The organism is Kaistia sp. MMO-174 (assembly GCF_037147815.1).
GTDB classification, from domain to species: Bacteria; Pseudomonadota; Alphaproteobacteria; order Rhizobiales; family Kaistiaceae; genus Kaistia; species Kaistia nematophila.
Map to the genome: position 1 here is coordinate 383,071 of NZ_JBBCUO010000006.1, position 55,995 is coordinate 439,065.

A 55,995-nucleotide genomic window follows, 5' to 3' on the forward strand; every position below is an offset into this window, starting at 1 on the left:
CGGCGGGCACTGAGGCTTTGCGCATCGCTGCCGGGATGGCGGCGGCTTGACCGCGCGTCCCCCGACTGTTCACCCTGTCTCTCAAACGGCGCCCGCGCGCAGGTTTTCATTCTCGCGGCGGGTTCGCCATGCTATCGGCGGGCGCCTCGCCGGGCGCTTGCCGGCGCGGCAACGGGGAACGGGTCATGAGTGAGACGAATGTCGCGGCGCAGGGGGCGGTGCCGGAGCTGTCGGACGGAGCGCTGCTCGGTATCGTGGCCGCCGTGGCCGCCGTCTTTGTCATCTTCGGCTTTCTGGTCTCGCCGCCGGGCGAGGTCGTCTCCGGCGTCGTCAAGATCCTGCTCGTCCGCGACACGCTCATCACCGACTATATCGGCGTTGGCGGTATGGGCGGCGCCTTCGTCAATGCCGGCCTGCTGACGCTGGTTTCGGCCGGCATCTACCGCCTCGTCGGCGCGAAGATCGGCGGCGCCTCGATCGCGTGCCTGATGCTCGTGCTGGGCTTTGGTCTCTTCGGCAAGAACCTCGTCAACATCTGGCCGATCATCGGTGGCGTCTATCTCTACGCGCTCTACAAGCAGGAAGACTTCTCCGCCCATATCAACACGGCCTTCTTCGGCTGCGCGCTGGCGCCTGTTTTCTCCGAGATCCTGTTCTCGACCGCCATTCCGATCACGGTCGGCCTGCCGCTCGGCATCGCCACCGGGCTGCTGATGGGCTTCGTGCTGCCCGCCGCGGCGGCGCAGCTCTTCAAGGCCCATATGGGCTTCAGCCTCTACAATATGGGATTCACGGCCGGCATCGTCGGCACGCTGGTCGTCGCCATCTACAAGTCCTACGGCTTCGTGCCGGACCCGGTGTTCATCTGGACCACCGGCAACAATCTCCTGCTCGGTTCGTTCCTGAGCGTGCTCTTCCTCGGCCTGATCGCTGGCGGGCTCTATCTCGACCGCGCGGCGCTCTGGAAGATGAAGGAGATCATCGCGCTGACCGGCCAGTCGCCGAGCGACTTCGTGGCGAAGGTCGGCATCGCGCCGACGCTGGTCAACATGGGCATCTCGGGCGCCATCGGCATGGTCTATGTGCTCGCCATCGGCGGCGACCTGAACGGCCCCGTCATTGGCGCGATCTTCACGATCGTCGGCTTCGCCGCCTATGGCAAGCACCCGAAGAACGTGGTGCCGATCATGGCCGGCGTCTTCATCGGCTCGCTCGCCAAGCCCTGGGGCGTCTCCGATCCGTCGATCGTGCTGGCGGCCCTGTTCGGCACGACGCTGGCGCCGATCGCCGGCCGCTTCGGTTGGCACTGGGGCATCGTCGCCGGCTTCGTGCACTCCTCCGCCGCGCAGTCGGTCGGCGTGCTGCATGGCGGGCTCAATCTCTACAACAACGGCTTCGCCGCCGGCATCGTCGCCTCGGTGCTGGCGCCGGTGATCACGGCGATCCAGTGGCGCAAGGCCGATCACCCGGAAGAGAAGCTTTAGTCGTGGTTGGGGTCCTGGTCGTGCCCATGACCATGATCGTGATGATGATGGCCATGTCCGTGCCCGTGATCTTGGTCGCCATGGTCATGGTAGCGGTGGGTGTGGCCCTCGGCCGGCTCGGCATGTTCGACCGGCATGATGTGCAGCGCGCCGTGGCGGACGCCGCGCTGGCTGATCACGCTGTCGGCGAAGGCCTGCAGCTTGTCGACCGTGCCGCGCAGGATCGAGACCTCGAGGCAATTGTCATGGTCGATATGGACATGGGTGGTCGAGATCGACATGTCGGAATGGTGGTGGTGGCTGGTGGTCAGCCGGCTCGCCAGCGCCCGTGTCTCGTGGTTGTAGACATAGGTCAGCGTCGCATGGCAGATCTCGTCCGCGCCGGCTGCCGAACGGGCCTCGGCGGCCTGGGCGCGCGAGAACTCCGAACGGATGATGTCGCGCAGCGCCTCGGACCGGCTCTGGTATCCCTTGCGCTCGCAAAGCGCATCGATCTCCTCCAGCAGGTCGTCGTCGATGGTCACCGTCACGCGCTGCATGGCCGCTCCTCCCTAAATATTTGTCACACTTAGCATAAAATGAATGGCGCCTCGTCTCCAGCATGGCGCGCGAATTGATTTGGACCTTGCCGCAATCTAGAGTCGGCCTTGTTGCCCGGGGGTGAGATCGTGGATCAGGATAGCCGGAAATCCTTTGCCCCGCAGGGACTGCTCAGCCTGTGGCTGGTGCTGTTCGCGGTCTGGATGATCGCCAATTCGACGCTGGCGATCGAGGTCGCCATCCTCGGCGCCATCATCACCTTCGGCCTCGCCTATGTCTTTACCTCGACGAGCGACGCCTGGCGCCGGATCCGCTGGACGCCGACCGGCTTCTATCATTTCCTCGCCTATAGCGGCACGTTCCTCGTCGAGCTGGTCAAGGCCAACATCGCGATGATGCGGATCGTCTATTCGCCGCGCATCGACATCAGGCCCGGCATCGTCCGCATCCGCACCCGGCTGAAATCGCCGCTCGGCCGGCTGGCGCTCGCCAACACCATCGCGCTGACGCCGGGCTCGCTGGTGATGGATATCGAGGACGAGACGCTGTTCATCCACTGGCTCGACGTCCAGACCACCGACATCGACAAGGCGACCGAGGCATTGGCCGGCCCGTTCGAGGCGCATCTGGAGAAGGTCTTTGGCTGACATCATCATCCAGATCGCGGCGGTCCTGATCTTCCTCGCCATCCTCTGCGGCGTGATCCGGCTCGTCCTCGGCAGGACGCTGGTCGACCGCATCGTCGCCGTCGACATGCTCACCGTCATCTCGATCTCGCTGATCGCCCTCTACGCGCATGTATCCGGCCGCTTCGTCTATATCGACGTCGCGCTGGTCTACGGCCTGCTCAGCTTCCTGGCGGTGCTGGCGATCGCGCGCTTCCTGGAAAAGGGGCTCTGACGTGCTCGAGTTCCTGCTTCTGCTCGTCTGCGCCAGCATCCTCGTCAGCGGCGTGCTCGCCGTCTGCCTGAAGGACGTCCTGCCGGCCATGGTGGCGTCGAGCCTGGCTAGCCTGTTCGCCGCCGTATCGTTCCTGCTGCTCGCCGCGCCCGACGTGGCGATGGCGGAGGCGGCGATCGGCTGCGGCCTCGCCACCTTCATCTTCCTCTACGCCATCCGCAAGACCGGCAACGGGAAGGGCTGAGCGATGATCGAACTGATCGGCAGCCTGCTCATCCTGCTCGGCGCCGTCTTCCTGTTTTCGGCCGGCGTCGGCCTCCTGCGCATGCCGGACGCCTATACCCGCATCCAGGCCGGCACCAAGGCGACGACGCTCGGCAACATCCTCGTCCTCGCCGGCCTCGCCTTCTACCACCCCGGCTGGACCTTCAAGCTGATCCTCGCGATCTACTTCGTGCTGATGACCAACCCGATCTCGTCGCATGCGCTGTCGCGCGCCGCCTATCGCATCCGCACCCCGATGGCGGGGTCGACGATCACCGATGCGCTGGCCGAAGCAGAGGGCGGCGACGGCGCGGCGAAGCCCGCCGCCAAGGGCGCCGGGCGGAGGAAGCGGTCATGATGCGGCATGTATTCGTCGCCATCATCGTCGTGCTGTTCGGGCTGATCTTCGCCCGCATGACCGGCGTCTATGTCGAGCTCGAAGCGCTGCGGCCGCTCGCCGAGCAATATGTGACGCGCGCGCCGGTCGAACTCGGCACGCCCAACATCATCACCGGTATCCTGATCACCTATCGCGGCTTCGACACGCTCGGCGAGGTCGCCGTGCTGTTCATGGTCGCCGCCAGCATCGGCCTGCTGCTGAAGAAGGACGACGCGCCGGCCAGGGCCGCGATCGCGAAGACGACCGCCGCCAAGCGGGCGCCGTCGAGCGCGAAATCGTTGCTGCCCAAGACCGAGGCGGCCAAGGCCGCGGCGGCGCGGAGCGCGGCGGCGAAGGCCAATGCCGAAAGCAAAGTCGAGAGCGCCAGGATCGCGAGCGCCGGCGCCAAGGCCGCCAAGTCCGTGGAAAGCGCGAGCGACGACGACGAGGCGCCGCGCCGCGAGCCGAGCGAGATCGTCCGCACCGGCACCGAGGTGCTGCTGCCGCTGATCTTCACCTTCGGCGCCTATGTCATCGTCAACGGCCATCTCTCGGCCGGCGGCGGCTTCCAGGGCGGCGCCATCGTCGCCTCCGGCGTCATGCTGATGCTTCTGGCGCGGCCGGGCTCGACGCTCAATGTCGCGCTGCTCTCGATCATCGAATCCTTCGCCGGCGTCTTCTATGTCGGCCTCGGCATACTGGGCCTGATCCTGGCCGGCGGCTTCCTCGATCCGCGCTTCCTGCCCAAGGGCGAATTCGGCGCTTTCATCAGCGCCGGCGCCATCCCGCTCATCTCGGCGCTGCTCGGCATCAAGGTCGGCGCCGAGCTCAGCGTCATCATCGACCGCTTCAGAAGCTGAGCGGGGGAACGGGACATGACGACAGGCCTACCCATTTCCACCATCCTGCTGGTCACCGGCTTCGGCCTGGCGCTGATCGGCCTCTGGGGCATGCTGACCCACCGCAACATCATGCGGATCATCATCTGCTTCACCGTGTTCGATACAGGCCTGCGCCTCGTCATGGTCGCGACCGGCTACATCACCGCCGGCACCGCGCCGATCATCGACAGCGCGTTGAGCAAGGTCGAGGCGGTGAGCCGCGCCATCGACCCGATCCCGTCGGCGCTGGTGGTGACGGCGATCGTCATCGGCTTCGCGGTGACCGCCATCATGCTCGGCTTCGCCATCCGCCTCTACGCCGCCAAGAAGACGCTCTCCATCGACGCGTTCACGGAGTCGAAATGGTAGACGCGCTCTTCCACCCGCTGAACATCTTCCTGCTCGGCCTCGGCGGCGGCTTCGTCATTCCGCTGCTCTACCGGCTCGGCAAGCCGTGGCTGCATGCCGGCTTCTTCGTCGCGCTCGCCGGCATCGTCGCCGTCAGCGGCGTCTCGTTCCTCGGCCTGCTGCAGGGCGGGCCGACCATCGAGGTGCTGACCGCCGTCGGCGCGCCGCCGTTGTCGATCAACCTGCGCTTCGGCATCTGGGAAGGCTTCTTCACCTTCGGCGTCAATCTCGTCGGCCTGCTCGGCGCGCTGCATCTCTGGGATCGCCTCAAGGGCAATTACGGCGCGCTGCTGCTCTATCTCATCCTGGTGATGGGCATAGATGGCATGGTGATGACTCGCGACCTGTTCAATCTCTTCGTCTTTCTGGAGATTGTCTCGATCGCCACCTATGGCCTGCTCAGCCTGGAGCGCAGCGCGGCCGCGATGGCGGCGGCGTTCAAGTACATCATGGCGACGGTGATCGCCTCGACGCTGTTCCTGCTCGGCACGGTGCTGCTCTATTACGTCACCGGCACGCTCAACATCGACGCGCTGATCGAGGCGCGCGCCCAGATCACCGGGCCGATCGGCGCCGCGGCGCTCGTGATGGTGCTCGCCTGCCTGATCCTCGAGCTGAAGCCGTTCCCGGCCAATGGCTGGGGCCTCGACGTCTATGAAACCGCGCCGAGCGGCGTCGCCTCGATGGTCTCGGTCGGAGTCTCTGCCGGCGTGTTCTTCGCGCTGATGAAGCTTCTGCCGCTGTTCCAGGACCAGCTTGGCATCATCGCGGTTTCCGGCGGCGTCAGCTTCCTGTTCTCCAACCTGATCGGCTGCAAGCAGACCAAGGTGCAGCGCCTGCTCGGCTATTCGTCGATCAGCCAGATGGGCCTGATGATGCTGGCGCTGGCGCTTTTGACCGAGATCGGCGCCACGGCCTCGATCCCGCTCGTCGTCGGCGGCCTGTTCGTCAACCACCTGCTCGCCAAGGCGGGCCTGTTCTGGCTCGCCGGCGTGCTGAGGCAGGACGATGTCGACGCGCGCACCAGCCTTTCAGGCCGGCCGCTGCTGCTGGCGCTGCTCGCCATGTTTCTGGTCGCGATCGCCGGCCTGCCGCCATTCCCCGGCTTCTGGGCCAAGTGGGAACTGGTGCTGCAGCTGGCGAGCGCCGGCCGGTTGCCCTGGATCGCCGTGATCCTGACCGGCTCGCTGCTCGAAGCCGCCTACATGTTCCACTGGTTCGTCCGCGCCATGCGTCCTTCCGATGCGAAGGCCGAGGCCGGGCCGGATACGGTGGCGCTGCTGCCGGTCTATGGCATCGCGCTGCTCCTCGCCATTTCCGGCTATGTCGCCGCCCGGCTTTCGGGCGCGGCGTCGCTCTGGATCTTCGCGCCGCTCGCCACCGGCATCGTGCTCTATGCGCTCGATCGGCTGCCCGGCCGGGTCAAGGCCGTGCTGATGCTCATCGCCGTGGCGCTGGTCGGTTCGTGGCTCGCCGAAAGCGCGACCGGGATCGCCTGGCTCTTCGCCGTGCTGCTACTCGCCGGCAGCCTCGTCATCGCGGCCGCCAGTCTCTATCGCGACGATGCGCGCCCCGGCTATTTCCCGATGCTGGCGGTGCTGCTGCTGTCGATCCCGGCGCTGCTGCGCTCGGCGACCAGCCTCGAATTCTTCTTCAGTTGGGAAATCATCACGCTCGCCTCCTGCTTCCTGATCGCCAAGGGCAGGGGGGCCGGGCCGCATGTGCTGAGCTTCCTGCTGTTTTCGCTCGTCTCCGCCTTCTGCCTGCTCGGCGGCTTCGCCGGCATCGCCTCGGTCAGCGGCACCACCAGCCTTTCGGCGCTGATGACGGCCGGGCCCGACGCCACCACGGCGCTTGTGCTGCTCGGCATCGGCTTCCTGATCAAGGCCGGCGCCATCGGCGTGCATGTCTGGCTGCCCGGCGCCTATTCGGAGGCAGACGACGACTTTACCGCCATGCTCTCGGCCGTCGTCAGCAAGGTGGCGATCTTCGGCCTCCTGACCGGCACCTATCTGGCGATCCGCTCGCAGGCGGCGCTGGAACTGGCGCATGGCATGGCCTGGGTCGGCATGCTGACGACCATCGCCGGCGCCGTGCTGGCGCTGCGGCAGACCGACTTCAAGCGCCTGCTCGCCTTCTCCAGCATGAGTCAGCTCGGCTACATCGTCACGGCGATCGCGCTGATGAGCCATCTCGGCTGGGTCACCGCGCTCTATCTCGTCGCCAACCACATGATGGTGAAGGGCATCCTGTTCCTCGCCATCGCCGGCATCATCTTGCGCACCGGCACGCGCCAGTTCGGCGAGACCGGCGGCCTGGCCCGCGCCATGCCCGTCACCTTCGTCCTGTTCCTCCTGGCCATCGTCTCGATGTCCGGCCTGCCGCCGCTGATGGGCTTCGGCGGCAAGTGGCTGCTGCTTTCGGCCATGACCGACAAGGGCTGGAACTTCCTCGCCGCCGCCGGCCTCCTCGCCACCTTCCTCGGCTTCCTCTATATGATCCGCCTCGTCGCCGGCCTGTTCCTCGGCAAGCGGGTCGCGGGCCAGGCCAATGTGCGCGAGCTGCCGTTGGCGCTGCTGGTGCCGCAGGCGCTGCTCGTCGTCGGCATCCTCGTGCTGTCGCTCTATCCGAAGCTGCTGATGGACCCCGTCTCGGCGGCGATCGACCCGCAATTCGCCTCGACGCTGGTCTGGGAGGGCATGTCGCTCTACACGATCTACGGCTATTGGAACCCGACGCCGGTGATGATCATCGCGGTTCTCGTTGCCGCCGTGCTCGGCGTCATCGCCTGGGCCGTCTATCGCAGCGGCCTCAGGGGCAGCGGCAATCTCGCCCGCTTCTACGCCTATTATCGCCGCGTGATCGAGCAGGCGATGCCACCGGTCGCCACCTTGTTCTGGCAGGGCGTCACCGATTTCACGCTTGCCACCGCGGCGACCTTCCGACAGGTCTATACCGGCAACGGCCAGACCTATGCGATGGTCGTGCTGTTCTATTTCCTCGCGCTCTATCTCGCGAGCACCGGCCCCGCCGGCTTCTGGATTGCAGGCTGAGATGAGCATGACAGGCACCCAAGACGAGACGATCCCGCTGCACCTGCTGCGGCTGGTGAGCCCCAGCCTGCCGGTCGGCGCGTTCTCCTATTCGCGCGGCCTCGAATATGCCGCCGAGGGCGGCTGGGTGAAGGACGAGGCCTCCGCGCGGGACTGGATCCACGGCACGCTGGAGAACTCGTTCGCCGTGCTCGACGGCGCGCTGTTCTGGCGGATGAGCGAGGCGCTTTCCCGCGACGATTCCCAAGCATTCGACGATGCCGACGCCTGGCTCGCCGCCGGGCGCGAGAGCCGCGAACTGCAGCTCGAGGACCGTCGCATGGGCGAGGCGCTGCTCACCCTGCTCGCCGATCTCGACGTGCCGAAGGCGCAAGCTTGTCTGGGCCGGCCGCTGACCTATCCGGCCGCCTTCGCCATCGCCGCGCATCACTGGAGCGTGGCGCCCGCCGCGGCGCTGAAGGGGCTGATGTGGACGATCGCCGAGGGCCAGGTCGCCGCCGCGATGCGTCTCGTCAGGCTCGGCCATACCGCCGGCCAGCGCATCCTGATCGACGCCGTGCCGGTGATCGAGCGCGCCGTCGCCACGGCCCGCACGCTCGGGGACGACGAGATCGGCAATGTCTCCGTCGCCATGGCGATGGCCAGCGCCTGGCACGAGACGCAGTATTCGCGGCTGTTCCGGTCGTAGTGTCTCACCTCTCCCACGGGCAGAGGAGAAGGAAGCGCCTACCTCGTCGCCGCCTTGTAGCGGCGGAGATTGTCCTCCGGATTGGTCGCCTCGGCCGGCGGCACCGGCACCAGTGCCTTGAAGCCGTATTGCCCGATCAGGAGCAGCCAGGTGACGAGCACGAAGGTCGAGGTCAACACCGGCATGCCGATCGGTTTCAGGAAGATGGCGACCGAGGCCCAGAGCCAGGTCGTCAGGACGATGCCGAACAGCGTGTAGAGGAAGCTGCGCCAGGTCAGCACCAGGAAGAAGCCGCCGACGGCGATGGCGGTCAGCGCCGCGTTGTAGCCGAAGAGGCCGTCGCGGATCGCGCCCTCGGGGCCGCCGAAGACGACGGCGACCAGCGCCGCGCCGGCCGCGCCGATCAGCGCCATGCCGGCCGAGATGCGCGAATTGACGGCGATGCCGATCACGATCAGGTAGCCGGCGATCCAGTTGTCCTGGAAGAAGATCTGCCCGATGGCGTTGCCGATGCCCATGTACCAGGTGGGCAGGGCATAGGCGATCGTGGCGTCGTACTGGTCGGGCGAGACGGGCTTCGCCAGCGGGCCGGCCTCGATCGCCGCGAACTTCAGCACCGCGAACAGGAACAGCCAGCCGACCAGCACGAAGGGCGAGGTCAGCGCCGCCACCTTGTGGGGGCCGAGCAGCGTGGCGATGGTCGAGAAGGCTACGGTGGTCATCGCCGCGGCGAAGACGATGTAGACGGTCATGGCGACCGAGGGCACGGCGCCGGTGCGAAAATCGGCGCTGGTGAAGGCGACGAGCGCCAGGCCGACCAGGGCGCCGTTGAAGCCGAACAGGCCGTCGCGGATCAGGCCCTTGTCCGCCTTGAGCACGATCGCCGTCGCCGTCGCCACGACGACGCCGAGGATGCAGATCGCGCCGTATACCCACGAGTTGAAGAACAGCGCCAGAAGGATGATCAGGCCCGAGAGCGGGTTGTTCTGGAACACCACCTGGCCGATGCCGCGCAGCGACCAGTCGACGAAGCCGAGCGTCGGATGATCGCGGAACCGGTCCTGGAACGGAAAATCTGCCTGGGCCACGTCTCTCTCCCCCGAGAACGAGTTTCGTTCAAGAAAAACCCCACCGGACAGCGCCGGTCCGGTGGGGTTGTTGTCCGCTGCTGCGTGCTTCCTCAGAACAGGAAGTAGCGCTGCGCCATCGGCAGGCTTTCCGCCGGCTCGCAGGTGATCAGCTCGCCGTCGATGCGCACCTGGTAGTTCTGCGGATCGACCTCGATCTTCGGCGTCAGCGTGTTGTGGATCATGTCCTTCTTGCGCACGCCGCGGGTGCCCTTGACCGCGACCAGCTGCTTCTGCAGCTGCAGCTTCTCGCCGATATTGTCGTCGAGCGCCGCCTGCGAAACGAAGGTGACGCCGGTCTTGCCGCGGGCGCGGCCGAGCACGCCGTACATCGGCCGGTAGTGCACCGGCTGCGGCGTCGAGATCGAGGCGTTCGGATCGCCCATCGGCGCGGTGGCGATCATGCCGCCGAGCAGCACCAGCGACGGCTTGACGCCGAAAAAGGCGGTCTTCCACAGCACCAGGTCGGCGCGCTTGCCAACCTCGATCGAGCCGATCTCATGGGCGAAGCCATGGGTGATCGCCGGGTTGATCGTGTACTTGGCGACGTAGCGCTTGCAGCGGAAATTGTCGTTCCGCTCGCTGTCTTCCGGCAGCGGTCCGCGCTGCACCTTCATCTTGTGGGCGGTCTGCCAGCAGCGAAGCGTCGTCTCGCCGATGCGGCCCATGGCCTGCGAGTCCGACGACATCATCGAGAAGGCGCCGAGGTCGTGCAGGATGTCCTCGGCCGCGATCGTCTCCTTGCGGATGCGGGATTCGGCGAAGGCGACGTCTTCCGGGATCTGCGGGCTCAAATGGTGGCACACCATCAGCATGTCGAGATGCTCGTCGATGGTGTTGACCGTGTAGGGCCGCGTCGGATTGGTGGAGGAGGGCAGGATGTTCTCCTGGCCCGCCGCCGTGATGATGTCCGGCGCGTGGCCGCCGCCGGCGCCTTCCGTGTGGAAGGAGTGGATGGCGCGGCCCTTCATCGCCGCGAAGGTGTCGGCGACGAATCCGCTCTCGTTCAGCGTGTCGGAGTGGAGCGCGACCTGCACGTCCATCTCGTCGGCGACCGAGAGGCAGTTGTCGATCGCGGCGGGGGTGGTGCCCCAGTCTTCGTGCAGCTTCAGCCCGATGACGCCGGCGCGGACCTGCTCGCGCAGCGGCTCGGGGAGGGAAGCGTTGCCCTTGCCGAGCAGGCCGACATTGATCGGCAGCGCCTCGGTAGCCTCCAGCATGCGGTGGATGTACCAGGGGCCGGGCGTCACGGTGGTGGCGAGCGTGCCGACCGAGGGGCCGGTGCCGCCGCCGACCAGCGTGGTCGTCCCGCTCGTCAGCGCTTCCTCGGCCTGCTGCGGCGCGATGAAGTGGATGTGGGTGTCGATGCCACCGGCCGTCAGGATCTTGCCTTCGCCGGCGATGACGTCGGTGCCCGGGCCGATGATGATGTCGACGCCCGGCTGGATGTCGGGATTGCCCGACTTGCCGATCGCCTGGATGCGGCCATCCTTGATGCCGACATCGGCTTTGATGATGCCCCAGTGATCGAGGATGATCACGTTGGTGATCACCAGGTCGGCGACCTCGGCGGCGTTCTTCTGGCTCTGGCCCATGCCGTCGCGGATGACCTTGCCGCCGCCGAAGGTGACCTCATCACCATAGATGGTGCGGTCTTCCTCGATCTCGATCACCAGCTCGGTATCGGCGAGGCGGACGCGGTCGCCCTTGGTCGGGCCATAGAGCGAGGCGTAGTTTTCGCGGGTGATGCGCGCCATCTCAGACCTCCAGCTTTCCCATGACCTTGGCGTTGAAGCCGTAGACGACGCGGTCGCCGGCAAGCGCGACCAGCTCGACCGTGCGCGCCTGGCCCGGCTCGAAGCGGACGGCGGTGCCGGCCGGAATGTTGAGGCGGAAGCCCTTCGCCTTGTCGCGGTCGAACTTCAGCGCCGAATTGGTTTCGTAGAAATGGTAGTGCGAACCGACCTGGATCGGCCGGTCGCCCGAATTGGCGACGTCGAGGGTGACGGTGGCGCGGCCGACATTGTATTCGATGTCGCCGTCCTCGAGGATATATTCGCCTGGGATCATGACACGCCCCTACGGTATCGGATTGTGGACGGTGACCAGCTTGGTCCCGTCGGGGAAGGTCGCTTCGACCTGGATGTCGTGGATCATCTCGGGCACGCCCTCCATGACGTCGTCGCGCGTCAGCAGCGTCGCGCCGTAGGACATCAGCTCGGCCACCGTGCGGCCGTCGCGGGCACCTTCCAGGATCGCGGCCGAGATGTAGGCGATCACTTCCGGGTAGTTGAGCTTGACGCCGCGCGCCTTGCGACGCTCGGCGAGCAGAGCCGCCGTGAACAGCAGGAGCTTGTCTTTCTCGCGTGGTAGCAGTTCCATCGCCGATCCCCGTTTTGGTCCGGTGTTTAGGTTGCCCAGATGCGCGGCGCGCTGGCGGCCTTGCCCTGGCATGAGGTCCTGAGCGCGTCCCAGGCCTGGATGAAGAGTGACTTGCCTTCCGAAACCCGCGGCCCGAGATAGCGACAGACCACGACATGCTCGAGCTGGCTGACGGTGAAGACGCCGTCGCCGCGACTGCCGACCGCTTCCCGCACCCGCTCGGCCGCGTTCTCCGTCGCCGGGCCGGCATAGACCATCGTCCCGAAGGTCGGCTGACCGGCCAGCGCGTAGGCCGCGCCCTGCAGCGCCGATCCGCCGGGAAGCCGCACCCGCTCGAACCAGATCTTGCGGCCGTCGCGCGTGATCTCGATGCGCTGGCGCAGCGTGCCGGTCTCGAAGCGCTCGCCGGCGGCCGGCCGGCCGAGGCAGATGAAATCCCAGCCGACATAGGTGGCGCCCGATTCCAGCGTCACGCGCGTGTCGATCGAGGCGTCGGCGCCATCGAAGACGATGGTTTCCTGCGGCAGGTATTCGCAGACCGCATTGGCGCCGATGTCGATGGTCGTCGCCTGGGTGCTGACGCCGTGTTCGCTGCGATAGAATTTCGTCGCGCCCGGCGTCGTCAGCACGGCGCGCGCGTCGGCCTCGACATGGAAGCGAAGGTAGAGCTGGTCGCCGCCGGCGACGCCGCCCGGCGGATGCAGCAGATAGACGTGGCAGGTGCCGTCCTTTTCCGGATGGAACGGCTTCTGCACGACGAGGGGGCCGAGATGTCGGCGGCGCATCAGCCGCGTCTTGCCGGCGTTCACGGCGAACCAGAGCTCGAGCTCCGCCAGCCAGCGGCTGGGCTGTGCCGCATAGTGCGCGCGCGCCATGGATACGGCGTCCGACGAAGCACCCTCAGCGAGCAAAAGCGGCCTCACCCTGTCACGATCTCCGATCCGGCCTGCCCGTTTGGCGGGCGCGGCGAGCGATTGTGCCGGGAGGCTATCACACGGAGTTGCCCCTCCGGCAATCACAAATATTCATTTGCGTGCTCAAAGACTTGGCAGTTGTGCGCGAGATCCCGGCACTGTGCCTGGCGTCCCGAAAAATGCGGCCCAGCATTTCATCGACGGCAGAAAGGGAGCAAACTGTCCGTCATCGCATTCGCCCTCACGACGCAGCCGATGTCGCTGCTATAAGGGGGCGCAATCCAGGGCCGTCCGGGCCCATGCCGGCGGGCCGGGCCCGCGCATCGGTCGAATTGGGGAAACGGTATGTTGAAGGCAGTCGCGGTTCGCCGCGCAGCGGAGACGGGCGCGGAAGAGCAGGCGACGCCAGCCGGCCGCGCTGTGCTGCAGCATGACGAGCGCCATTTGCGCCGCCGGCTGATCGAGCTTGTCGACGGCCGCAAGGTGATGGTCGACCTGCCCGAGACGGTGGTGCTCGACGCAGGCGACAGCCTGGTCCTGCAGGATGGCGGCCTGATCGCCGTCGCTGCCGCCTATGAGCCTCTTTACGAGATCTTCGCCCGCGACCCGGTGCATCTGCTCGAACTCGCCTGGCACATCGGCAACCGCCATCTTGCCGCGGCGATCGAGCCGACCCGCATCCTGATCCTGCGCGACCACGTCATCAAGGCGATGCTCGAAGGGCTCGGCGCGCGGGTCAAGGAGATCGTCGCGCAGTTCAATCCGGTACGCGGCGCCTATTCCGGCCATGGCGGCCACGGTCACGGTCACGGCGATCACGGGCATGGCCACGACCACGGTCATGATCATCACGGTCATGGCCATTCGCACGAGCATGGCGACCACCGTCACGATTGATTTCGACGTCGCGGCCGGGCGGCCGCGCGATCCAGCAGGACGAGGCTATCTCTCATGACATCGAAGAACGGACCCCTTCGCGTCGGCATCGGCGGCCCCGTCGGCTCTGGCAAGACGATGCTGACCGAGAAGCTTTGCAAGGCGATGCGCGAGGAATTCTCCATCGGCGTCATCACCAACGACATATACACCCAGGAAGACGCCATGATCCTGGCGCGCCGGCAGGCGCTGTCCGAGGATCGCATCATGGGAGTCGAGACCGGCGGCTGCCCGCACACGGCGATCCGCGAGGACGCCTCCATCAACCTGCAGGCGATCGCCGAGTTGCGGCGCCGGATCCCGGATCTCGACATCGTCTTCATCGAGTCGGGCGGCGACAATCTGGCCGCCACCTTCTCGCCCGATCTCGCCGATCTGACGATCTACGTCATCTCCGTCTGCCAGGGCGAAGAAATCCCGCGCAAGGGCGGCCCCGGCATCACCCGCTCCGACTTCCTCGTCATCAACAAGAGCGACCTCGCGCCCTATGTGAATGTCGATCTCGACGTGATGGAGACCGATGCGAAGCGCATGCGCGGCGCGCGTCCGTTCGGCTTCACCGATTTGATCCGCGGCAAGGGCCTCGACCGCGTCGTCGATTACATCGTCGAGCATGGCGGCCTGCGCATGGACGCCCGCAAGAGCGCGTGAGGGCGCCGGTCGGCCGTTCCCCCTGTGGTCGGAAAAGCAGGATTGGAACCTGCGGCCCATCGTCCCGAACGAGGGGGGCTAGTGGGTCGGCTTTCGATCATCATCCTGAGGTGCCCGGCGCAGCCGGGCCTTGAAGGAGGGGCCAGGGAGCGCCCGCTGGATCCGCCTCCGAGGCTTCGCTGACGCGAAGCGCCTCAGGATGATGGTTGGAGCCCGTGGACCGGATTTCGTTCGAGAGCCCAGGTCCCTCGGTCTCAAGCGGAGTGTAACATTCCACTCTCGGAAATCTTGCTCTATAGACCGCAGGGCGCGCCGACTCGGTCGGCGCCGTCTGGTGCGGCTTCGTGGGTGCTCTGATGGATGAAATCGAATGCGTCGTCGTCGGCGCCGGTGTGGTCGGTCTCGCCGTGGCGCGGTCGCTGGCGCTTTCCGGTCGCGAGGTCCTGCTGATCGAGGCCGAGGACGCCATCGGCACCCAGACCTCGTCGCGCAACAGCGAAGTCATCCATGCCGGCATCTACTATGCGCCGGGCAGCCTGATGGCGAAGTTCTGCGTCGCCGGCAAGCTGGCGCTCTATGACTATTGCGCCGAGCGCGGCGTGCCGTTCTCCAATTGCGGCAAGCTGATCGTCGCCGCCGACGCGGCCGAGCGCGACCGGCTCGGTTCGATCGCGGCCAGGGCCGCCGCCAATGGCGTGCTCGACATGCGGGAACTGTCGCAGGCCGAGGCCATCGCGCTCGAGCCCAATCTTGCCTGCGCCGGCGCGCTGCTGTCGCCCTCGACCGGCATTATCGACAGCCACGCCTACATGCTGGCGCTGCATGGCGACGTCGAGGCGGCGGGCGGCATGGTAGTGTTCTCCAGTCCGCTGCTGGCCGCGAAACCGGATGGCGACGGCATGGTCCTCTCGATCGGCGGCGCCGAGCCGATGCAGCTGAAGACCCGCCTGCTCGTCAATTCGGCCGGGCTGTTCGCCTCCGCCGTGGCGCGCACGATCGAGGGGCTCGATCCCGCCCATGTGCCGACGGAGTATTACGCCAAGGGCAATTATTTCACGCTGTCGGGCCGCTCGCCCTTCTCGCGGCTGATCTATCCCGTGCCGGTGCCGGGCGGCCTCGGTACCCATCTCACCCTCGACATGGGCGGCCAGGCGCGCTTCGGTCCGGATGTCGAATGGATCGACGAGATCAACTACGACGTCGACGCCTCGCGCATCCCGCTCTTTGTCGAGGCGGTGAAACGCTACTGGCCGGACGTCTCCGCCGACCGGCTGCAGCCGGGCTATGCCGGCATCCGCCCGAAGATCGTGCCGAAGGGCGCGCCGGGCCAGGATTTCGTCGTCCAGGACGCCTCGGTCCATGGCGTCCCCGGCCTGATTAACCTCTTCGGCATCGAATCCCCGGGCCTGACGGCCTCGCTGGCGCTGGCCGACCACGTGGCGGAACGCGTGGCCCGCTGAGGGCCGCCCTCCGTCCCATCCGGAGTCATCCTCGCGAAGGCGAGGATCCATGCGGCCGCCTTCCGCCGGTGGCTGCATGGATCCCGGGTCTCGCTCCGCTCGCCCGGGATGACGGCGAGCGCAGGTGGCCCCCGATCAGCCGCGGCCGACGAGCGGCATCTTGGTGGCCATGATCGTCATCTGCAGGACGTTGGCGTCGAGCGGCAGGTTGGCCATGTGCACGACCGCGTCGGCGACATGCTGGACGTCGAAGGTCGGCTCGACCTTGATCGACAGGTCCGGCTGCAGCACGCCCTTCTTCATCTGGCTCGCCATCGGCGTCTCGGTGTTGCCGATGTCGATCTGGCCGCAGGCGATGTTGTACTTGCGGCCGTCGAGCGCGGTCGAGCGGGTCAGGCCGAGCACGGCGTGCTTCGAGGCGGTGTAGGGGGCCGAGTTCGGGCGCGGCATCACGGCCGAGATCGAGCCGTTGTTGATGATGCGGCCGCCCATCGGGTCCTGGTCCTTCATGATGCGGAAGGCGGCCTGGGTGCAGAGGAAGACGCCGGTGACGTTGGTGTCGATCACGGCCTTCCACTTGGCGACGTCGAGGTCCTCGATATTGACCGGCGGCGCGTTGACGCCGGCATTGTTGAAGAGCACGTCGAGGCGGCCGAAGCGCTTCTTGATCTCGCCGAACAGGGCGGCGACCGAGGCCTCGTCGGTGATGTCTGCCGGCAGCGCGACGGCCTTGCCGCCCGATTCCTGCACGACTTCCTCGAGCGGCTCGGGGCGGCGGCCGGTGATGACGGTGGTGTAGCCGGCGGCGACCAGCGCCAGCGCGACGGCCTTGCCGATGCCGGTGCCGGCGCCCGTGACCAGGGCGATCTTGCTGTCAGACATGCGTTTTCCTTCCGGGATATCGTTCGTTATTGGGCGAGGAAGCCGCCGTCGACCGGCAGCGTGTGGCCCGTGACCATCGAGGCGCCGGGGCTCGCCAGGAACAGGATCGCGCTCGCGACCTCCTCCGGGTCGGCGAGGCGGCGGAGCGGCGTCATCGCCTCGATGCGGGCGACCAGTTCGGGATCGGCGACGAGGCCGGCGATGAAGGGCGTGCGCACATAGGTCGGCGCCACGGCATTGACGCGGATGCCGTTCGGCGCCCATTCGACGGCGAGCGCGCGGGTCATGTTGACGATCGCGCCCTTGGTCGTCTGGTAGGAGATGTTCGGGTAGAGCCCGCCGCCGGAAAAACCCATGATCGACGAGACGTTGACGATCGCGCCCCTGGTGCCGGCGGCGATCATGTGGCGCGCGGCGATGCGAGAGGCGAGGAAGGTGCCCGTCATGTTGACGTTCACCACCGTGTCCCAGTCGGCGACCGAGACTTCCACCGCCGGGCGGCGGATCGCCGTGCCGGCGCTGTTGACGAGGATGTCGATCCCGCCGGCACGGGCGATCACCGCCTCGAAGGCGGCTTCGAGGCTCGCCTCGTCGGCGACGTCGGCGACGACGGCGAAATGCTCCGCCGCCGTGCCAAGGGTGGCGAGGACATCGTCCGCCACCGGATTGCGGTCGAGAAGGACGACCCGGGCGCCGGCCCTGGCGAGCGCCTGCGCCCCCGCCAGGCCAATGCCAGAGCCGCCGCCGGTGACCGCGGCGACGCGGCCGGTCAAGGAGAAGGGATCGCTCGCCATCGGTCGTTCTTCCGTTTGCAGGTCAGGAGTGGCTCAGCCGCCGATCTTGCCGCCGAGTTCATCCTCGACATGGGCGCGGATGATCTGGTCGAACGAGGTCTCGGCCTTGAAGCCGAGAGACAGGGCGCGGCTCGTGTCGAAATCGCGGGCCCAGCCGGCGACGATGCGGTCGATCGTCTCGTCCTTCTCGTGGCGGATCAGCTTGACGGCCTTGTCGCCGGCGACCTGGCGCAGCGCCTCGATCTCCTCGCCGACCGTCGCCGAGAGGCCCGGCATGTTCAGCGTGCGGCGCGGGCCGACCTTGTCGAGGTTGAGCGTGCCTGCATGGACGAGGAAGCCGACCGCCGAGCGCGGGCTTGCAAACCAGTGGCGCACGTCCGGCGAGACCGGCAGCACGGCTTCCTGGCCGACCAGCGGCTCGCGCAGGATGTTGGAGAAGAAGCCAGAGGCGGCCTTGTTCGGCTTGCCGGGACGAATGCAGATCGTCGGCAGGCGGATGCCGATGCCGTCGAAGAAGCCGCGGCGCGAATAGTCGGCGAGCAGCAGTTCGCCGATCGCCTTCTGGGTGCCGTAGCTGGTCAGCGGCGTCTCGAAGAACTCGTCGCCGATCTTGTCCGGGAACGGCGCGCCGAACACGGCGATCGACGAGGTGAAGACGACGCGCGGCTTGTAGCCGCTCTTCGCGTTTTCGAGGCGGATCGTGTCGAACAGGTAGCGGGTACCGTCGAAATTGATGCGGTAGCCCTTGTCGAAATCAGCCTCGGCCTCGCCGGAAACGATGGCCGCGAGATGGAAGATCACGTCGGGCCGATTGGCGATCAGCGTCTGCGAGGCTTCCGGCGCCGAGAGGTCGATCGTCAGCGCATCGACCGGACCGGTGAAGCCCTTGGGCGCATCCGGGGCGACGACGTCGGCGAGCGTGAAGCGGCTGATCTCCTTGCCGCCCAGATGACCGTCCGCGACGAGCTTTTCCGTCAGCTTGCGGCCGACCATGCCAGCCGCGCCGATGATAAGGATATGCATAGTACAACCTCGAATAATAGAACGATATCAGGACAGTCGGAGACGAGCTACCGCGTAGGGCGTCAGCACGAGCGTGCTGTTGTCGAAAGGTTTGGCAAGCGTGTCGATGGCATCCGGATCCCGCGTTGCAGCGACGAAACTGTCGGCGTCGAGCAGGAACAGGTCGCGCGGCGCGCCGGGCAGGGCGACAGACTGTTCCGTGCCCGTGCGGTTGGCAAGCCAGAGTTCGACGCCATCCCCCGTCTCGGCGGCGATCGCCTCGATCGTGTCCGGCGTCGTCACCGCCCTGAGCGGCAGACCCGTCAGCCGGGCCATGCCGCGCAGCACGTGGTAGGCGGGGAAGACGCCGCCGGCCTCGTCGAAATAGGGCTGCGGCCAGTCGTGCCGCACGGAGACAAGGCCGAAGGCGCCGGTGGTGCCGCCGAGCGTGATCGTCGAGGCGCCGCCGGCCGCGAAGCGGGCGAAGAAGCCGAGCGCCCAGGCGGCGCCGAGCAGGCCGCGCTGGCGCGGATCGTTGAAGTTGATCGCCTGGCGGATGTTCTTCGGGTTGGCGAAGGGGGCTTCGCCATAGGGGTTCATGCGCATGCCGATGGCGCTCGGGCCGACCGCATAGGGCTTGTCGCCGGCGATCGCCGAGGCGGAGAGCGCGACCGAGGGCAGCGTTTCCAGCGTCTCGGTCACCGAGATGTCGTCGCCGGCATGCAGCATCGCCGTCGTCGTGAACGAGACGAGGTCGATGAGGTCGACCGGCGGCCGCTTGCGGTTCATCTCGGTGAAGAGGCTGAACATGCCGCCGCCGATGCGGGCGTTCGGGAAAGCCTTTCGAGCGACCTCGAAGAAATCGCGCGGCGGCGGGGCGGGCGGCCAGACGCTGCCGGGCAGGGTGCATTTCAAATCCGGCAGCGGCGAGAGCAGCACGGTCCTGAACGGTGAGCCGAGGCCGGCAACGGTCTTGCCGAGCGCGGCGATTTCGGCCGCGAAGCCGTCGACCGATTGTACCACGGCCTCGAGCCAGGGTTCGGCGTCGAGCGCGCGCGCCGCCTCGACGATGCCGGCGAGAGTCGCCTCGTCATGGCCGAGCGACGGATCGTAGTAGCCGACAAGCACCCTGGCCCCGACGCGGCGCAGCCGGTCGCTCTGGGCGATCGTGTCGGCGATCTCCGTGGGGTCGAGACCGAGGCCGAGCGGCGGCGCCGTTCCGATGCGCTCGCCGAGCGTTACCGTGCCGGCGGTCGCTCCGCTTGCGGCGGCGGCGAGTGTGCCGGTGACGGTCAGCCGCACGGCCTGCTCGATGCGCTCTTCCGGCGGCAGCGTGTAGGGCCAGGGCAGCGCCAGCGGGCGGACATAGGTCTTGTACGAGGCGTCGGTCCAGTTGCGCTGGTCCTCCATCTCGTAGGTGTCGCCCTCCATCCGGCAGGTGACCTTCAGCCCCGGCGCCGCCTCATGCGTCAGCGCGCGCAGCTCCATCATCGGCTGGATCGGGTTGATGATGTCGGGGAAGCGGCTTTCGACGATGGAGCCGTCGACATGCTCGATCGTCACCGGATGGCCGGAGACGCCGGCGATCGGATGCAGCACGACAAAGCCGGTGCGGTTAGTCAGGAAGGCATTTTCCGCGCTGCCCTCGGCGGTAAAGGCGAGCTTGCCGTCGGCAGACCCTTCGATGCGGGCGGAGTAGCGGAAGGCCTGGTTGTCGTCGAGCGCCAGCGCCTTGTAGGTGACGGTGAAGCCGTCGGCGCGCTCGTCGACGGCGAGGTCGGAGATCACCGGATTGTAGGTGCCCCAGTTCCGGTCGCGCACGATGAAGGAGATGGCGCGGACGATCTCGACGCCGGCATAGCGGATGTGCCGCAGATTGCCGGTGTCGAGCTCGGCGGTGAGCGCCCCCGCCCTCAGGATGCGGAGCGGCGCGACGGGTTCGTCGGTGCCGAAGAGCCGGACGGCGAGAGAGGGGGCGTTGCTCATCGGCTGACCCTCGAGGAAACCAGACGCTCGACCAGAAGGGCGAGGATGATGATGGTGCCGATCGCGGTGCCCTGCCAGAAGGGCGAGACGCCCATCAGGTTCAACCCGTTGCGGATCATCACCATGATCAGGACGCCGATCAGCGTGCCGAACATCGAGCCGCGGCCGCCGAACAGGCTGGCGCCGCCGATGACGACCGCGGCGATCGCGTCCAGCTCCATCCCGTTGCCCATCAGCGGATCGGCGGAAAGCAGCTGGCTGATCGAAAAGGTGATGGCGACCGCCGCGAAGGCGCCGGAGAGCACATAGGGCAGGATCGAATAGAAGGTGGTGTTGAGACCGGCGGCGCGGGCGGCTTCCTTGTTGGAGCCGACGGCGTAGATGGTGCGGCCGCCCTTGGTGTAGGTCAGATAGGCCCAGGCGGCGAGATAGAGCACGATCAGGAACAGCACGTTGGACGGGATGCCCAGCACGTTGGTGTAGACGATGTCCTGCATGCCCATCGGGATGTTGGAGATCGCCGTCTGGCCGGAGAAGATGTAGGCGAGGCTGCGGCCGATCGCCATGACGCCGAGCGTCACGACGAAGGGCGCCAGCCCGAACACCGTGATCAGCGTGCCGGAGATCAGGCCGATGAAGCCGCCGGCGACGACGGCGATGGCGATCGCCGGCACGATCGGCACATGCTGCAGCGACAGGCCGAGAATGATGCCGGTGAGGCCGGCGACCGATCCGACCGAGAGATCGATGCCGCCGGTCAGGATGACGAAGGTCATGCCGACGGCGACGATGCCGATCACCACCGACTGGTCGAGCAGGTTGAAGATGTTCGACTTGGTCAGGAAGTAGGGCGAGAGCAGCGACAGGCAGACCGCGATCAGCAGCGCCAGCAGCAGCATGCGCACTTCGAGCCGCTGCGCGATCTTCTTGATGGGCGAGGCCGGGGCCCGGCGGGTAAGGGTCTCTTGGACCATGGGCGAAGTTTCCTTGCTCACAGCGTTGCCGCCATGGTGTCGATGCGGGTTTTGATCGTTTCCGGTGCGGGCAACGGGCGGTCTATCGGCAGCGACAGCCCGACCCAGCCGAGGTCGTGGCCGCGCGGGCTGGTCATCGGCACCACCAGCGTGGTGCGCGAGCCGTCGGGTTCGGGCACGAAGATCGGTTCGCGCAGGCGGAGCGCCTCGGGAATGCGGGTGGCGCCGAGCTCGCGCGCCTCGCCGGCCTTGAAGCCGGGGTCGAGCGCCGGATTGCTGGCGACCGCGTTGAGGCAGATCAGCCGGTCGCCCTCGATCAGGCCCCAGAAGCCGGCGCCATCATGGGCGCGGGCGAGCTCGTTCAGCATCTCGGTGTTGCGCACCATCGAGGTGCGCGGCGCGGCGAGCAGCGTCAGGCTCTCTTCGTCGAGCACCGTGCTCGGCAGGTCGGCGGTGGTGCGGCCGTCGCTCATCACCACGACGCGGTCGGACAGGCCGAGCAGTTCCTCGAAGTCGGAGGAGACGACGACCAGCGCCACGCCCTGGGCGGCGATGTCGCGCAGCATGGCGTAGATCGAGGCGCGGGTGCCGATGTCGACGCCCTTGGTCGGCTCGTCGAGGATCAGCACCTTCGGCTCCAGCAGCAGCCAGCGGGCGATGATGATCTTCTGCTGCATGCCGCCGGAGAAGTTCAGCATCGAACTGTCCATCAGCCGGTCCTCGGGCATGCCGAGGCCGGCGAGCAGCTCCTTCACCTTCTTCTCGCGCGAGGCGTAGCTGCAGAAGAAGCCGCGATGGGCGCCGAGATGGGCGAGCAGCAGGTTCTCCTTGACCGAGAGGTCGGGCACGATGTTCTGCGTGCGACGATCCTCGGCGACGAAGCCGAGGCCGGCGCGGATCGCCGTCTTCGGGCTGTCGGCGGGGAGCTTCTTGCCGTTCAGGATCACCTCGCCGCCGCTGCGCGGCCGGAGCCCGAAGATCGCCTCGACGGTTTCCGAGCGGCCGGCGCCGACGAGGCCGCCGAGACCGAGGATCTCGCCCTTCCTGACGCTGAAGGAGACGTCGCGGACGGCGGGCGTCGAGCTCAGGTTGCGGACTTCGAGCGCCACCGGCGCATGGTTCTCGCGGGTATGGCCTTCCTTGCGCTCGTAGATCGCGCCGAGTTCGGCGCCGACCATGGCGCGGATCAGTTCGGCCTGCGACAGCGAGGCGGTTTCGCGGGCGTTCATCACCGTGCGGCCCTCGCGCAGCACGGTGACGCGGTCGGTGATGGCGAAGACCTCTTCCAGCCGGTGCGAGACGAAGACGAGGCCGTGGCCGGTGTCGCGCAGGCGCGCCATGATGTCGAACAGGCGCTCGGCCTCGCCGGGGCTCAGCGAGGCGGTCGGCTCGTCGAAGATCAGCAGCTTGGCGCGTACGCCGAGCGCCTTGGCGATCTCGACCAGCTGCTTCTGCGCCGAGGAGAGGCGGCGCACTTCCCAGTCGAAGGGCAGGCTGTCGCCCTGGCCGAGATCGTTGAGGATCTCCTGGCCGCGCTGGCGCAACTGGCTGTAGTCGAGCCGGCCGGGGCGGCCGAGCTCGGGCAGGAAGATGTTCTCGAGCACCGTCAGGTCGGGGACGAGGCTCGTCTCCTGCATCACGATGCCGATGCCGATGCGGAGCGCGTCGCGCGTCGAACGCAGGCGGATCTCGTGGCCGCGATAGGTGAGCTCGCCTGAATCGAGCGTGTAGTGGCCGGATATGACCTTGGACAGCGTCGACTTGCCGGCGCCGTTCGCGCCGAGCAGGCCGTGCACCTCGCCCTCGCGCAGTTCGAAATTCGCACCCTGCAGAGCCCGCGTGCGGTCGAAGGTCTTGGTGATGTCCCGCGCTGTGAGAAGGGTGGTGTGGCCCGTCTCCGCGAGGGGGGCAGTGTTGGGCTGCAACGGATCATGCTCCTGGGGACGGCCTCGACGCGATGCTGCGGCGCGGCGGGAGGACAGGGAGCCCCGTCGCACGGCGCGTGCCGCGCGACGGGGTCGCGATCAGACTGGCCGATCAGACTTCGTTGGCGAAGACGGTCTTGCGGATGGTCGGCAGTTCCTGCTCGATGTTCGTGCTGGTGATGGCGACGATCGGAACGGTGATTTCCTTCTCCGGCGTGCCGCCGTCGAGCACCTTCAGCAGCGCCTCGCCCGAGGTGGCGCCCATCAGGAAGGGCTGCTGCATGCCGGAGACAACGAGGTCGCCCGACTTCAGCAGGTCGACGAATTCCGGAATGCCGTCGAAGGCCGCGACGAGCACTTCGCCGTTGCGGCGGGCGGCCTTGATGGCGCGCAGCGCGCCGATCGCCGGCTGGTCGGTCTGGATGAACAGGCCGCGCATGTCCGGGTTGGCAGTCAGCAGGTCCTGGGTGAACTTGAAGGTCTCGTCGGCGGTGTAGCTCTGCATCTGCTGCATGCCGGCTTCCTTGCCGGTGAAGCCGCCTTCCTTCAGGCCGTCGAGGAAGCCCTTGGTGCGGGCCTGGCCGTTCTTGCGGGCCTGCGAGATGGCGACGATGCCGACCGAGCCGCCTTCCCAGCCCTTCGCCTTCAGGGCGGTGGCGAGCGCGACGCCGACGTCGTGGGCGCCCTTGTAGTTGTCGGAAATGATGAAGGAGGCGTAGTCGCCGCTATTGGTGCCGATGTCGCCGATGACGACCGGGATATTGGCCTTCTGGGCCAGCGCCAGCACGCTCGGCGCGGTCGAGGAATCGGTCGGCGAGATGACGATGCCGGCGACGCCGCGGGCGATCGAGTCCTGCGCGTTGCGGAGCTGGGTCTCGGCGCTGTTGTGGCTGTCGAGGGCCTGGAAATTGTAGCCCTTGGCCTTCACCGTCTCCTCGATGCCCTTCGACAGGTAGCGCCAGAAGGGCAGGTCGAGGCCCGGCGTCAGGTAGACGATTTCCTTGCTCGCGGCGGAGGCCGCGTTGATGCCGGCCATGCCGGTGCCTGCGAGCAGCGTCGTGCCGGCCGCGAGCTTCAGAAAAGTCCTGCGTTCCATAGTAGTCCTCCCAATGGTCAGCCACGATCGGCTGCGTCGAAAAATCCGTCTGCGGGCGTCGCGTTTCCTCGGTCGCGCCACCCGGATTGTCTCTAGTCGCCCCCTTTGAGGTAGGGCTGCGTCGTCGCGTAAATGCGGCCGGTATGGGCGGCGAACGCTTCGGCCGCAGCGTCGGGATCGCGCGCTCGGACGGCGGCGACGATGGCGACGTGGTCGGCATAGCTGGTGGCGATGGCGCCGGGGGAGGCCATCGCCTCGCGCCGGTGCTGCATCATGTAGGCGTAGAGATCGGTGCTGATGTCGGCGAGCAGCGGGTTGCCGGACGCCTGATAGAGCGCGACGTGGAACTCGCGGTCGGAGATCAGGAAGCGGACGGGATCGTCGAGCGCCTCGGTCTGTGCCTCCAGCAGCGCCTCCAGCACGGCGACGCCGGCATCGTCGATGTTGCGCGCCGCGTCGGCCACCACCTGGCGGTCGACCAGCAGCCGCGCCGCATGCACGGATTCGATGTCGTAGGAATTGACGGCGCGGGCCATGGCGAAGCCGACCGCGACCGGCCCTACCTCGTTGCTGCGCACCCGTGTGCGAGCGCCGTGCGAAATCTCGAGAATGCCGCGCGCCGCCAGCATCTGGATGCCGCCGCGCACGGCGTCGCGGCTGACGTTCAGGGCCGCTGCCAGCTGCCGCTCGCTCGGCAGCGCATCGCCTACCTGCAGGATGCCGGAGGCGATCAGGGTCGCAATCTTGTCGCTGATGACGGTCGTGATCGGGCGCTTGACGATCGCCTCCCGAAAGCTCGGGAGCTCGGCGATGAGCCCTGGATCACTGACTTTCGTCGAAACCGACATGGCACCTACTAATGGACTGATCGGACCAGCAGACCAGTTTGCATTAATCGCGTGGCGGCACCCGAGTCAAGCGCCGATGATGGCGCTGTCATTTCCTCCACCTTTCCGAGCGATGGCCGCGGCCGCTCGGCCGGAGCGGGTGACGGCCGGACCCGCAAAGCGGGCGTGCCAACGGCCGTCTGCGACGCGTGCGACGACCGGCGAAAACCCTTGGCGACGCTTCGGTGACGGGCCGCCGGGGTGGATTTTTGGGGCGCCCGCCAAAGCGGAAGCGAAGATTTCCGCGAGATTTTTCCGGGAACGGAGCCGCGCCGGTCGCGTTGGGTCCCTGTCTTCGGTGATGGCGATGCTTGGCCGAGCCCGCATCCTTCTTCCCGTCGAATGTCTGAAAAGCACGATCAAGGAGCGATTCATGACAATCGAACACGCATCCATGCGAACCGTCCGCAAACCCTGGGGCCGGAACGACCTCCGACCCTGGAACGACCTCCATGACGACCCGGACGCCGTCGGCGAGATCTGGTTCCAGCGCAGGGATCAAAAGGCCGTCGTGCCCGAGCTTCTGCTGAAGCTTCTCTTCACCAGCCAGCCGCTTTCCATCCAGGTGCATCCCGACGATGCCTATGCGCACCAGATGGGCCAGCCGCACGGCAAGACCGAGGCCTGGTACATTCTCTCGGCCGATCCCGGCGCGGCCGTCGCGGTCGGGCTGAAGCGCGAGATGGGGCCGGAGGAACTCCGCGCCGCGATCGAGAACGGCTCGATCGCCGACCTGGTTCAATGGCATCCGGTGCGCGTCGGCGAGGTTGTCTTCATCCCCGCTGGCACCATCCACGCCATCGGACCCGGCCTGGTGCTGGCCGAGATCCAGCAGCGCAGCGACACCACCTTCCGGCTGTTCGACTATGGCCGCAAGCGCGAGCTGCATGTCGACGCCGGTGTCGCCGTCGCCCATGCCGGGCCGTCGAAGCCGCAGCCGAAACCGCACCGGATCGGCCCGCAGCGGACCGTTCTGGTCGCCAACCCCTATTTCGTGCTGGAGCGCGTGACCCTGCCGCCCGACACGACGCGGGTGCTGAACGCCGCCGGCGAGACCTGGATTCTCGGCCTCGACGGCGACGCGACCGTCGGCCCGACCAGCGTGTCGATCGGCGAGGCGGTCTATCTCGACCATGCGCGCTGCACGATCAGTTCCGGCGATGCCGGCATGACCGCTCTCTGCGCCTATCTCGGCCCCGACCTCCATCGCGACCTGCTGGAGACGCCGGACAAGACCGTGCTCGACCTGGCGACGCTCCGCTTCGGCGCGCCCGGCCCCCACCCCAACGGGCAGGCTGGCGCCTCGCCCCGCTTCACGGAGGTTCGTTCATGACGATGGCAGACCGGAATGCGGCCACGCGGGTGGCCTTGATCGGCAACTCGCTCCCACGGCGCTGCGGGATCGCCACCTTCACGACGGACCTCCACCAGGCGCTCGCGTCGTCCGGCGCGGCTGACGCCGTCATCCTCGCCATGACCGATTGCGGCCGGACCTACGACTATCCGCCTGCTGTCGCGCTCGAGATCCACGAGAACAGCCTCGAGGACTATGTCGCCGCGGCGGATTATCTCAATCGCGGCGGCTTCGACGTCGTCTCGCTGCAGCATGAATTCGGCATCTTCGGCGGCGAGGCGGGCGGCGACATCACCGCGCTGCTGGCGCGGCTGGAGATGCCGGTCGTCACCACGCTGCATACCGTGCTCGCCGAGCCCACCGGCGCGCAGCGTCGCGTCCTCGATCGCATCATCGACCTGTCGGCCCGACTCGTCGTGATGGCGGAGAAGGGCAGGGAGCTTCTGCGCACCGTCTACCGGGTGCCGGCCGACAAGATCGACGTAATCCCGCACGGCATTCCCGACTTCGATTTCGTCGATCCCGCGCCCGCCAAGGCGAAGCTCGGCTTCAGCGACCGAACCGTGATCCTGACCTTCGGGCTGCTGTCGCCGAACAAGGGCATCGAGGTGATGATCGACGCGATGCCGGCGATTCTCGAGAGCCGTCCCGACGCCGTCTATGTCGTGCTCGGCGCAACCCATCCCAATCTCGTGCGCGAACAGGGCGAGCGCTATCGCGAGAGCCTGATGCAGAGGGCGCGAGAGCTCGGCGTCGAGGATCATGTCGTCTTCCGCGACCAGTTCGTCGATCGCGACACGCTGCTCGACTTCATTGCCATGTGCGACGTCTACGTCACGCCCTATCTGAATGAGGCGCAGATGACCTCCGGGACGCTGGCCTACAGTTTCGGGCTCGGAAAGGCAGTCGTGTCGACACCCTATTGGCATGCGAGCGAACTTCTGGCTGATGGCCGCGGCATGCTTGTGCCGTTCGGCGACGCCGGCGCCACCGGCGATGCGATCGCGCAATTGCTGACCGACCACCCGCGCCGCGAGGCGATGCGCAAGCGCGCCTATTCGAGCAGCCGCTCGATGATGTGGGGCAACACCGCCAAGCGCTACCTGACCGTCTTCAACGCCGCGCGGCGCAGCAACAGCCTGAAGCGGCCTTCCTTCACCGACGCGGCCGGTCTCTCGTCGGCGAACCTGACGCTGCCGCCGATCCGGCTCGGCCATCTCCACACCATGTGCGACGACATCGGGCTGATCCAGCATGCGGTCCATTCGGTTCCGGACCGGCACCACGGCTATTGCGTCGACGACAATGCGCGCGCGCTGCTCGTCGCCTGCGCGCTGAACCGAGGCGAGGAGCGGCTTTCCGAGACGATGACCGCCCGCTTCGCCGCCTTCATCCAGCACGCCTGGAACCCGGACACGCGCCATTTCCGCAACTTCATGAGCTATGACCGGCGCTGGCTGGAGGATCGCGGCTCGGAGGACAGCCACGGCCGCACGCTCTGGGCGCTGGGCGAGGCGTCGGCCAGCGATCCGAGCCCGTCACGGCGGCGCTGGGCGGCGTCGCTGTTTATCGCCGCGCTGCCGACCGTCGAGTGTTTCGGCTCGCCGCGCGCCTGGGCCTTCACGCTGCTCGGCCTCGATCCCTATTGCGCCGCCCATCCGGGCGACCCGATCGCCGAACGACATCGCACCCTGCTCGCCGACCGGCTGATGGCGCTTCTCGCCGAGGCCGAGACCGGCGAGTGGGCCTGGTTCGAGGACGGCCTCGCCTATGACAATGCGCGCCTGCCGCAGGCGCTGATCGCGACGGGCGACGCCAGGGGATCGGCGGCGCAGCTCCAGGCGGGCCTGCGCTCGTTGCGCTGGCTGGTCGGCATCCAGACTTCGCCGCAGGGGCGCTTCCGCCCGGTCGGCAGCGCCACCTTCGGCGAGAAGCGGCGTCCGCCGCTCGCCTTCGACCAGCAGCCGCTGGAGGCGACGGCGACGATCTCGGCCTGTCTTGCCGCCTGGCGGGCGGAGGGCGACCGCGCCTGGACCCTCGAGGCGCAGCGCGCCTTCGCCTGGTTCCTGGGCGAGAACGATCTTTCGATCCCGCTCGTCGATCCCGAGACCGGCAGCTGTCGCGACGGGCTGCACCCCGATCGCGCCAACGAAAACCGCGGAGGTGAATCCGTCGTGTCCTATCTTCTGAGCCTGGCCGAGATGCGCCAGCTCGCCCGCGCGAGCGGCGAGCGGACGAAACCGGAGCTGCGAGCGCTGCGTGCTTGAGCTCGACTCCCTTTCCGCCAGTCATGCCGAGGGTGAATTGGCCCACGTTAGTTCCCTGAGCCGCCAGGCGCTGTTCCTCCGCCCCGATCCGACCCGGGTCGTGGTGCGGCGGTTCAAGCCGGCGACCGAGCCGCGCGATCTGAACTCCAAGGAAAAGACGCGGGCCAATCACATCGTCGATCGCGTTCTCGGACTCGATTCGGAAACCGCCGCCAGCCAGCTGATCGACGTGCTGGAGAATTTCGACGGCCGTCATCGCAACCTGTTGCGGACGTTCGAGCTGCGCTGCGACGAGATGGAGGAGGCGTTCGATCCGCACCCCGTCTTCACGCGGATCCAGCGCCAGCTGATCGGCGCCTATTTCCTGCATGAATACTCGTTCGAGGCGGCGGCTCTGTTCAATCCCAGCATCGTCCCGCATCCGGATCAGCTGGGCGTTGCGCCGGACGAGAAGCGCTTCATCCTCAGCCTGCGGGCGGTGGGCGAGGGGCATATCTCGTCGCTGACGTTTCGCACGGGCACGGTGAGAGCCAATGGCGCGATCCATGTCGATCCGGCCGTCCGGCTCGCCTCGGTGCCGAAGGTGCTGGCGCGCGAGCCGCTGCCTGATGGCGAGGCGGTCGAGCTGACGTTCTCGCCGGACGAGGACATCAGCGAGCGGCTGATCTTCCCGGTCACGCCGTCGCAGTCGAACGGCATCGAGGATGCGCGCTTCGTCGAGTTCCGCGACGGCCCGCACCGGACCTACTACGCCACGTTCACCGCCTATAGCGGCAGCGCGATCCGTTCAGAGCTGATCGAGACGACCGATTTCCAGACCTTCCGGATGGCGCCGATGCGCGGCAGCGCCGCCCGCAACAAGGGCATGGCGCTGTTCCCGCGCAAGATCAACGGCCGCTACGCCATGATCGGCCGGCAGGACAATGAGAACCTCTACCTGATCTATTCGGACGATCTGTTCGCCTGGGACGGCGGCGTCGCCATCCTGCGGCCGCGCTTTCCCTGGGAATTCGTGCAGATCGGCAATTGCGGCTCGCCGATCGAGCTCGACGAGGGTTGGCTGCTGCTGACCCACGGCGTCGGCGCGGTCCGCAAATATTCGATCGGCGCCGTCCTCCTCGACAAGGACGATCCCTCCAAGGTGCTCGCCCGCTCCAGCGAGCCGTTGGTCCGGCCGGAGCCGTCCGAGCGCGAGGGCTATGTGCCGAACGTCGTCTATACCTGCGGCGCCATGCGCCATGGCGACGTGCTGGTCCTGCCCTATGCGGTGTCGGATACCTTCTCCGCCTTCGCCACCATCCGGATCGACGCGCTGCTGCGCGAAATGCGCGACTGAAGCGGGATCGCGCGCCGCCCGTTCCTCCTGCTGGAACGGCGGCGCGATGTCCTTCTGCCGGTGGACGCGCGCCCTCGGGTCGCGTTATGGCTTGTCCCGTTGTTTCTCGAGCGGGTGGGGCGGAACGCATTTCATGGCGACGGCGCAATCGGAACAGGGCGTGGCAACCAGGCTGGCCATCATCGTGATGGGTGTGTCGGGCTCCGGCAAATCGAGCGTCGGCGAGGGGCTCGCCGCCGCCCTCGGCATCGACTTCGTCGACGGCGACGGCCTGCACAGCCCGGAGAACGTCGCCAAGATGGCGTCCGGCACGCCGCTGGTCGACGACGACCGCTGGCCCTGGCTCGACCGGATCGGCGCCACGCTCGCCGACCGCGCGGCGCACCCGGCCGGCATTGTCGTCGCCTGCTCGGCGCTGAAGAAGATCTATCGCGACCGCATCCGCAGCGCCGCCGGCCAGCCGATCCGCTTCGTCTTCCTCGATGCGCCGCAATCGCTGGTCCAGGACCGGCTCGGCGCGCGCAAGGGCCATTTCATGCCGCCGAGCCTGCTCGCCAGCCAGTATGCGACGCTGGAGCGACCGACGGCCGAGGAGCCGGACGTGCTGCCCGTAGCGGTCGACGTGCCGGTCGTCGAGATCGTGCGCGGCGCGGCGGCGCGGCTTACGGCCGATGCCGCCAAGGCCTTGAATTGACGACCAAGGCCTTGAACTGACGACGTTTTGCCGGCTCGGCGGAAAGAGGAACAAGAAACTCAGGCGGGCCGAAACTTGGGAACAATCCAACTCGCTTCTTCGGGTTGGTCCCCGTACTAGTTTCCACGCGACGGTCGTCTGGCCGTTGCCCTTCCTTGCTGCCGGTCCGCATTCGCCATGACGCAAAGCTCCTCACCGATCGCAGTCGCGCTTCGCGGCGTCGCCAAGAGCTTTGGCGGCCAGGTGGTGCTCTCCGGCCTGTCGCTGGAGGTGCCGCGCGGCGAATTCCTGGCGATCGTCGGCCCGAGCGGCAGCGGCAAGACGACGGCGATGCGGATCATCGGCGGTTTCGAGGTCCCGGACGAAGGGTCGGTCTGGATCTCGGGCCGGGACGTCACCGCGCTGCCGGCCGAACGGCGCGACGTCAACACCGTGTTCCAGAGCTACGCGCTGTTCCCGCATATGAGCGTGCTGGAAAACGTCGCCTATGGCCCAAGGATGCGCGGCGTCGGTCGCAGCGCCCGGCGCCGGAAGGCCGGCGAGCTGCTCGAACTCGTCCGCCTCTCCGATGTCGGCGACCGCAAGCCGAACCAGCTTTCCGGCGGCATGCAGCAGCGCGTGGCGCTGGCGCGCGCGCTTGCCAACGAACCGGCCGTGCTCTTGCTCGACGAGCCGCTCGGCGCGCTCGATCGCAAGCTGCGGGAAGAAATGCAGCGCGAGCTGCGCCGCATCCAGACCGAACTCGGCGCCACCTTCATCTACATCACGCACGACCAGGAAGAAGCCTTCGGCATGGCCGACCGCCTGGCCGTCATGCGCCATGGCGGCTTCGAGCAGATCGGCGATCCGGCGACGATCTACGATCGGCCGGTCAATGCGTGGACGGCGCTGTTCGTCGGCAGCGCCAACCAGATCCGCGCCACGCTGGGCGAGGGCGGGTCGCTCCTGTCCGATCTCGGCCCGGTGGCGGCCTCCCATGTCGATCCCGCGCTTGCGCCCGGCGACCCGGCGCTGGTGATCGTGCGGCCGGAGGAGACCCGCTTTCTCCGCGCTGCGGCCGATGCGCCCGCCGGCCCCAACCATTTCCCGGCCCGCCTCGTCGACGCCGTTGCGCTCGGCCCGTCGCTGCGGCTGCGCGCCGTCACGGCCGGCGGCCTCGCCTTTGAATCGGTCGAGCGCCGTACCGGCGAGGCGGATGCCGCCGCCGACCTCCGCCCCGGCGAGGCGATCACTGTCCACTTCTCCCCGGCCGCCGCGCGCGCCTATCGCGACGAGCCCGATTCTCCGTCCGTCCTCCTGACAAGGAACCCGTCATGACCAAGCAGCAGCTTCCCAAGGGCTTTTCCAGAGGCGCGGGCTTCAGCCGCCGCTCCGTTCTCGGCCTGCTCGGCGCGGCGCCGGCGGCGCTCGCGCTGCAGTCGGCCTTTCCGGGCCGCGCCCTTGCCGCGGGCGGCGCGCTCAACGTCTATTCCTGGCCGAACTATTTCTCCAACGACAGCCTCGCCAATTACGCGCGCAAGTCGGGCGTGACGCCCAACATCACCTCCTATGATTCCAACGAGACGATGTTCGCCAAGCTGAACAGCCCGGCCGGCGCCGATTTCGACATCGTCATCCCGAGCTCGAGCTGGATCAAGCAGATGGCCGACAAGGGCCTGCTGCAGGAGATCGACCACAACCGCCTGAACTTCGGCTCGCTCGATCCGGCGCTGCTCAACCGCGACTACGATCCCGGCAACAAGTATTCGATCCCGAAGGACTGGGGCGTGCTCGGCGTCGTCTACGATCCGGAAGCGGTCGGCGGCGAGATCAAGACTTGGCAGGACTTCCTTGATGCCGGCGCCAGGCCGGGCGTCAGCGGCAAGGTGCGTCTCTCCGATTCCGGCTGGGAAACCATCGGCATGTCGCTCTGGACGCATGGCAAGGACTGGAACAAGGCGACCGAGGCCGAGATCCGCGCCGCCGGCGAAGAGATCAAGGCCTTCGCCAAGCATGTGAAGACTTTTGCCGGCCTCGACCCGAACCAGCTCGCCAATGGCTCGATCGTGCTGGCGCAGACCAACCAGGGCACGGCGCGCGCCGCCATCGGCCTCAATCCGAAGCTGAAGTTCGTCGTCCCCGGCCCGATGAGCGAGCTCTGGGTCGACAATTATGCCATTCCCGCCAAGGCGCCGAACCTCGACCAGGCCTATGACTTCCTGGCCTACCAGCTCGAGCCGGACGTCCAGCTTTCCGAGACACAGTATATCGGCTTCCCGGCGGCGCTCGCCGGCCTGCGCGAGAAGCTGCCGGCCGACACCAAGAACGCCGACCTGATCTTCGGCGGCAAGGATCTCGACTTCTCGAAGCTGACCTCCTTCGTCGTCGATCCGGCGACGATCGGCGTCTATCTGGAGGTCCAGACCGAGATCCAGGCGGCCGCCGGCGGCTGATCATCGGGTTCTGGCTGCAAGCAAGATCCTCACCCAACCCTCTCCCGCAAGCGGGCGAGGGCTTTCGGCCGGCGTGGCGTCGATCGGACGAGGTTTTTCCGCCAGCATGGCGCCAATCGGGCGACGATGTTCCGTCCGCCCCCTCTACCGCTTGCGGGAGAGGATTGGGGTGAGGGGCTTCTTCGTGACAAGGTTCCCCAAGGAGCCGAGACGAGACAGAGACGGATGACGTTCGGAAGCCAGCCAACCAGTGCGATCGCGGCCCCGTCGGGCGGCGGCCGGGCCTCTCCGAAACGCGCGCCCCCGGCGCGCGCTGCAGACCATTTGTTCGCTGTTATCCCTACCGTCTGGCTCGCCATCTTCTTCCTGGCGCCGCTCGCCTTCACGGTCGTCTATTCGTTCGGAAACTCGCTGTTCGGCGCGGTCGAGCTCGGCTTCACGCTGAAGAACTACCAGACCGCGCTGTCCGGCTTCTATCTCTCGACCTTCCTGCGCACGGTGCAGTTCGCCGTCACCGCCTCGGCGCTCTGCCTCGTCGTCGCCTTTCCCGTCGCCTATTTCATCGCGCGGCGGGCCGGGCGCTTCCGCAACCTGGCGCTGGTGCTGATCCTCATCCCGTATTTCTCCTCCTTCCTGATCCGCGTGATGTCGTGGCAGATCCTGCTGGCGCGCGGCGGCGTGGTCGAAATGGTGCTGAATTTCCTGCATCTGCATGACGGCCCGCTCGACCTGCTCGATACCAAGACCGCCGTCTTCATCGGCATGGTCTATGCCTATTTGCCGATCGCCGTCGTGCCGCTCTTCGTCGTGCTCGACCGGATTCCCGCGCCGCTGTTGGAGGCGAGCCGCGATCTCGGCGCCAGCCGCTTCCAGACCTTCTGGGCCGTGACGCTGCCGATGGCACGGCCCGGCATCGCCACCGCCGTGCTTCTGACCGCCGTGCCGATGCTGGGCGAGATGGTGATCCCGAAGCTGCTCGGCGGCAGCCGCGGCGTGCTGATGGGGCAGGCGATCTCGTCGCAATATCTGCAATCGCAGAATTATGCCCTCGGCTCGGCCATGGCGGTGCTAGTGCTGATCGCCGTCGCCGTGGTGGTCGCCGGGCTGGCGCGCCTCACCAAGGGCTTTGCCGAGGTGTCGGCATGAGCGTCCGCACGCTGGATGGCGTCGGCCGGCGCGCCACCCATGCCGGGCTGGCGCTCTGGTTCGGGCTCGCCATCCTGTTCCTGTTCGCGCCGCTCGCCGCCTCGATCGTCTATTCGTTCAATTTCGGCGTCGTCGGCAAGCAGACCTCGCAATTCACCGGCTGGACGCTCGAATGGTATCCGGCGGCGTGGAACGACCTGGCGCTGCGCCGCTCGGTCCAGACCAGCCTCTATGTCGCCTTCTGGGCGGCGCTGATCGCGCTCGGCATGGGCGCGTCGCTCGGCTATGCGCTGGTGCGCCATCCGAGCCCGAACGTGCGCAGATGGCTGTCGGGCCTGACCTATATCCTTCTGATCGTGCCGGAGGTGGTCATCGGCGTGTCGCTGCTCCTGTTCTATGCCGTCACCGGCATCCCGCTCGGCGCCGCGACCCTGATCGCCGGCATCACGCCGGCGGCGATCGCCGTGACGGCGCTGATCGTGCGGGCGCGGGCGCTGACGCTCGATCCAAAGCTTGAGGAAGCCGCGGCCGATCTCGGCAGCACGCGGCTGAAGACGCTCTGGTTCATCGTGCTGCCGCAGCTTTTGCCGGCAATCCTCGCCGGCGGGCTGATGTCCTATGCCTTCTGCTTCGACAATCTCGTCGTCGCCGCCTTCCTGACGACGCCGAGCGTGAACACGCTGCCGGTCTATCTCTATGGCAGCCTGCAATATGGCCCGGCGCCCTCCGTCTATGCGGCGGCGACGGTCGTGTTCCTGTTCACGGTCAGCCTGCTCGGCCTGGCGGCGCTCTGCTTCCGGCTGTCGCGGAGTTCGGGGCGGGTGAGATCCGGAGGTGGGCGGTGAGCGTGACGAGCTTTCTTCACCTCTCCCTCAGAGAGAGGTGAAGGCCAGCTTCCTCCCCCCGGACGTGGCCACAACAAGAGACCGAAATCGATGACCCAGTTCGCCGCCGAAGACCTGCTCGATCCGCCCGCTTATCCCAATGTCGGCTATGCCGTGCTGGCCGACCGGATCGGCGCGGTGATGCGAAGCTTCGATGATGTCGTCTTCGTGCAGGCGGAAGCCGTCGTGGCGCTGGAGGCGGTGGCCGCCAGCCTCGAACGGCCGGGACTGCGTGTCCTTAACGTCGTCACCAGCCTGTATGGCGAGTATTTCGCGACCTGGCTGCGCCGGGGCGGCGCGGTAGTCGAGGACGTCGTGGCCGAGCTCGGCCGGCCGGTCGAATTCGCGGCGTTCCAGGCGGCGCTCGATGCCATGGAAAAGGTCGATGTCGTCGTGCTCGTGCATGGCGAGGCGGCGAACGGTGTCCTGAATCCGCTGCCGGAGATCGCGGCCAGCGCCAAGGCGCGGGGCGCGCTGCTGGTGGTCGACGCCGTCGCCTCGATCGGCGCGCACGAATTCGAGGTCCAGACGCTCGGCATCGATATCGCCGTCATCGGCCCGCAGAAGGGGCTGGGCGGGCCGGCCGGCCTTTCCGCCATCTCGGTCAGCGAGGCCGCCTGGGCGAAGATCGCCGAGGAGCCGGCGCTGCGGCTTTCGACGCTGTCGCTGCTCGACCTCAAGGAAAAATGGCTGGATGTCGGCGCCGATGCGCTGCCCGGCACGCCGGCGCCGCTGGAATTCTGGGCCCTCAACGCGGCGCTCGACCGGATCGACGCGGAAGAGGATGGCGTCGAGACGGTGGTCGAGCGGCATCAGCTCGCGGCGAAGGCGACGCGCGCCGGTATTCGCGCGCTCGGCATCACGCCCTGGATCGAGGATGACGCCGCCGCCTCGGCGCTGGTGACGGCAGCGCCGATCCCCGCCGGCATCGAGGCGCAGGCGCTGGTCGCCGCGGCTTCCGAATTCGAGGGTTCGGCCATCAGCCCCGGCGTCGGCGGCGTCGAGGCGCTGCTGGTCCGGCTCAACCACACGGCCCTTCGCGCCGCCTACCGGCCCGTGCTCGCCAATGTCGTCGCCTATGGCCAGGCGCTGGCTTCGCTCGGCCACGCGGTCGACCTCGACGCGGCGATCGAGGCCGTCGCCAAAGCCTACCAGGACGCCGAGCCGGCCGGGTCGGCGGAGTGATGCCCTTCTTCACCTCTCCCTCGGGGGGAGATGAAGTAACGAGACAGCATTGGGAACCGCCCATGACCGCCCGAACCATTCACCTGAACGCCTTCGAAAACTGCTCGCCGGTCAACATCTCGTCCGGCCTCTGGCGCCATCCGGAAGACCAGTCGCACCGCTACAAGGACCTGAGCTACTGGACCGAGCTTGCCGTCATGCTGGAAGGGGCGGGCTTCGACTCGATCTTCCTGGCCGACGTTCTCGGCATGCTCGACGTCTACCAGGGCAAGCCGGACGGGGCGCTGCGCACCGCGACGCAGGTGCCGATCAACGACCCGCTCTCGATCCTCTCGGCCATGGCGGCGGTGACGAAAAACCTCGGCTTTGCCGCCACCGTCTCGCTCACCTACGAGCAGCCCTACAGCTTTGCCCGCAAGATGACGAGCCTCGACCATGCAAGCAACGGCCGCGTCGGCTGGAACATCGTCACCTCCTATCTCGACAGCGCCGCCCGCAATCTCGGCCGCGCCGAGCAGCTCTCGCACGACGAGCGCTATGATCGCGGCGACGAGTTCATGGCCGTGCTCTACAAGCTCTGGGAAGGCTCCTGGGAGGACGACGCCGTCGTCATCGACAAGGCGAGGGGCGTCTATGTCGATCCGGCCAAGGTGCATCCGATCGGCCATCACGGCCGCTATTTCAACGTCCCCGACGCCTTCATCGCCGAACCGTCGCCGCAGCGCACGCCGGTCCTGTTCCAGGCGGGATCCTCGGCGCGCGGCCAGACCTTCGCCGCCAGCCATGCCGAGGGCGTCTTCGTGCATGGCACGCGGCCGGAGGTGATCGCGCCCGTCGTCGCCAACATCCGCGCCGCCGCGGCGGCTGAGGGCCGTGATCCGCGCAGCCTGAAGGTCTTCGCCGTGACCACCGTCATCGCGGCCGAGACGGATGGCGAGGCGGAGGCGAAATATGCCGAATTGCTCTCCTATGCCGATTACGAGGGCGCCATGGTGCAGTTCGCCGGCCCGCTCGGGCTCGACGTTTCGAAATATGATCCCGACCTGCCGCTGACCGAGATCAATCCGAACGCGGCGCATTTCACCCGCCATCTCTTCGCCGATGCGGACCCGGACACCGTCTGGACGCTGCGCGACATCGCCCACTACATGGGCGTCGGCGGCATGGGGCCGAAATTCGTCGGCTCCGGCAAGACGATCGCCGACGAGATGCAGCACTGGGTCGAGATCGCCGACCTCGACGGCTTCAACATCACCTACGCCATCCGCCCCGGCACCTTCGTCGACACGGTGAAATACGTCGTCCCCGAACTGCGCCGCCGCGGCCTGATGCGGGCCGGCTATGAAGGCTCGACCTTCCGCGAGAGCCTCTACGGCGCCGGCCAGAAGCAGCTTCGCGACGACCACCCCGGCCGGAAATTTCGTCGGGGGTAGGGGGCTCCGTTACCTCTCCCATGGGAGAGGTCGACCCGCAGGGCCGGGTGAGGGGTTGCGACTTCACCGGAGACGGCTGAACCCCTCACCCGCCGCACGTTGTGCGTCGACCTCTCCCCATGGGAGAGGTGAAGCGACATCCCGTTCATGGAAAGACCGTCCCATGTTCAACCTCTCCGACGCCCAGCGCTTCATGCAGGCCGAAGGCATCGACGCCTGGCTGCTGGTCGATTATCGCGGCAGCAACCCGCTGCTCTGGCACATCCTCGGAATCGTCCGGAACCCGACCCGGCGCGCCTTCCTGGTCGTGCCGCGAACGGGCCAACCGGTTCTGCTGATCCATACCGTCGACCAGTTCTTCTTCCACGACGTCGACATCGAGAAGCGGATCTTCCGCGGCTGGGTCGAGATGCGGGCGATGCTCCGCGATCTGCTCGGACCGGCGAAGCGGCTTGCGATGGAGTATTCGGAGGAGGGTGGCGTGCCGACCGTCGCCTGGGCCGATGCCGGAACGGTCGAGCTGCTCCGGAGCTGGGACTATCGGATCGTCACCTCGGCCGACCTGTTCCAGGTCTCGGCCGCCGCCTGGGACGATTTTGCGATCGAGAGCCACAAGCGCGCCTGCGTCGTCGTCGCCGGCATCAAGGACGCCGCCTTCGATCTGGCGAAAACCGCGATCCGGGTTAACAGGCCGCTAACAGAATATGCGCTGCAGCAGTTCATCGTTTCCGAGTTCGAGCGCCTCGGGCTGGAGACGGAGGGCCAGCCGGTGGTGCAGGTCAACGGCCATTCCGGCATCGTCTCCTACGAGCCGAAGCCGGAGGGCTCGGCTCTCATCGGCGCCGGCGACTGGCTGCTGATCGATTTCTGGGCGCGCTATCCCGGCGAGCGCAACGTCTATTCCGACATCGCCTGGGGCGCCTATGCCGGCGATGTCATCCCGGACAGGCTCCAGACCGTCTTCGACATCGTCCGCCATGCCCGCGACGGCGCGCTGCAGGCGATTGAAAAGGCTTGGCAATCCGGCGAGGTGCTGGAGGGCTGGCAGGTCGACGACGTGGCGCGCGGCATCATCGCGGCGGCCGGTTTCGGCGACAATTTCCACCACCGCACCGGCCACAGCATGGGGCCGGGCAAGCGGCTGCACGGCCTCGGCGTCAATCTCGACAACCTCGAGACGCACGACACCCGCCGCATCCTGCCGCGCACCGGCTTTTCGATCGAGCCGGCGATCTATCTGCCGGAATTCGGCGTCCGGCTCGAGATCAACGTCTTCCTCGATCCCGTCGCCGGCCCGAGCGTGACGACGCCGACACAGAACGAAATCGTTCGTCTTGTCTGATACTTAGGCGCTGCGGCGGAGCAGGCTGCCATAGATCTCGTCGTCGCCGCAAAGGCCGGCCAGCCGGCCGTCCGCGTCGACGAAGACGATCGGATGGTCGGATTTCCGCTTCAGCGCGATCGCCGTGGCAAGCTTCAGCCCGACCGGCGCAACGATCAGGTCGCAGGGTGTGTCGAAGGCCGCGGCATTGCCGTTGACGCGGCCGAGGCTGCCCTCGCGGCCGGCGAGTTCGACGCCAACCGGCCGGTCGGAAGCGTCGAGGCGCATCCGAACCTCGCCGGCGCGATCGAGCAGGATGACACCGTCGTCGCGGCGCAGTTCGCTCGCCGGGGTCATCACCGAACCGCCGCGCAGCACGTTCAACGGGTTGGTGTGCTTGACGAAATCGGCGACATAGGGCGTCGCCGGCCGCAGCAGGATGTCCTCCGCCGTGCCGCACTGGACGATGCGGCCCGCCTCCATGATGGCGATCTTGTTGCCGAGCTTCATCGCCTCGTCGAGGTCGTGGCTGACGAAGAGGATCGTTTTCTGGATCCGCTTCTGCAGGCTCAGGAGCTCGTCCTGCATCTTGTCGCGGATCAGCGGGTCGAGCGCCGAGAACGGCTCGTCCATCAGCAGGATGTCGGCGTCGGTGGCGAAGGCGCGGGCGAGGCCGACTCGCTGCTGCATGCCGCCGGAAAGCTCATGCGCATGCTTGTCGGCCCATTGCGTCAATCCGACCATGGCAAGCTTCTCATCGACGATGCGCCTGCGCTCGTCCTTCGGAATGCCACGGATCTCCAGCCCGAAACCGACATTCTCGCGCACGGAGCGCCAGGGCAGCAGGCCGAACTGCTGGAACACCATCGAGACGGTGCCCATGCGGATCTCGCGGAGAGTCGCCTCGTCGCAGCGCGTCACGTCGACCGGCGCCCCTTCGTGGCTGACAAGAACCGCGCCGCGCGTCACCGGGTTCAGGCCGTTGACGGCGCGCAGGACGGTCGACTTGCCCGAGCCGGAAAGCCCCATCAGCACGCAGATCTCGCCGGGCTCGACCGAGAGATTGACGCCGGCGGCGCCGATGACGGCGCCGCTTCGGGCGAGGATCTCGTCGCGCGTCGCGCCCTTGTCGAGCTGCTCCAGCGCCTTTCTGCGGCGGTCGCCGAAGACGATGTCGACATTCTTGAATTCGATGGCCGCCATGGTCAGGGCCTCCCGGTCTTGCGCGCGGGGCGCTTGCAGACGCGATCGAGCACGATGGCGAGCAGCACGATCGCCGCTCCGGCCTCGAAGCCCATGCCGATATTGACGGAATTCAGCGCCCGCACGACCGGCTTGCCGAGGCCGTCTGCGCCCACCAGCGCCGCGATTACCACCATGGAGAGCGACAGCATGATGCATTGGGTGATGCCGGCCATGATGGTGGGCAGCGCATGCGGCAGCTCGACCTTGTAGAGCAGCTGCCGGCGCGTGGCGCCGAAGGCCTGGCCCGCCTCGCGCAGTTGCGCCGGCACCGAGGTGATGCCGAGATGGGTCAGCCGGATCGGCGCGGGAATGGCGAAGATCACGGTCGAGATCAGGCCCGGCACCGTGCCGAGGCCGAACAGGACCAGCGTCGGGATCAGGTAGACGAAGGTCGGGATCGTCTGCATCAGGTCGAGGATCGGGCGGATGCCGGCATAGAGCCAGGGCCGGTGCGCGGCGGCGATGCCGACCGGCACACCGATCGCGACGCAGACCAGCGTCGCCCAGATCACCAGCGACAGCGTCTCCATCGTCGGCTGCCAGTAGCCGAGATTGATGACGAGCAGAAAGGCGATCGCGGTGAAGGCCGCGAGCCTGAAAGAACGGTGCAGCGCATAGGCGATCGCGGCGAAGGCGGCGACGAGCGCCAGCGGTGGCACGGCCAGCAGACACGCGGTCAGGCCGTCGATCATCGTGCCGAGGACGAGCGAGATCCAGTCAAACAGCCATTGCGCGTGCTGGTTCAGGAAGTCGACGACGGTCTTGATCGTGGATCCGAGCGGAATCTTGTGCTCGGTCAGCCAGCTATACATGAAGGGTCTCCGCCGGTCCTGCCGGCCATCCGGGCGATCGAGCGATCGCCCGGTCAGGGTCTGCTCCTGCCGACGCCGGGACGGCGCCGACATTGAGCGATCTTGTCGTCAGAGGCCGAGGCTCTTCTTCACCGCGTCGGCGCCGGGCTGGCCGTCAATGGTGCTGACGCCGGCGAGCCAGGTGTCGATCTGGCCCGGATTGGCCTTCAGCCAGGCCTCGGCGGCGGCGAGCGGCTCCTTGCCGTCATCGAGGATGCTGGCCATGACCTGGCCTTCGATCGGCAGGGTGAACTTCATGTTCTTCAGCAGCGCGCCGACATTCGGGCATTCCTCGACATAGCCCTTGCGGACGCTGGTCGAGACGGTCGCGCCGCCGAAATTCGGACCGAACACATCGTCGCCGCCGTCGAGATATTCCATCTTGAACTTCTCGTTCATCGGATGCGGCGCCCAGCCGAGGAAGACGATCGCGTCCTTCTTGCGGCCGGCGCGGTCGACCTGGGCCAGCATGCCCTGTTCGCTGGATTCGACCAGTTCGAACGAGCCGAGGCCGAACTTGTCGGACTTGATCATGTCCAGGATCAGGCGGTTGCCGTCATTGCCCGGCTCGATGCCGTAGAGCTTGCCGCCGAGCTTGTCCTTGAACTTGGCGATGTCGGCGAAGGTCTTCAGGCCCTCGTCGAACAGGTAGCTCGGCACGGCGAGCGTGTACTTGGCGCCTTCGAGATTGACGCCGACGACCTCGACCGAGCCGTCATCCTGGTAGGGCTTCAGGTCGGCGGCCATCGAGGGCAGCCAGTTGCCGAGGAAGACGTCGATGTCCTTGTTCTTGAGCGAGGCGTAGGTGACCGGCACCGACAGGACCTGCAGCTTCGGCTCGTAGCCGAGGCCGGTCAGGATGCGCGAGGTCAACCCGGTCGTCGCCGAGATGTCGGTCCAGCCGACGTCGGAGAAGCGCACCGTCTTGCACGAGGCCGGCTCGGCCGCGGAAGCGCCGCCTGCGAGCGCGAGGACGCAGGCGGCCGCTGCCAGCGATCGCGAGATAACCGAGTTGAGCATTCTAGACGTCTCCCAAGCTGCGGCTCCGTCAGGATGCCGCCCGATATTCCAAAGCATAGCGCAGCATAGTGCGCGATGGGATGTCCTAACGACAGTTTTGGCCGAAGTCTGCGCGGCGATGTGTCCATCCCTGTTTTGTGGTGCCGAATGGATTATTTTCCCAGTTTCATTCTTGTCTGATTGAATGGTCGTTCAATATGTCGAAATCACCGGTTTATGCCGATATGATGACATTTTGATCTTGAAATAGACGTTTCCAGAGTGGGTTATCCCGCGGTCGGGGGAGGGCTTTGATTGCTCGTTCAATCGGGCTACACCACAGGCGCAGGGAAGGTGGCGCAGGGATCGTCATGCGGGAAGCGAGTTCCGTTCGATTCGAGGCCGAGGATGTCCGGCGGCGCCAGCTGATCGAGGCGACGATCGAGTCGCTCGCCGATGTCGGCTTCGCCGCCTGCACGCTGATGGACATCGCCCGGCGCGCCGGCGTTTCTCCCGGCCTGGTCGCGCATTATTTCGGCGACAAGGAAGGCCTGCTCGAAGCCACCCTGCGCCATCTGGCCGGGCGCCTCAGCCGGCTGGTCGCGCGGCGGCTCGCCCAGGCGCGCACCCCGCGTGAAAGGATCCAGGCCGTCATCGACGCCAATCTGGCGCCGGAGGAATTCGATCGCCGCACCGCCAGTGTCTGGCTCGCCTTCTGGGGCCAGGTGATCCACTCCGTCCGCTTCAAGCGGGTGCAGAACGTCTATCAACGCCGCATGCTCTCCAATTTGCGGCATGGGCTGAGGCGGCTCGTCTCGGCGCGTGACGCGGAGCGGACTGCGGTCGCCATCGCCGCCGTGATCGACGGGCTGTGGCTGCGCGAGACGCTGGCGGCGGAAGGCGAGCCGGAGAGTGCCGAGGCGCGCGCCATCGCCACCGCCTTCGTCGACGCGCAGCTGGCGGCGATCCGCCAGCGCGTCGGCGCAAGCGCCGAGGCCGAGGCCGAGGGCGCGGCCGAGCCGATCCTCCGGAGCTATGTCGGTGGCCGCGCGCATCCTGCCGTCGAGCGCGGCAGTTTCCCCACCTTCGAGCCGGCGACAGGCGCGGTCCTGGCCGAGATCGAGATTGCCGGCGAGGCCGAGGTAGCGGCGGCCGTCGCGAGCGCGAAATCCGGCCAGGGGATCTGGGCCGCTATGACCGCCAGCGAGCGCGGCAAGGTGATGGCCCGCGCCGCCCACCTGCTACGCGGGCGTGGGGATGAACTGGCACGGCTGGAAACGCGCGATACCGGAAGGCCGATCCGGGACACCGGGGCCGACGTCGCGGCCGCTGCCGATTGCCTCGATCGCTTTGCCGGGCTCGCCGCGACGCTCGCCGGCGAGCATGTCGATCTCGGTTCGCAAGGTTTCGGCTATGCGCGGCCGGAGCCGCTCGGCGTTATCGTGGCGGCCGGACGATGCGGCGATCCGCTCTGGAGCGCCTGCAGCCGCGCCGCGCCGGCGCTCGCCGCCGGCAATGCCATCGTTTTCCGGCCATCCGAACTGGCATCGCTGGCGGCATTGAAGCTGGCCGAGATCCTGTCGGAGGCCGGCCTGCCGGATGGCGTCTTCAACGTCGTGCTCGGCCCGGCCAGGACGGGCGATCTGCTGATGCGGCAACCCGACATCGCGCTGGCGGCCGGGGCGGCCGAACCGAGCGGTAAGCCGGCGCTGATCGTCTTCGACGATGCACCCTTGGACGATGCTGTCGCGGCTGTGCTGCAATCCTGCATTCTCGGGGCTGGGCGGGCCTCGGGCGCGGCGCGCGTTTTCGTGCAGGAGGCCATTCGTCCCGCTTTCCTTGACAAGCTCGCCGCCCGCATCCGCGGCGCCGTCGTCGGCGACCCGCTGGACGTCGCCACCGAGGTCGGCGCGCTGGTTTCGGACGCAGGCCTGCAGGACGTGCTCTGCCGGATCGAAGAGGCCGGGGAACAAGGCGCGAGGCGGCTTGTCGGCGGTCACCGTCTTGCAGAGGGCGGCCTGGCGAAGGGAGCGTTCCTTGCGCCTGCCCTCCTCGATGGCTGCGCTGACGATATGGCGATCGTGCGCGATCAGGTCCTCGCTCCGGTCGTGGCGGTGCTCGCGTTTGCGGCTGAGGACGAGGCGGTCGCCCGCGCCAATGCCGGCCTTCATGGCTGCGCCGCCTGCCTCTTCACGCGTGACCTGGCGCGCGGCCACCGCGTCGTCGCGCAACTGCGGGCCGATACCGGCTGGATCAATCGCGGGCCTTTGTCGCCAGCCGAAAGATCCGCTCCTGGAGCCGAGGATGCCCGGGCGGCGCTGCAGGCCCTTCTGCGACGGAAGCGCGTCTACGTCCATCTTGGCGCCGACTAGCGCCGGCAATCCCTCGGTCCCTCGCCATTGCCCGGGAACGGATGTCGCATCCGTGCGTTGCAGGGCGAGACGGTGTGGAGGACGACGAGATGAAACCTGTATCCTGGCTGCTGGCATCCTGCGTGGCGGCGGCGTCGGTCGCGCCCTTTGTTCTGGCCGGGCCGGCCCGGGCGCAGGAGAAGGACATGACGTTCTTCGTCACCAGCGCCGGCTCCGGCAAGGGCGCCGATCTCGGCGGGCTCGAAGGAGCCGACACGATCTGCCAGACTCTCGCCGAGAAGGTTGGCGCGGGCACGAAGACTTGGCGCGCCTATCTCTCGACCCAGGCCGTCGACGGCAAGCCAGCCGTTAACGCGCGCGATCGTATCGGCAAGGGGCCGTGGCAGAATGCCAAGGGTGTCGTCATCGCCAAGGACGTCGCCGACCTGCACGGGCCTGACAACAATCTCAACAAGAAGACGGCGCTGACGGAGACCGGCGAAACCGTGAAAGGCCGCGGTGACATGCCGAACACGCATGACATGCTCACCGGCAGCCAGGCGGACGGCACGGCATTCCCGCCCGGCGACGACAAGACCTGCGGCAACTGGACGAAGAGCGGCGAGGAGGGAGCGGCGATGCTCGGACACCACGACCGCGTCGGCCTCAACGACAGCGCGCCGATGAAGTCGTGGAACTCGTCTCATCTGACGCGCGGCGGCTGCAGCCCGGCAGCGCTGCAGGGCACCGGCGGGGCCGGCCTGTTCTACTGCTTCGCCGCGGAATGATCGTGCGCGGAAAAATCGCGTGCGTGCAGGACGACCTGCCGGTCAGGCCAGCGGTCAGCCAGTTCGGCGAAACCCGATTCCCGGCCCGTTAACATGCCGGTAACCACGCCGCTCGAACGCGAAAATCGGCAGGTGGCGATCGTTCCGGAAGGTGCTATCGAACTAGGAGTGAGCGACGGCGTTGCCGAGGATCTGGACCCGTTCGATCTTGGGGATGAGTTCCCGGTCGTAGATCTGGCGCTGGTCTTCGTCGAGCACCGCGACGCCGTTGTCGATCACCAGCTTGATGATCCGGTGCGCGTTGGAGCGCCGGCCTATCTGGCCTTCGTCCACGAGACGATCCAAGGCTGCGGTAAGGAAAATTCGTCGCGACATAATCCGACCACCCTGTCGAGAAGAACCACGACGAAGAATCTGCCTCCTTCGAGATTCGGTCAAGCGATGGTATGAAACCGCCCGGGGCGGCTCTTCCTCATCCACAACAAGTTGGGCGATTGCGTCGCATCGACGGTTGCCGGATTTTCGTGTCGAAGCCTCATGCGAACCTGTCATACGTAGGTCGGAACGAAGGATATTATCGATGAACAAGAAGCTGACGGCGCTCAGGGCGCGCCTGGTCGAAGCGCAGCAGAAGCTGATCACCCAGGCGGTCGAGGCCGGCGGTCTTCCGACCGATGGGGCGCTGCGCAAGATCTCCGATCTCGAGAACGCCATCATGGCCGTTGAGCACATGATGGAAGACATGGGTCACGCCAAGGGCTGACGCGGCGGGGGCGCCTTGCCCCCGCGTCTCACGCCACACGGTCGGCGAGGCGTTTCGGCGCGACCAGGCGGTAGCTGCGGCGGAGGAGGGCCGACACCTCTTCCCAGTCGGGATTGTCGTCGAGCCGGATGCCGACCCAGCCCTTCGGGCCGACATAGGGGGGCGCGAAGAAGCGCGCGGGATCGGCGCCGACGAGGATCGCCTGACTTCCTTCCGGCGCCTTGATCCAGACCGACAGCCGGCCGTCGCCGCGCTTCGGCATGGCGAAGATCTTGCCGCGCACGCGGAAGGTCGGGTCGCCCCAGCTTTCCTGCTCGGTCGCTTCGGGCAGGTTCATGCAGAGAGCCCGCAGGCGGTCGATCGGTCCCTCGTTCGGCATGATGGACCCTCCGGTTCGGCGCGGCGTCAGCGTTCGCCGAGATAGCGGAACAGCGTCTGCTTCCACCAGTCGCTGCGCGTGCTGTCGAGCACGGCGACGTCGATGTCCTTGCGCAGCGGGCTGCCGAGCGGCAGGGCGATGCCGTAGTTCTGCGGATCGAAGACGATGTCGAGCACGTCCATCGTCGACGAATACTCCTGCAGCACATGCCAGGCGAGCAGCGGCTTGTCATAGACGAAGGCGTCGATCTGGCCGTCCTTCAATGCCTTCAGCCCCGCTTCGGCCGACGGATAGCCGCGAAACTTGATGCGCTGGCCGGTGAGGTAGTCGACGCTCGAGGAATCGGAGATCGCGCCGACGCGGACGCTCGCCAGATCGCTCGCATTGTTGACGAGCCCCTGAAGGGTTCGCGTGGTGAGCGCCGAGGTGACGCCGGCGGTGAACACCGCGATGGCGATGATCGAGACCGCCATCCAGAGGATGGCGAGGGTGCGGCCGGCGAGCGTGATCGGCGCGCGGACGCCGGTGCTGGCCTGGGTCATCGCCTCGGCCGACCACCAGATCGAGGTGCCGATGCCGCGGGCGCCGCCGAAATGCTCGTTGCGCCGCCGCTCGAACAGCCAGATCAGGATGCCGACGAGCAGGGCGAGGCCGACGAGGGCGCCGACCGCCTGCAGAAAGCCGAAGGAGAGGATGGTGTTGAGGATCACCATCCAGCGCGCGCCGCCGGTCAGCGAAACGGCGATGCCGAGGCCGGTATGGTAGAAGGGCTGGCTGAAATCGATGATTTCGGCGCGCGGGCCGGTGATGGTGAGCGCGGCCACGGCCGCGTCGTACTTGCCGGCGGCTGTGCCGTCGATCAGCGCGTCGACGGTCGGTTCCTCGACCAGCCGGTAGCGCAGATGCAGCGTTTCGGCGACGCGCTGCCAGAGATCGATGCTGATGCCGGTCCAAGTCCCATCCGGGCCCTTCATGGCGAAAGGCGGCGCCACCTTGGTGGCGACGACGAGCTCGCGGCTGGTGTCGATGGCGGGGGAGGGGTCGGCGAGAGCCGCCAGGCCGGACAGCGCCAGCATGAGGCCTGCCATCAGGACCAGAAGAGCCGCTCGCATCGCCTTGCCCACCATTCGTCGATGCCGGCGCGCCGCGCCGGCTTTTCGTCCTGGTCGCCTCCCGCGGAAACGACCAGGACCATCAACGCGTTGCGCTGCGCGAAAGCTTGCCCGGACGTCGGTGACGATCCGGGATCAAGCTCTAGCCGGCAAAGGTGTGCGCGGCAATCGACTCGGGCTTCATTTCGATGGAGAAGCCCGGCAGCTTCGGCGGCATGTAGGCCGCGTTCTGGATGTCGCAAGGCTCGATGAAGTGCTCGTGCAGGTGGTCGACATACTCGATCACGCGGCCTTCCTTCGTGCCGGAGACGACGAGATAGTCGATCATGGAGAGGTGCTGCACATATTCGCAGAGGCCGACGCCGCCGGCATGCGGCCAGACCGGCTTGCCGTACTTCGCCGCCATCAGCAGCACCGCCAGCACCTCGTTCAGGCCGCCGATGCGGCAGGCGTCGATCTGCACGACGTCGATGGCGTTGCGCATGATGAACTGCTTGAACATGATGCGGTTCTGGCACATCTCGCCGGTCGCGACCTTGATCGGCGCCACGCCCTCGCGGATCTTGCGGTGGCCCTCGACGTCATCCGGGCTGGTCGGCTCCTCGATGAAGTAGGGCTTGGCGAAGGCGAGCTGCTTGACCCAGTCGATCGCCGCGTCGACTTCCCAGACCTGGTTGGCGTCGATCATCAGGAAGCGGTCGGGGCCCATCACCTCGCGGGCGGCCTTCAGGCGACGGATGTCGTCCTCGAGATCGCGGCCGACCTTCATCTTGATGTGGTTGAAGCCCTGGTCGACGGCCTCCTGGCAGAGGCGGCGCAGCTTCTCGTCGCTATAGCCGAGCCAGCCGGCCGAGGTGGTGTAGCAGGGATAGCCTTCCGCCTTCAGCTTGGCGATGCGCTCGGCCTTGCCGATTTCCGCCTGCTTCAGGATGGCGAGCGCCTCGCCGGGCGTCAGGCCGTCGGTCAGGTAGCGGAAGTCGATGATCTTGACGAGCTCTTCCGGGGTCATCTCGGCGACGAGCTGCCAGACCGGCTTCTTGGCTTCCTTGGCCCAGAGGTCCCAGGCGGCGTTGACGACCGCGCCGGTGGCGAGGTGGATGGCGCCCTTGTCCGGGCCGATCCAGCGCAGCTGGCTGTCGCCGGTGATGTGGCGCCAGAAGCGGCCGGGATCTTCCTTGATCCAGTCGAGCTCAAGCCCGATGACCAGGTGATCGAGCGCACGGATGGCGGCGCAGCAGATCTCGTTGCCGCGCCCGATGGTGAAGGTCAGGCCATGGCCGGCGAGCTCCGGATTGTCCGTGTCGAGGATGACATAGGCGGCGGAGTAGTCCGGATCGGGATTCATCGCGTCCGAACCGTCGAGCGATTGCGAGGTCGGGAAGCGCAGGTCGAAGACGCGAAGGCCTGTAATGCGTGTCATGGATCAAACTCTCGGCTGTCGGCACGGGCCGGAACGGCCCATCCGGACGTCACGGTGGGGGGCGCCGTGGTGAACGCGTCCGGCCCCGGAATAACGCAGCCTTGGCGGCGCGGCAACGGCGACGCAAAGGCAACGGATCCGACCGGATGGTCGTTTCCTGCTCGCCCATCAGAAAGCGATGCGGCATTATTGTGGCAGACGATTCGAGGCTAGGTTGCAACCTCGAGCCCTACCGGAGAATTTGCGTGCTGTTCCCTCGATTTCGCTCCAAGGAACGCGATGTTCGCAGCGATGTCGAACGCCTCACGACGATTCAGAACTCGATCTCCAAGGTGATCGGGGAGATCGAGCAGGAACTGATCGGACTGACGGCCCGGATCGAGGATGCGCGTTCGCGCGCCGCGTTTCTCTATGGCGACATGATCGAAGGCGAGACGGACGACAGCGCCCGCGACGCGGCGATCCTGGCCGACGCCGAGCGGATCCTCGTCCGCGGCGATCGCCGGGTCGAGGAAATCCACCACAATCTCTCTTTTCTGACCGATATGCGGCGGCGCCTCACGACCGAAGCCGACAGGCTGCGCGCCTACGTCGCCGAAGGCGAGTGACCACACGCCGATTCGCGCCGTGAACGGCGAGGGCGGCCTCCCGCTGCTTCCGTGAAGCGGCGAGAGGCGCCTGGATCAGTCGACGCGGCCGCGCGCCGCGACCTCGATCGTCTCGACGACATGGTCGCCCGAGACCAGATTCACATGGTCGAACAGGTTCGAGACCGGGCATGCGTGGTTCGGCAGGATGCGCAGACGCTCACCGACCTTCGGCTTCGTCGCCGAGGCGGTGAAGTCGATGTTGCCGTGCTCCTCGCTCAATCCGTAGATCACCGCGTCCGGATAGCCGAGCACCTGACCGTAGCCGGCCATGCCGAGCAGGTCGCTGGTCAGCGCCTTCGAGCCGGCGTCGATGATGGCGCGGGTCTCGGTCGGGCGGCTGACGACCGTGACGAGCACGTTGAGCGCGCAGTCCTCGACAGTCGCGACGCCGCGGGCCACCAGCGAGCGGTCGTAGTAGATGTAGGTGCCGGGGCGATACTCGGTGGCGATGGTCGTTTCATGGGCGCGCCAGATGTCCGGCGTGCCGCCGGTCGAGATCGTCTTGGCCGGCAGGCCGGCCTCGGCCAGCTTCTCGGCCGCCTCTTCCAGCCACTTGCGCGCGCCGGGGGCGTCGCCGGCCGGCGGATAGGTCATAAGGCCGCCGAAAACGAGGCCGCGCTTGCCGGCGATCAGTCGGGCGAGGGCGACGGCGGCATCCGGCGTCTGCACGCCGCAGCGGCCCGCGCCGCTATCGCATTCGACCAGCACGTTGAGCGGCGCATGGGCGCTGTCGGCGAAGGTCTCGGCGTAGCCATCGACGACGAAGGCGCTGTCGGCGGTGACGGAGAGCGTCACGCGCTTCGCCAGTTCCTTCAGCCGATAGAGCTTCTCCGGCGCGATGATGTTGTAGGGCAGGAAGATGTCCTCGATGCCCGCATCGGCCATCACCTCGGCTTCGCCCAGCTTCTGGCAGGTGATGCCGATCGCTCCCAGCTCCAGCTGCCGCTTGGCGAAGAAGGGCAGCTTGTGGGTCTTGATATGCGGCCTGAGGCGGACGCCATGTGCGTCGGCATAGTCCTGCGCGCGCTGGAGATTGGCCTCGGCCCGGTCGAGATCGACCAGGACGCAGGGGGTCTGGAGCGTATCGATATGTCTCGGCATGATGTCCTCGCCATGTCGCCGGGCGGCGAATGGATGTTGAAGATGGGCCCCGGTTCCTCAGAACACGTCGCGGATGAAGCGCAGATTGCCGGCGGTCAGCCCGGCGTCGACGGGGAGGGCGACGCCGGTGATCGCGCCGGCGAGCGGCGAGGCCAGGAAGACGGCGGCATTGGCGACATCGGCCGGCATGGTCAGCCTGCCGAGCGGATAATGCGCCACGACCTTGGTCAGCAGGCCCGGATCCTTCTCGACGCGGTGATCCCAGGCCGGCGTGCGCACCGAGCCCGGGCAGATGCAGTTGGCGCGGATGTTGTGGCGGCCATTCTCGACGGCGATCGCCCGCATATAGGCGACGAGGCCTGCCTTGGCAGCCGCATAGGCGGGGTTGCCGTAGTGCGAGAGGGCGTTGACGGTCGAGGTCATGACGATCGCGCCGCCGCCATTGGCGATCATCGCCTTCATGGTCGGGTCGATCAGGTTGAAGCTGCCGGTCAGGTTGATGTCGACTTCCTGGTCCCAGCTCTGGCGGTTGACCTGCTCCATCGTCTCGGCGCGGCTGAAGCCGGCATTGCTGACGAGCACGTCCGGCGTGCCTTCCTTGGCGACGATCTCGGCCACGGCGCGCTCGGTCGCCTCCGGTTCGGTCAGCTCGAACACGTATTTCGCCACACCCTCGAGGGGCTCGAGCAGTCCCGCATCGCGGTCGCAGGCGGTCACGCGCGCCCCGGCCGCCTGAAACGCGGCGACCAGCGATCGGCCGATGCCGCCGCCCGCGCCGCTGATCACAACATGCTTGTCGTTCAGTCCAAACATCGCCGTCCCTTCGTTCCAATCGAATACGGACCCTGGGCAAGGCTCGGCCGGATCGGCGGACAAAGCAACCGGCGGGATGGCGGATTTTGCCGCTTTCCTGTCGATAATCGGAACGATTTCCTCTAGCTTCGCCGCCGCTACACAGCGCTGGTCCATCGCCCGCCCGGCGGGCGTTCCACAATGCAGAAGGGGCTTGTTTCATGAGCAAATTGAAGACCGTCTACGGCGCCTCGCATGTGCCGCTCTCGCCGGCCGTGCGCGCGGGCGATTTCGTCTATGTCTCCGGCCAGGTGCCGACGGATTCGACCGGCACCGTCGTCGCCGGCGGTATCGAGGCGCAGACCCGGCAGACGCTCGAGAACGTCAAGGCCGCGCTGGCGCTCGCTGGCTGCACCATGGACCAGGTGGTGAAGACCTTCGTCATCATCACTGACGCGCGCGACTTCGGCGGCTTCAACAAGACCTACGCCACCTTCTTCCCGACCGAGCCGCCGGCCCGCACCACCGTCGAGGCGCGGCTGATGATCGACATCAAGGTCGAGATCGAAGCCATCGCCTACGCTCCCCAGAGCTGACATAGAACCAGGCTCCGGCTCCGCCGGGGCCTTTTTTTCTTTCCCGATCGCGCCGGGATCGCCGATCCCGCGCCCATGAGCCCGGATCTCTCCAGTCATGCGCATCTTCGCCGCTTCGCTCGCGACCGAAACCAACACGTTCTCGCCCGTCCCCACTGACCGGGCCAGTTTCGAGATGGCGTTCTATGCGGGACCCGGGCAGCACCCCGAGACGCCGACGCTCTGCTCGTCGCCGATCGTGGCGCTGCGCCGCCGGGCGAAGGCGGACGGCATCGACCTCGTCGAGGGCACCGCGACCTGGGCCGAGCCGGGCGGCCTGCTGCAGCGCGCCACCTTCGAGGGACTGCGCGACGAGATCCTCGACCAGCTGCGCGCCGCGATGCCGGTCGACGCGGTCGTGCTCGGCCTGCACGGCGCAATGGTGGCGCAGGGCTATGACGACCCCGAGGGCGACCTGCTCGCCCGCATCCGCGAGATCGTCGGGCCGGACGTGCTGATCGCCGCCGAGCTCGACCCGCACAGCCACCTGACGCCGAAGCGGGTGGCGAACTCGAACATCCTCGCCGCCTTCCTCGAATTCCCCCACACGGACTTCTACGAGCGCGGCGAGCACGTCGTCGATCTCGCCATCCGCGCGCTGCGCGGCGAGATCAAGCCGGTGATCTCGACCTTCGACTGCCGGATGATCGACGTGTTTCCGACCAGCCGCGAGCCGATGCGCTCCTTCGTCGACCGGATGAAGGCGATGCACGGCAAGGACGGCATCCTGTCGGTGTCGCTGATCCACGGCTTCATGGCCGGCGACGTGCCGGAGCTCGGCACCCGGATGCTGGTGGTGACCGACGACCGCAAGGCCGAGGGCGACGCGCTGGCCGAAAAGCTCGGCATGGAGATCTTCTCGCTGCGCGGCAAGACGATGATGCCGCAGCTCGGCATCGATGCCGGCCTCGACAAGGCGCTGGAGCTGGTGGCGGCGAAGCCCGGCAAGCCGGTGGTGATCGCCGACACCTGGGACAATCCGGGCGGCGGCGTCGCCGGCGACGGCACGCTGATCCTGCATCGCATTCTCGAGCGCGGCATCGACAACATCGCCGTCGCGACAATCTGGGATCCGCTCGCCGTCACCTTCTGCCTGGCGGCAGGCGAGGGCGCGCAGATCCAGCTTCGCTTCGGCGGCAAGGCGGGCCCGGACGGCGGCGCGCCGGTCGATGCCATGGTCGAGGTGATCCGCGCGGTTCCGGAAAGCTGGCAGAGCTTCGGCGCCAGCCGCGTGACGCTCGGGCCGACAGCCTGGGTGCGTCTTCTCGGCACGGAGATCGACGTGATCCTCAACACCAACCGCACGCAGACCTTCGAGCCGGACGTTTATTCCAATCTAGGCCTCGACCCGCTGAAGAAGGACATGCTGCTGGTCAAGTCGACCAACCATTTCCACGCCGGCTTTCTGCCGATCGCGGCGGAAATCCTCTATATCGACGCCGGCGCGCCCTATCCGTCGAACCCGCGCGTCACCGACTATCGCAAGCTGAACCGGCCGATCTGGCCGCGTGTGGAGAACCCGCACGGCTGATGCGCGAACGGGGAGCGGCGCGATTGTCGCGCCGCATTCCGCTTGTGCTCGCCGGCCGAAAGCGCGATGACTCGGAGGTTCGATGTGTCGCCGGCTGGCATCACGTCGCCTTTCGTCCTCTCCTGCGCCGTCGGCCGGCATGACCTCCGCCCCATCCCAGACCTCGACCCATAGATCGACATGGATCGCCCTGCTCGTCGCGGGAGCGTTCTTCATGGAGAACCTCGACGGCACGGTCATCGCGACCTCGCTGCCGCAGATGGCGCATTCCTTCGGCGTCGCCCCGGTCGACCTCAACATCGGCATGTCGGTCTACATGCTGACGCTGGCGATCTTCATCCCGGCGAGCGGCTGGATGGCGGACCGGTTCGGCGCCCGCACGGTGTTCGCCTCGGCGGTCGCCGTGTTCACGCTAGCCTCGGTCTTCTGCGCCTTGAGCGACTCCGTCCTTACCTTCGTGCTGGCGCGCACGCTGCAGGGCGTCGGCGGCGCGATGATGGTGCCAGTCGGTCGCCTGGTCGTGCTGCGCAACACCTCGAAGAGCGACTTGATGCGGGCGATCGCGGTCCTGACCTGGCCGGCGCTGTCGGCGCCGATCCTCGGCCCGCCGCTCGGCGGCTTCATCACCACCTACGCGTCCTGGCACTGGATCTTCATCCTGAACGTGCCGATCGGCATCGTCGCACTGGCGCTCTCCTTCTGGCTCATTCCGAACGAGCGCGGCGACGCCCGCCAGGGCTTCGACTGGATCGGCTTCCTCCTGACCAGCTTCGCCTGCGCCGGGCTGATGTACGGGCTCGACCTGGTCGGCCAGAGCCATGTCGACTGGGTCGTCGGCGCCGGCATTCCCGTCGCGAGCGCGCTGTTCTTCTGGATCGCGCTGCGCCATTCCGGCCGCCACCCGCATCCCCTGCCGGACCTCTACGGCCTGACGATCCAGACCTTCGCCGTCACCATGAAGGGCGGCTCGCTGTTCCGAACCGCGGTTAGCGCCGTGCCGTTCCTGCTGCCGCTTATGTTCCAGCTCGGCTTCGGCCTCGATCCGTTCCAGGCCGGCCTCTATGTGCTGGCGCTGTTCGCCGGCAACCTCGCCATGAAGCCCTTCACGGGCCTGGTGCTGCGGACCTTCGGCTTCCGCAACACGCTGATCGGCAACGGCCTGTTCTTCGTCGCGACCCTGCTCGGCTGCGCGCTGCTGACGCCGGCAACGCCGTGGCCGGTGATCATGGTGGTGCTGTTCTTCAGCGGCGCGGCGCGTTCGATGCAGTTCACCGCCATCGGCACCATGGCCTTCGTCGACGTGCCGCAGGATCGGATGAGCGGCGCCAACATGCTGTTCAGCCTGGTGCAGCAGATCACCTTCGGCCTCGGCATCGCGCTCGGCGCCATCGCCCTGCGCCTGTCCGATGCCTGGCTGACGCCCGACATGGAGGGGCTGACGCTGCGGGATTTCCACGTGGCCTTCCTGATCGTCGGCCTCGTCGGCCTGATCGGCCTCTATGACAGCCTGGCGCTGCCGCATGACGCCGGCGCGCCGGTCAGCAAGCACCGTGCGCGGGCGCGCGCCTGAGCCCGCCCGCCGGAGCCATCGACTTCCCCTTCGGTCCGCCCGGGCGGACCGTTCGAACGAAAACGAAGAGCGGAGTTTCTGCCATGACCAAGTTGAACAAGGACCCGTCGCTCACCCACGAGCAGAAGCTCGACCGGCTGGGC

The 55,995-nt window shown here is 67.2% G+C and carries 55 protein-coding genes (2 of these 55 cut by a window edge); 33 read left to right on the forward strand and 22 right to left on the reverse strand.

Features of this window, described 5'->3' with window-relative positions; translation table 11 throughout:
- Positions 1-13, forward strand: partial view of an energy-coupling factor ABC transporter ATP-binding protein gene (locus WFK98_RS22800; protein WP_336801902.1) — the 3' portion only. Its footprint begins 743 nt before the window's first position; the window shows 13 of its 756 coding nt (coding positions 744-756); its start codon lies beyond the left edge, outside the window; the stop codon is at positions 11-13.
- A 172-nt stretch (positions 14-185) separates the two neighbouring features.
- Entirely contained in the window at positions 186-1,484 is a 1,299-nt protein-coding gene (locus tag WFK98_RS22805; protein ID WP_336801903.1) for a DUF1576 domain-containing protein, read from the forward strand.
- Here WFK98_RS22805 and nikR read toward each other — a convergent pair.
- Complete coding sequence (gene nikR, locus WFK98_RS22810) at positions 1,481-2,023, reverse strand: nickel-responsive transcriptional regulator NikR (RefSeq protein WP_336801904.1); 543 nt, start codon at positions 2,021-2,023, stop codon at positions 1,481-1,483. The two genes, WFK98_RS22805 and nikR, sit on opposite strands and share 4 nt — an antisense overlap.
- 129 nt (positions 2,024-2,152) lie before the next feature.
- Here nikR and WFK98_RS22815 point away from each other — a divergent pair, with 129 nt between their 5' ends.
- The 8 genes from WFK98_RS22815 to WFK98_RS22850 are packed head-to-tail and all read left to right on the forward strand — an operon-like array spanning position 2,153 to position 8,597.
- Positions 2,153-2,671, forward strand: a complete 519-nt coding sequence (locus WFK98_RS22815) for a Na+/H+ antiporter subunit E (RefSeq protein WP_336801905.1) — start codon at positions 2,153-2,155, stop codon at positions 2,669-2,671.
- A complete protein-coding gene (locus WFK98_RS22820) occupies positions 2,664-2,924 on the forward strand; it encodes a monovalent cation/H+ antiporter complex subunit F (RefSeq protein ID WP_266341036.1) in 261 nt (86 codons plus the stop codon). Before WFK98_RS22815 ends, WFK98_RS22820 begins: the two co-directional genes overlap by 8 nt.
- A 1-nt stretch (position 2,925) precedes the next feature.
- Positions 2,926-3,168: a hydrogenase subunit MbhD domain-containing protein gene (locus WFK98_RS22825; RefSeq protein ID WP_266341035.1), complete on the forward strand. Its 243-nt coding sequence runs from the start codon at positions 2,926-2,928 to the stop codon at positions 3,166-3,168.
- Positions 3,169-3,171: 3 nt separating this feature from the next.
- The gene (mnhG, locus tag WFK98_RS22830; protein WP_266341034.1) at positions 3,172-3,546 is read left to right on the forward strand and encodes a monovalent cation/H(+) antiporter subunit G; all 375 of its coding nucleotides are present in this window, start codon (positions 3,172-3,174) and stop codon (positions 3,544-3,546) included.
- A complete protein-coding gene (gene mbhE / locus WFK98_RS22835; protein ID WP_336801906.1) occupies positions 3,543-4,427 on the forward strand; it encodes a hydrogen gas-evolving membrane-bound hydrogenase subunit E in 885 nt (294 codons plus the stop codon). Before mnhG ends, mbhE begins: the two co-directional genes overlap by 4 nt.
- Positions 4,428-4,442: 15 nt before the next feature.
- Positions 4,443-4,817 (forward strand): sodium:proton antiporter, encoded by a 375-nt coding sequence (locus tag WFK98_RS22840; protein ID WP_266341032.1) that lies wholly within the window; start codon positions 4,443-4,445, stop codon positions 4,815-4,817.
- A complete protein-coding gene (locus WFK98_RS22845) occupies positions 4,811-7,909 on the forward strand; it encodes a complex I subunit 5 family protein (RefSeq protein ID WP_336801907.1) in 3,099 nt (1,032 codons plus the stop codon). The genes WFK98_RS22840 and WFK98_RS22845 overlap by 7 nt, the downstream gene beginning before the upstream one ends.
- 1 nt (position 7,910) lies before the next feature.
- Complete coding sequence (locus tag WFK98_RS22850) at positions 7,911-8,597, forward strand: urease accessory protein UreF (RefSeq protein ID WP_442907470.1); 687 nt, start codon at positions 7,911-7,913, stop codon at positions 8,595-8,597.
- A gap of 38 nt (positions 8,598-8,635) precedes the next feature.
- Here WFK98_RS22850 and WFK98_RS22855 read toward each other — a convergent pair whose 3' ends face one another.
- The 5 genes from WFK98_RS22855 to WFK98_RS22875 all read right to left on the reverse strand — a co-directional run bounded on the left by WFK98_RS22855 (position 8,636) and on the right by WFK98_RS22875 (position 12,981).
- On the reverse strand, positions 8,636-9,685 hold the full coding sequence (locus WFK98_RS22855; protein WP_336801909.1) for an urea transporter: 1,050 nt from the start codon (positions 9,683-9,685) through the stop codon (positions 8,636-8,638).
- A gap of 92 nt (positions 9,686-9,777) precedes the next feature.
- Entirely contained in the window at positions 9,778-11,481 is a 1,704-nt protein-coding gene (gene ureC / locus WFK98_RS22860; RefSeq protein ID WP_266341028.1) for an urease subunit alpha, read from the reverse strand.
- Between the two features lies 1 nt (position 11,482).
- The gene (locus WFK98_RS22865) at positions 11,483-11,794 is read right to left on the reverse strand and encodes an urease subunit beta (RefSeq protein ID WP_266341027.1); all 312 of its coding nucleotides are present in this window, start codon (positions 11,792-11,794) and stop codon (positions 11,483-11,485) included.
- A 9-nt stretch (positions 11,795-11,803) separates the two neighbouring features.
- Positions 11,804-12,106: an urease subunit gamma gene (ureA, locus tag WFK98_RS22870; RefSeq protein ID WP_266341026.1), complete on the reverse strand. Its 303-nt coding sequence runs from the start codon at positions 12,104-12,106 to the stop codon at positions 11,804-11,806.
- Between the two features lie 26 nt (positions 12,107-12,132).
- Complete coding sequence (locus WFK98_RS22875) at positions 12,133-12,981, reverse strand: urease accessory protein UreD (RefSeq protein ID WP_336801910.1); 849 nt, start codon at positions 12,979-12,981, stop codon at positions 12,133-12,135.
- Positions 12,982-13,365: 384 nt separating this feature from the next.
- Here WFK98_RS22875 and WFK98_RS22880 point away from each other — a divergent pair, with 384 nt between their 5' ends.
- The 3 genes from WFK98_RS22880 (at position 13,366) to WFK98_RS22890 (ending at position 16,067) form a co-directional block, all read left to right on the forward strand.
- Positions 13,366-13,917: an urease accessory protein UreE gene (locus WFK98_RS22880; RefSeq protein WP_266341024.1), complete on the forward strand. Its 552-nt coding sequence runs from the start codon at positions 13,366-13,368 to the stop codon at positions 13,915-13,917.
- 54 nt (positions 13,918-13,971) lie between these two features.
- Positions 13,972-14,607 carry an urease accessory protein UreG gene (gene ureG / locus WFK98_RS22885; RefSeq protein WP_266341023.1) on the forward strand — a complete coding sequence of 212 codons (636 nt, stop codon included), beginning with the start codon at positions 13,972-13,974 and terminating at the stop codon, positions 14,605-14,607.
- 356 nt (positions 14,608-14,963) lie between these two features.
- Positions 14,964-16,067 carry an NAD(P)/FAD-dependent oxidoreductase gene (locus WFK98_RS22890; RefSeq protein WP_336801911.1) on the forward strand — a complete coding sequence of 368 codons (1,104 nt, stop codon included), beginning with the start codon at positions 14,964-14,966 and terminating at the stop codon, positions 16,065-16,067.
- Between the two features lie 135 nt (positions 16,068-16,202).
- On the opposite strand, the gene WFK98_RS22895 is transcribed toward WFK98_RS22890, so the two are convergent.
- The 8 genes from WFK98_RS22895 to WFK98_RS22930 all read right to left on the reverse strand — a co-directional run bounded on the left by WFK98_RS22895 (position 16,203) and on the right by WFK98_RS22930 (position 25,574).
- Positions 16,203-16,949 (reverse strand): SDR family oxidoreductase, encoded by a 747-nt coding sequence (locus tag WFK98_RS22895; RefSeq protein WP_266341019.1) that lies wholly within the window; start codon positions 16,947-16,949, stop codon positions 16,203-16,205.
- A gap of 26 nt (positions 16,950-16,975) precedes the next feature.
- Positions 16,976-17,743: an SDR family NAD(P)-dependent oxidoreductase gene (locus WFK98_RS22900; RefSeq protein ID WP_336801912.1), complete on the reverse strand. Its 768-nt coding sequence runs from the start codon at positions 17,741-17,743 to the stop codon at positions 16,976-16,978.
- 33 nt (positions 17,744-17,776) lie between these two features.
- Positions 17,777-18,766 carry a D-erythronate dehydrogenase gene (gene denD, locus WFK98_RS22905; RefSeq protein ID WP_336801913.1) on the reverse strand — a complete coding sequence of 330 codons (990 nt, stop codon included), beginning with the start codon at positions 18,764-18,766 and terminating at the stop codon, positions 17,777-17,779.
- Between the two features lie 27 nt (positions 18,767-18,793).
- Positions 18,794-20,731 (reverse strand): hypothetical protein, encoded by a 1,938-nt coding sequence (locus WFK98_RS22910; RefSeq protein WP_336801914.1) that lies wholly within the window; start codon positions 20,729-20,731, stop codon positions 18,794-18,796.
- Positions 20,728-21,705, reverse strand: coding sequence for an ABC transporter permease (locus WFK98_RS22915; RefSeq protein WP_266341015.1), 978 nt, complete (start codon positions 21,703-21,705; stop codon positions 20,728-20,730). The genes WFK98_RS22910 and WFK98_RS22915 overlap by 4 nt, the downstream gene beginning before the upstream one ends.
- Before the next feature lie 17 nt (positions 21,706-21,722).
- Positions 21,723-23,630: a sugar ABC transporter ATP-binding protein gene (locus tag WFK98_RS22920; RefSeq protein WP_336801915.1), complete on the reverse strand. Its 1,908-nt coding sequence runs from the start codon at positions 23,628-23,630 to the stop codon at positions 21,723-21,725.
- A gap of 112 nt (positions 23,631-23,742) precedes the next feature.
- Complete coding sequence (locus WFK98_RS22925) at positions 23,743-24,726, reverse strand: substrate-binding domain-containing protein (RefSeq protein WP_336801916.1); 984 nt, start codon at positions 24,724-24,726, stop codon at positions 23,743-23,745.
- A 92-nt stretch (positions 24,727-24,818) separates the two neighbouring features.
- Entirely contained in the window at positions 24,819-25,574 is a 756-nt protein-coding gene (locus tag WFK98_RS22930) for a FadR/GntR family transcriptional regulator (RefSeq protein WP_266341012.1), read from the reverse strand.
- A gap of 412 nt (positions 25,575-25,986) precedes the next feature.
- Between WFK98_RS22930 and WFK98_RS22935 the strand changes: the two genes are divergently transcribed.
- The 11 genes from WFK98_RS22935 (at position 25,987) to WFK98_RS22985 (ending at position 39,686) form a co-directional block, all read left to right on the forward strand.
- Entirely contained in the window at positions 25,987-26,946 is a 960-nt protein-coding gene (locus tag WFK98_RS22935; protein ID WP_266341011.1) for a class I mannose-6-phosphate isomerase, read from the forward strand.
- Entirely contained in the window at positions 26,943-29,234 is a 2,292-nt protein-coding gene (locus tag WFK98_RS22940; protein ID WP_336801917.1) for a glycosyltransferase family 4 protein, read from the forward strand. Before WFK98_RS22935 ends, WFK98_RS22940 begins: the two co-directional genes overlap by 4 nt.
- Positions 29,235-29,271: 37 nt before the next feature.
- The gene (locus WFK98_RS22945; protein WP_266341009.1) at positions 29,272-30,570 is read left to right on the forward strand and encodes a glycoside hydrolase family 130 protein; all 1,299 of its coding nucleotides are present in this window, start codon (positions 29,272-29,274) and stop codon (positions 30,568-30,570) included.
- A gap of 133 nt (positions 30,571-30,703) precedes the next feature.
- Positions 30,704-31,264 (forward strand): gluconokinase, encoded by a 561-nt coding sequence (locus WFK98_RS22950; RefSeq protein ID WP_336801918.1) that lies wholly within the window; start codon positions 30,704-30,706, stop codon positions 31,262-31,264.
- A 177-nt stretch (positions 31,265-31,441) separates the two neighbouring features.
- Positions 31,442-32,581 carry an ABC transporter ATP-binding protein gene (locus WFK98_RS22955; RefSeq protein WP_336801919.1) on the forward strand — a complete coding sequence of 380 codons (1,140 nt, stop codon included), beginning with the start codon at positions 31,442-31,444 and terminating at the stop codon, positions 32,579-32,581.
- Positions 32,578-33,696 carry a polyamine ABC transporter substrate-binding protein gene (locus WFK98_RS22960; protein WP_336801920.1) on the forward strand — a complete coding sequence of 373 codons (1,119 nt, stop codon included), beginning with the start codon at positions 32,578-32,580 and terminating at the stop codon, positions 33,694-33,696. The genes WFK98_RS22955 and WFK98_RS22960 overlap by 4 nt, the downstream gene beginning before the upstream one ends.
- A 324-nt stretch (positions 33,697-34,020) precedes the next feature.
- Positions 34,021-34,842 carry an ABC transporter permease gene (locus WFK98_RS22965; RefSeq protein WP_336801921.1) on the forward strand — a complete coding sequence of 274 codons (822 nt, stop codon included), beginning with the start codon at positions 34,021-34,023 and terminating at the stop codon, positions 34,840-34,842.
- Positions 34,839-35,687: an ABC transporter permease gene (locus WFK98_RS22970; RefSeq protein WP_336801922.1), complete on the forward strand. Its 849-nt coding sequence runs from the start codon at positions 34,839-34,841 to the stop codon at positions 35,685-35,687. Before WFK98_RS22965 ends, WFK98_RS22970 begins: the two co-directional genes overlap by 4 nt.
- A gap of 90 nt (positions 35,688-35,777) precedes the next feature.
- Positions 35,778-36,911, forward strand: a complete 1,134-nt coding sequence (locus tag WFK98_RS22975) for a pyridoxal-phosphate-dependent aminotransferase family protein (RefSeq protein WP_336801923.1) — start codon at positions 35,778-35,780, stop codon at positions 36,909-36,911.
- Positions 36,912-36,973: 62 nt separating this feature from the next.
- Positions 36,974-38,344, forward strand: a complete 1,371-nt coding sequence (locus WFK98_RS22980) for an LLM class flavin-dependent oxidoreductase (protein ID WP_336801924.1) — start codon at positions 36,974-36,976, stop codon at positions 38,342-38,344.
- A 163-nt stretch (positions 38,345-38,507) separates the two neighbouring features.
- Positions 38,508-39,686 (forward strand): M24 family metallopeptidase, encoded by a 1,179-nt coding sequence (locus WFK98_RS22985; RefSeq protein WP_336801925.1) that lies wholly within the window; start codon positions 38,508-38,510, stop codon positions 39,684-39,686.
- A gap of 3 nt (positions 39,687-39,689) precedes the next feature.
- On the opposite strand, the gene choV is transcribed toward WFK98_RS22985, so the two are convergent.
- The 3 genes from choV to WFK98_RS23000 form a co-directional block, all read right to left on the reverse strand.
- Entirely contained in the window at positions 39,690-40,868 is a 1,179-nt protein-coding gene (gene choV, locus WFK98_RS22990) for a choline ABC transporter ATP-binding protein (protein ID WP_336801926.1), read from the reverse strand.
- Positions 40,869-40,870: 2 nt separating this feature from the next.
- Complete coding sequence (choW, locus tag WFK98_RS22995; protein WP_336801927.1) at positions 40,871-41,722, reverse strand: choline ABC transporter permease subunit; 852 nt, start codon at positions 41,720-41,722, stop codon at positions 40,871-40,873.
- Between the two features lie 108 nt (positions 41,723-41,830).
- The gene (locus tag WFK98_RS23000) at positions 41,831-42,781 is read right to left on the reverse strand and encodes a choline ABC transporter substrate-binding protein (RefSeq protein ID WP_266340998.1); all 951 of its coding nucleotides are present in this window, start codon (positions 42,779-42,781) and stop codon (positions 41,831-41,833) included.
- 350 nt (positions 42,782-43,131) lie between these two features.
- On the opposite strand from WFK98_RS23000, the gene betI reads away from it, so the two are divergent.
- From betI to WFK98_RS23020, 4 genes are all read left to right on the forward strand, one after another.
- Positions 43,132-45,132 carry a choline-binding transcriptional repressor BetI gene (betI, locus tag WFK98_RS23005; protein WP_336801928.1) on the forward strand — a complete coding sequence of 667 codons (2,001 nt, stop codon included), beginning with the start codon at positions 43,132-43,134 and terminating at the stop codon, positions 45,130-45,132.
- An 89-nt stretch (positions 45,133-45,221) separates the two neighbouring features.
- Entirely contained in the window at positions 45,222-45,899 is a 678-nt protein-coding gene (locus WFK98_RS23010) for a hypothetical protein (protein WP_336801929.1), read from the forward strand.
- Between the two features lie 93 nt (positions 45,900-45,992).
- Entirely contained in the window at positions 45,993-46,349 is a 357-nt protein-coding gene (locus WFK98_RS23015) for a hypothetical protein (RefSeq protein WP_336801930.1), read from the forward strand.
- Positions 46,350-46,479: 130 nt separating this feature from the next.
- Complete coding sequence (locus tag WFK98_RS23020; protein WP_266340994.1) at positions 46,480-46,662, forward strand: hypothetical protein; 183 nt, start codon at positions 46,480-46,482, stop codon at positions 46,660-46,662.
- A gap of 28 nt (positions 46,663-46,690) precedes the next feature.
- On the opposite strand, the gene WFK98_RS23025 is transcribed toward WFK98_RS23020, so the two are convergent.
- From WFK98_RS23025 to WFK98_RS23035, 3 genes are all read right to left on the reverse strand, one after another.
- Positions 46,691-47,041, reverse strand: coding sequence for an MmcQ/YjbR family DNA-binding protein (locus WFK98_RS23025; RefSeq protein ID WP_266340993.1), 351 nt, complete (start codon positions 47,039-47,041; stop codon positions 46,691-46,693).
- A 26-nt stretch (positions 47,042-47,067) separates the two neighbouring features.
- Positions 47,068-48,153 (reverse strand): transporter substrate-binding domain-containing protein, encoded by a 1,086-nt coding sequence (locus WFK98_RS23030; RefSeq protein ID WP_266340992.1) that lies wholly within the window; start codon positions 48,151-48,153, stop codon positions 47,068-47,070.
- 142 nt (positions 48,154-48,295) lie between these two features.
- On the reverse strand, positions 48,296-49,573 hold the full coding sequence (locus tag WFK98_RS23035; protein WP_336801931.1) for an L-fuconate dehydratase: 1,278 nt from the start codon (positions 49,571-49,573) through the stop codon (positions 48,296-48,298).
- Positions 49,574-49,674: 101 nt separating this feature from the next.
- Here WFK98_RS23035 and WFK98_RS23040 point away from each other — a divergent pair, with 101 nt between their 5' ends.
- Positions 49,675-50,181, forward strand: coding sequence for a hypothetical protein (locus WFK98_RS23040; RefSeq protein WP_266340990.1), 507 nt, complete (start codon positions 49,675-49,677; stop codon positions 50,179-50,181).
- 75 nt (positions 50,182-50,256) lie between these two features.
- Here the strand turns inward: WFK98_RS23040 and WFK98_RS23045 are convergent, their stop codons facing one another.
- Both WFK98_RS23045 and WFK98_RS23050 read right to left on the reverse strand, forming a co-directional pair.
- Entirely contained in the window at positions 50,257-51,324 is a 1,068-nt protein-coding gene (locus tag WFK98_RS23045; RefSeq protein ID WP_336801932.1) for a D-TA family PLP-dependent enzyme, read from the reverse strand.
- A 57-nt stretch (positions 51,325-51,381) separates the two neighbouring features.
- Entirely contained in the window at positions 51,382-52,137 is a 756-nt protein-coding gene (locus WFK98_RS23050; RefSeq protein WP_266340988.1) for an SDR family oxidoreductase, read from the reverse strand.
- A 200-nt stretch (positions 52,138-52,337) separates the two neighbouring features.
- Here WFK98_RS23050 and WFK98_RS23055 point away from each other — a divergent pair, with 200 nt between their 5' ends.
- The 4 genes from WFK98_RS23055 to WFK98_RS23070 all read left to right on the forward strand — a co-directional run.
- Complete coding sequence (locus WFK98_RS23055; protein WP_266340987.1) at positions 52,338-52,712, forward strand: RidA family protein; 375 nt, start codon at positions 52,338-52,340, stop codon at positions 52,710-52,712.
- A 97-nt stretch (positions 52,713-52,809) separates the two neighbouring features.
- Positions 52,810-54,282, forward strand: coding sequence for a M81 family metallopeptidase (locus tag WFK98_RS23060; protein ID WP_336801933.1), 1,473 nt, complete (start codon positions 52,810-52,812; stop codon positions 54,280-54,282).
- A 139-nt stretch (positions 54,283-54,421) separates the two neighbouring features.
- A complete protein-coding gene (locus tag WFK98_RS23065; protein WP_336801934.1) occupies positions 54,422-55,852 on the forward strand; it encodes an MFS transporter in 1,431 nt (476 codons plus the stop codon).
- Positions 55,853-55,935: 83 nt separating this feature from the next.
- A protein-coding gene (locus WFK98_RS23070; protein WP_336801935.1) for an aminopeptidase crosses the window boundary here: on the forward strand, positions 55,936-55,995 show its beginning. 1,194 nt of this gene lie beyond the right edge of the window; only the first 60 of its 1,254 coding nucleotides appear in the window; its start codon is at positions 55,936-55,938; its stop codon lies beyond the right edge, outside the window.

Excerpts from the sequence above, each read along its gene's own strand:
- WFK98_RS22910 (WP_336801914.1), bottom strand. The coding sequence starts at position 20,731 with ATGAGCAACGCCCCCTCTCTCGCCGTCCGGCTCTTCGGCACCGACGAA.
- WFK98_RS22985 (WP_336801925.1), top strand. The coding sequence starts at position 38,508 with ATGTTCAACCTCTCCGACGCCCAGCGCTTCATGCAGGCCGAAGGCATC.
- WFK98_RS23000 (WP_266340998.1), bottom strand. The coding sequence starts at position 42,781 with ATGCTCAACTCGGTTATCTCGCGATCGCTGGCAGCGGCCGCCTGCGTC.
- mnhG (WP_266341034.1), top strand. The coding sequence starts at position 3,172 with ATGATCGAACTGATCGGCAGCCTGCTCATCCTGCTCGGCGCCGTCTTC.
- WFK98_RS22960 (WP_336801920.1), top strand. The coding sequence starts at position 32,578 with ATGACCAAGCAGCAGCTTCCCAAGGGCTTTTCCAGAGGCGCGGGCTTC.
- WFK98_RS22970 (WP_336801922.1), top strand. The coding sequence starts at position 34,839 with ATGAGCGTCCGCACGCTGGATGGCGTCGGCCGGCGCGCCACCCATGCC.
- ureC (WP_266341028.1), bottom strand. The coding sequence starts at position 11,481 with ATGGCGCGCATCACCCGCGAAAACTACGCCTCGCTCTATGGCCCGACC.
- denD (WP_336801913.1), bottom strand. The coding sequence starts at position 18,766 with ATGCATATCCTTATCATCGGCGCGGCTGGCATGGTCGGCCGCAAGCTG.
- mbhE (WP_336801906.1), top strand. The coding sequence starts at position 3,543 with ATGATGCGGCATGTATTCGTCGCCATCATCGTCGTGCTGTTCGGGCTG.
- choV (WP_336801926.1), bottom strand. The coding sequence starts at position 40,868 with ATGGCGGCCATCGAATTCAAGAATGTCGACATCGTCTTCGGCGACCGC.
- WFK98_RS22840 (WP_266341032.1), top strand. The coding sequence starts at position 4,443 with ATGACGACAGGCCTACCCATTTCCACCATCCTGCTGGTCACCGGCTTC.
- WFK98_RS22940 (WP_336801917.1), top strand. The coding sequence starts at position 26,943 with ATGACGATGGCAGACCGGAATGCGGCCACGCGGGTGGCCTTGATCGGC.
- WFK98_RS22890 (WP_336801911.1), top strand. The coding sequence starts at position 14,964 with ATGGATGAAATCGAATGCGTCGTCGTCGGCGCCGGTGTGGTCGGTCTC.
- nikR (WP_336801904.1), bottom strand. The coding sequence starts at position 2,023 with ATGCAGCGCGTGACGGTGACCATCGACGACGACCTGCTGGAGGAGATC.
- WFK98_RS22875 (WP_336801910.1), bottom strand. The coding sequence starts at position 12,981 with ATGGCGCGCGCGCACTATGCGGCACAGCCCAGCCGCTGGCTGGCGGAG.
- WFK98_RS23065 (WP_336801934.1), top strand. The coding sequence starts at position 54,422 with ATGACCTCCGCCCCATCCCAGACCTCGACCCATAGATCGACATGGATC.
- WFK98_RS22850 (WP_442907470.1), top strand. The coding sequence starts at position 7,911 with ATGAGCATGACAGGCACCCAAGACGAGACGATCCCGCTGCACCTGCTG.
- WFK98_RS22880 (WP_266341024.1), top strand. The coding sequence starts at position 13,366 with ATGTTGAAGGCAGTCGCGGTTCGCCGCGCAGCGGAGACGGGCGCGGAA.
- WFK98_RS22900 (WP_336801912.1), bottom strand. The coding sequence starts at position 17,743 with ATGGCGAGCGATCCCTTCTCCTTGACCGGCCGCGTCGCCGCGGTCACC.
- WFK98_RS23015 (WP_336801930.1), top strand. The coding sequence starts at position 45,993 with ATGCCGGTAACCACGCCGCTCGAACGCGAAAATCGGCAGGTGGCGATC.
- WFK98_RS22845 (WP_336801907.1), top strand. The coding sequence starts at position 4,811 with ATGGTAGACGCGCTCTTCCACCCGCTGAACATCTTCCTGCTCGGCCTC.
- WFK98_RS22915 (WP_266341015.1), bottom strand. The coding sequence starts at position 21,705 with ATGGTCCAAGAGACCCTTACCCGCCGGGCCCCGGCCTCGCCCATCAAG.
- WFK98_RS23030 (WP_266340992.1), bottom strand. The coding sequence starts at position 48,153 with ATGCGAGCGGCTCTTCTGGTCCTGATGGCAGGCCTCATGCTGGCGCTG.
- WFK98_RS23050 (WP_266340988.1), bottom strand. The coding sequence starts at position 52,137 with ATGTTTGGACTGAACGACAAGCATGTTGTGATCAGCGGCGCGGGCGGC.
- WFK98_RS22950 (WP_336801918.1), top strand. The coding sequence starts at position 30,704 with ATGGCGACGGCGCAATCGGAACAGGGCGTGGCAACCAGGCTGGCCATC.
- WFK98_RS23020 (WP_266340994.1), top strand. The coding sequence starts at position 46,480 with ATGAACAAGAAGCTGACGGCGCTCAGGGCGCGCCTGGTCGAAGCGCAG.
- WFK98_RS22925 (WP_336801916.1), bottom strand. The coding sequence starts at position 24,726 with ATGGAACGCAGGACTTTTCTGAAGCTCGCGGCCGGCACGACGCTGCTC.
- betI (WP_336801928.1), top strand. The coding sequence starts at position 43,132 with ATGCGGGAAGCGAGTTCCGTTCGATTCGAGGCCGAGGATGTCCGGCGG.
- WFK98_RS22975 (WP_336801923.1), top strand. The coding sequence starts at position 35,778 with ATGACCCAGTTCGCCGCCGAAGACCTGCTCGATCCGCCCGCTTATCCC.
- WFK98_RS22930 (WP_266341012.1), bottom strand. The coding sequence starts at position 25,574 with ATGTCGGTTTCGACGAAAGTCAGTGATCCAGGGCTCATCGCCGAGCTC.
- WFK98_RS23025 (WP_266340993.1), bottom strand. The coding sequence starts at position 47,041 with ATGCCGAACGAGGGACCGATCGACCGCCTGCGGGCTCTCTGCATGAAC.
- WFK98_RS22895 (WP_266341019.1), bottom strand. The coding sequence starts at position 16,949 with ATGTCTGACAGCAAGATCGCCCTGGTCACGGGCGCCGGCACCGGCATC.
- WFK98_RS23060 (WP_336801933.1), top strand. The coding sequence starts at position 52,810 with ATGCGCATCTTCGCCGCTTCGCTCGCGACCGAAACCAACACGTTCTCG.
- ureA (WP_266341026.1), bottom strand. The coding sequence starts at position 12,106 with ATGGAACTGCTACCACGCGAGAAAGACAAGCTCCTGCTGTTCACGGCG.
- WFK98_RS22980 (WP_336801924.1), top strand. The coding sequence starts at position 36,974 with ATGACCGCCCGAACCATTCACCTGAACGCCTTCGAAAACTGCTCGCCG.
- WFK98_RS23055 (WP_266340987.1), top strand. The coding sequence starts at position 52,338 with ATGAGCAAATTGAAGACCGTCTACGGCGCCTCGCATGTGCCGCTCTCG.
- WFK98_RS23045 (WP_336801932.1), bottom strand. The coding sequence starts at position 51,324 with ATGCCGAGACATATCGATACGCTCCAGACCCCCTGCGTCCTGGTCGAT.
- WFK98_RS22805 (WP_336801903.1), top strand. The coding sequence starts at position 186 with ATGAGTGAGACGAATGTCGCGGCGCAGGGGGCGGTGCCGGAGCTGTCG.
- WFK98_RS22935 (WP_266341011.1), top strand. The coding sequence starts at position 25,987 with ATGACAATCGAACACGCATCCATGCGAACCGTCCGCAAACCCTGGGGC.
- WFK98_RS22865 (WP_266341027.1), bottom strand. The coding sequence starts at position 11,794 with ATGATCCCAGGCGAATATATCCTCGAGGACGGCGACATCGAATACAAT.
- ureG (WP_266341023.1), top strand. The coding sequence starts at position 13,972 with ATGACATCGAAGAACGGACCCCTTCGCGTCGGCATCGGCGGCCCCGTC.
- WFK98_RS23035 (WP_336801931.1), bottom strand. The coding sequence starts at position 49,573 with ATGACACGCATTACAGGCCTTCGCGTCTTCGACCTGCGCTTCCCGACC.
- choW (WP_336801927.1), bottom strand. The coding sequence starts at position 41,722 with ATGTATAGCTGGCTGACCGAGCACAAGATTCCGCTCGGATCCACGATC.
- WFK98_RS22955 (WP_336801919.1), top strand. The coding sequence starts at position 31,442 with ATGACGCAAAGCTCCTCACCGATCGCAGTCGCGCTTCGCGGCGTCGCC.
- WFK98_RS23010 (WP_336801929.1), top strand. The coding sequence starts at position 45,222 with ATGAAACCTGTATCCTGGCTGCTGGCATCCTGCGTGGCGGCGGCGTCG.